The following is a 57,671-nucleotide window of genomic DNA, read 5'->3' as shown; positions in this document are numbered from 1 at the left end:
GAGTTTTTTGAGGATAATATGCATGCCACAAAAAAGTGCTTCGGCTAGCATCCCATTCCAGCTTTCACGCATTAACTCAGGCACTCCAGTATTGGCTGTATTTACATCTGGAGTAACACCAATAGCCTCCAATTCGCTCTCATACCAAAGACAAGATCTCTGTACTGATGGGCTAACATACTCAGCAAAATTTCTATGGAACCACCCCGACAGTCTTTGTGCTTCTAAAAAAGTGCTGGTGTATATGACAACGGTATCTTGCCGTAAAGCTTCAGAGCAAATATTGGTAAACTTTACTCTTGGATAAACTTGGTGTGTTTGGCAGTAGCTTTTCAGTTGTAGTAGGAAGTCCTTTGTATATTGTTTTGAAAAAGCCAGATATATACGAAAATTTATTTCTTCATCTTTAATTGGGGAGTGAGTTAAATATACCTGAAGTTTTGAGAAATATCTTCCTGACATTCTAGAAAATTTGAGATCGAATTCTTCTCTTGAGTGATAAGCAGAGTCTAATTTGAATATTAAAGAGTATTCTGGAAAAACATTAATTACGTCTTTCAGCTGGTCAAGGTAAGTGGAGGTTCCTTCGCCATCATTTGAATGCATAAATTTTTTATATATTTGATCGCTTGTAAACGCCGTGGTGAAATGTTCAAAAAAAACTTCATCACAAAGCTTTCTTAAGTTCGGCACTACGTTCGTAGTGCTAATTGAAGAAAATAATAAAACTAGGTTTTCTATAGATGGCTCAAGGAAGATGAGTTTAAATATGAAAGGAAAGAAGCGTTTGTTTTGATTGAAATTCTGAGTGCCTACAGTTTCTACAGCGGCAGCTGAATCTAGCGCAAAATTTTCACTCGTATGAGTGATGATGTTTCTATCTGTATGCTCTGAAATTGGGTGAAAGGATACTTTGCCTCCTAAAAGCGTTTGGCGTTCTTCGGGAGCGATTCTTGCCAGAATGGATTGATAGCGTGCAGGGCCCTTTAGTTGGCAGTGATGAAGGTATTTTGAAAAGGTGGATAGATCCATTTTATTTTGGTGCCAAGAGCATTTTTTTTGAATGTTTTCAGTCTAGCAGAAGGGCCAGTTGTTCTGAGGAGCAACTTAGTACTTTCTAGGGAGAAGTAGGATAGATTATTAACAATGTTTGCTGAAACTAACTGGAATATATAATCTAGCTCTTGCGACGAAAAACATTCGCTAAACAGCATTGAGTAGTAGGGGACAGTGGTATTGGCCAGTTTGTGTTTTGATCATGACAAGACGCAGTTAAAACCAGAATCGGATTCGGCGTTAGCGGTTATTACCGATCATATAAAAAAACGCCGACAAAAATGTCGGCGTTTTTTTAGATCGATTGTTTTTTACTGGGCATAAAACTTATTGGAAAATTTCAATGGAATGCTAGTGCTTCCTGTTGGAGTCACTTCCAATTTAAACCTGAGTGTTTCTTCGTTGGCGAAGCGAAAGTCACTCAAGTAATAAATTACTTTGCCTTCGTTAATTTGTTTAAATTCCAGTTGGAATTTTTGCCCAACTAAGTTAATGGCAGTGCCGGTAATGGTCGCGGTGTGGCTGATTGGATTCAGCGGGTCGGTACTTTGATGTATATTTTGCAGTGAAATATTTAACATTCCACGGTAACGGTCACGAACAATTTTATATTCTTTAGCAGTTTTTGCTGGAATATCGGTTGAATAGAAACTGCTGTAAAACACTTTCCAATCGCCCGATTCTAGCGGCAAAGTATTCGGCGTTTGTGCTGCTAAAAATTGGCTGGCAAGCAGGCTGCATAAACTAATAAGGCCGATAGTTAATTTTTTCATTGGTTTTGTCTCATTTACCTAATTGGTAGATCGCAATTTCACCGAGCAAGTTCGGCAGTAATTTCATGCCAATACTGGTTTGGTGCTGATGGTCGACCACGGTTCGAGTCAGTACTTTTAATTGTTTATCATTGCACAGCGTTTCGAAATCTTTAAAAGTGCAAAAGTGAATGTTAGGTGTGTCATACCAGCTATAAGGTAATCGTTCAGTGACCGGCATTTTACCTTGGCGTAATAAATAAAGCCGGTTGCGCCAATAGCCGAAATTAGGAAAGGTCACTACGCACTCTTTGCCAATTCGTAGCATTTCATCCAGCACTAAATCTGGATTAGAGAGCGTTTGTATGGCTTGGGTCATCACCACATAATCAAACATATCGTCGTCGAAGTCAGACAGGCCAGAATCCAGATTTCGCTGGATCACATTCACCCCATTTTCGATGCAACGAACAATGTTGTCTGGCTCTATTTCCAAGCCATAACCAGTGACGTTGGCGTTGTCTTGCAGGGTGGCTAATAAGGTGCCATCGCCGCAGCCTAGGTCAAGCACTGAGCTGCCAGGTTTAATCCACTGGCGGATAATTTCCAGATCAGGACGCATGATTCAGCTCCTTAATAATCTGCTTCATATGCGCTGAGAAAACCTGCATGTAATGCGGAATCGGCATTAAGAAAGCATCATGGCCGTGATTGGCTTCTACTTCGGCATAACTGACTTGTTTGCGCGCTTCAATTAATGATTTAACAATTTCCTTGGAGCGTTCAGGCGAGAAGCGCCAGTCGCTGGTAAAGCTGACCACCAGAAAATTACATTGTGCCGGTGATAAAGCTTCGGTCAGGTTATCGTTATGTTCCGAAGCGGGGTCGAAATAATCGAGCGCTTTGGTCATCAGCAAGTAAGTATTGGCATCAAAACGATGAACAAACTGTTCGCCCTGATAACGAAGATAACTCTCTACTTCGAATTCAACATCGTAATCGAATCGATAACCACTAGTGCGTTGCTGGCGACCAAACTTATGCTTCATTGCATCATCAGAAAGATAGGTTAAATGCCCGAGCATTCTGGCGAGCTTTAAGCCAGTGGCGGGTACTGCTTTTTGCTGTTTGTATCGACCATCGAAAAAATTAGGGTCGGTACGAATTGCCTGACGCGCTACTTCATTAAAGGCAATGTTTTGTGCTGATAGCTTGGGTGCTGAGCCAACTACGATACAATTTCTTAACCGATGCGGCAGCTGAATCGACCATTGCAAAGCTTGCATGCCGCCTAAACTACCGCCCACCACCGCAGCCCATTGTTCAACACCTAAAAGATCGGCCAGCATGGCCTGGCTATGCACCCAATCTTTTACTGTCACAAAAGGAAATTCTGGGCCCCAGATGTCGCCTGTCGCAGCGTTGATGCTTGCCGGACCAGTTGAGCCGTTGCAGCCACCTAAATTATTCAGGCAGACCACAAAAAAATGATCGGTGTCGATGGGTTTGCCGGGGCCAATCGCGCTATCCCACCAGCCAGGTTTTTTATCTTCCATGCTATGAAAACCAGCCGCATGGTGATCGCCACTGAGGGCGTGGCAAATGAGAACGGCGTTGGATTTTTGTGGGTTTAACTGGCCATAGGTTTCATAGACTAGTTCAAAACCGGGCAGCGTTTTTCCGCTAACCAGATCTAACGGCGTATCAAAGCTGGCCTTTTGAGGCGAGACCAGCCCGACGGAGTTCGATGGAATATCTTTGGGCATTAAGCTGCCTGACTAAAGCACCGTAAGTTAACCGCTGAGTTTAAATAGCACGCTTGTCAGACACAAGCACCAAAGGTTGTCCTGTAGTAGTTAATTTCGGCGTGTAGGCGGGTTGATCCAGCGAGACCTCAATTTGTTGCAGTAATTTTTTCTGCTGATTTATCTTATCAGCCAGCGCTCGCAGTGCTTGTTGACGACGGCGAGCATCTTGTCCCGAGCGGCCTAATTTATTCAGTGACTTTAAATGCTGCTGCATTAAATGTTTTTGCTGATGACAGTGTTCTAGCAATGGCTGTAATGAACGATGACCCCATTGCTGGATTTGTCGCTGCATCATTCGAGTTTGCTGCAATACCTGATTGACCGAGGTATTGAAAAAGAAACGGCTAACCTGATTTTGAATGCTGAGGGTCATTTTCAAGCTGGTGCTGAACTGTTCTGTTTCATTACGAATATGGGTCAGACTGTTCATTTGCAGTTCAAGCTGCAGTGCTTTGGGCGCAGGCACCGGCACTTTGAACTGTTCATCAAATCGATGAAATACAGATTCTTGAAGTCTGGCGGCCAGTTTAATTTGATGATTCAAACGAGCCAAATGATTATCCAGATCGTGGAAGAACTGGCGCATTGCCGCTGACAAACCTGGCGTGGTCCAGCTGCTGTCTAAATTAATTCGAGTACGTTCGACCATTTGATTAACTTGCTGGTCGCTGACAATGCTGCGCAGTTGCCGGGCCTGCATTTCGATTAATCGCTGGCTGGCTCGTAAACTTTGCAACTGGCGTTGGTAAGTGGTCTGTCGGTTGCGGGTCATGATGACCAAGCGATCAACATTTTCCCGATTGCTATTGGATAACTGGGAAAGTTGCTGCTGCTGTTGCAATACCTGCGAGTGACGTAGCTCTAAATGGTTATTGCTTTGCGCGATCATTAATTGCAGCTTTTGTGCACTTTGGCGAACCATTGGCTCACCGCGCTGGCTAATCAGTAAATCGGCCAGTAATTTTTCCAGTCGGGGTAAATTACTATTTTCCAGCATGCGGTAATCGTGACGGGCTTTACCTAATAAGCCTTGTTTAGCTGAAATCGGCAGAACCTGGTCGGTGGTGAGTGCCAGCTGACTTGCTGTGATCTGGCGTAATTTGTTTAGCATGGTGGCTGGATCGTTACTCGGATCCATATCATCGCTAATGGTGTCGGCCTTATTCAGCACGGCAATTAAATTGCCATTGCCGTTAAAGCGCATCCGCATGACCCGTTCTTTCCAGATAGAAAGATCGGATGCAGAAACTCCGGCATCAGCTGCCAAAACAAATACCACAGCATCGGCAGAAGGCAATAAGCTGAGAGTTAATTCAGGTTCGCTGCCTACTGCATTTAAGCCGGGTGTGTCTAATACTCGCAGACCTTGTTGCAATAATGGGTGCGGAAAACTAACCATTGCATGACGCCAAGCCGGAATAGAAACCATGCCCGGTTGTTCGTTGGAGTTTTCTAGCATTGCCGGATCGAAACCCAGTGCTTCAGCATCTGTGATGCTAACCAAGCGTGTTTCGGTCACTTTAGACAGAGTACTTTTAATTGCTTCAGGATCGGTCGATGACAAAGGCAGCTGTCGCCAACATTCTGGTTTTTCTCGCAGTTCCATTAAAGACAATTGCTGTAAGCGAGTTTCAATCGGCAGTAAGCGAATCCAGCTTAGGCGGGTGTCATGATCGAACATTAGCTCGGTAGGGCACATGGTAGTGCGACCAGGTTGGGAAGGTAGTACCCGGCAGCCGAACTCAGCAAAGAATAAAGCATTAATCAGCTCACTTTTACCGCGCGAGAACTCACCGATAAAAGCGAGCGTGAGTTGATCTCCAGAAAGCTGGCTTTCTAATAGATCTAATTCTTCTTCAGCAGAATCTGTAAGCAGACGATTATTGGTCAGCCACTGGCGATATTCATAGGCTTTCGACAGCAACTGCTTGCGCCATTGGCTGCATGCTTGAAAGTGTTTATCAAATGCTGCTGTTTCCATATACCTAACTGCCTGAAGCTGAAAAAACCCGAATAAATTATCAATCCGGTAACTGGTTTACGAGTTTACAGGATTATTGATCAGTTATTAATAGATTTAAATGTGACGAGTAAGGCACATTTAGCAGCCACTAATCTTACTGACTGGTTGTCGAGTTACAGGAGGTTGATCAGGCAGTCGGGTGCAAGCTTTTGTTTTAATGTGTGTAAAAGACAACATACTCCGGAAATACGGCTCTGGTAGGGATTACGGGACGAGTTGTCTGGTTTTTTTTAGCCGATAAAAGCCTTCACAATAGCTTCCTTGTCTATACCTGCATCAAAGATTTAATGCAGGGGACGTTAGATTCGAGGGAGATATAAGGCGATGAGACTAGAAGTTGTTGGATCACCAAAAGGGATTCGACTGGTCAGCCTGAGCTTTGAAATTACCAACAATGCCAAAATTGGTATTGATGATGAATGCGAGATTATTTTGCCACCATTTGGTCCTTTGGAAGGCAATGATGCAAAGCTGCTGCAAATTAACCAAAACTGGTTCGTTGAATCGCTCAGTAATGACCGTTTAGCAATTAATCAATCGGATCAATATCTTGCTCAAGGGCAGCGAGTGATGCTTCGTCAAAGTGACACATTGTTTATCCGAGGCTTTCATCTAAAGGCTTCTTTAGGCCAAGAGATAAGTTCAGTTAGTTCGCACTTGTTTCATAGCATTGAAGATCTATCTGCACTCTGTCCTGATTCTGAACGGCAAGAGCACGAAAGCCAGCTTAAGCAAGCTAAACTGATCAAAGCAATGGAGTTTGCACTAGAACAAGCTTTGGTTGAATTTGAGCCTTGGCGAGTAGAAAAAAATATCAAAGATCGACATAAGCATCCGCTAGGTTTAGGGCCAAATTATTGGAAGGAGTACCATAAGTACTTCGATCGGATGGTTGCGGAACAAAAAATCAAACAGAAGTTTTTTTCCAATTTTTGGGAAAGCGTCGAAAAAAATGGAGGCAGTCTGTGAGAAATTTCATTGCTCTGATTATGGTGCTGTTTTTAGCTAGTTGTGCTGGTGGACTTCCGTTTGTAAATGACAAGCCAGCAGAAGAACCACAAAAAATTGTTGCTGAGCCAAAGGCTAAAGCACCCATCAAGAAAACCAGCAAACCCAAAGCAGCCGTAGCACCAAAATTAAACATACAATTAGTTGCTGATAAAGGAATTAACGTCAATGCACTGGGGCAGTCTTCACCGGTGGTGGTTCGGATTTATCAACTGAAAGATCTCAGACAATTCGATGCAATCGGATTTATTGATCTTTATGAAGATGATGGTGTTTTACTGCAAGGTTCTTTAGTTAATATTCGTGAGTTGGATCCATTAGCGCCAGGTAAGAGTACTCGGTTACAACTGCCACTTTATAAAGCGACTCATTATGTAGCCGTGATGGCAGCGTTTTCAGATTATGAATCGGGTATACCATTGGATGTGATTAAGGTGAACTCAAAGAAAGTTAGTAATTTAAAGATTCGCCTGACCGGCAATAAAGTAAAAATCTCGTCAACCAAGTAGCATTTTATTTGGAGTGCTTATTCAAGCAACGATAGGATTTGTTTAGGTAGCTTGGTTAGTTGGCTGATTATAAGCGTTTGCTACAACTATTCTGTTTTGACTCCAGAACCAATTGATCTTTTAAGGCGTGCGGCTGAATATATTATTCAGCCGCAAACCATCATTTGCCACAGTTAGAACTGGCGAGCTAGATCGGTCAGACTTAAGGTAATTCCGCTCAAGCTAATCTCTAAAAATTGCAGTAATAGAATGACTGGGATTGGGCTTAGATCCAAACCACCCATTGGTGGCAGTATCTTTCTTACCGGTGCAACTATTGGTGCAGTCAGTTGTTCAGTCAATTGGGCGATTTGAGCCAGTGATGGGTTTTTACTGCCAAAGGTGAATACCCAGCTGAGGATGATTTGAATAATCATCGACCAGAAGAAGGTATTGATCAGTAAACTGAAAAACTCACCCAAAGTTAGAATTGCAATGGTCAGTACTGGTGGTGCAGCCAGCGGACTAATACTAATTAACAGTATTAGTTTGACTGCCGCCAAAGCAAAAACCAATGCTAAAGACGCCATGTCGAGCCCTTTAAAACCAGGAATTATTCGGCGTAATGGGCGCAGTGGTGGATTACTTAAACGAACCACTGCCTGGGAAATTGGATTGTAAAAGTCAGCTCGAGCCCATTGCAGTAAGAACCTCAAAAGCACGATCAACATATATAAGTCAAAAACGCTCGATATGAGAAATAGACCTGCGTTGGTCAAGGAATTCATAGTGTCTCCTGGTTGGCGAATTGTTCGCCCATTTCAATCGATCTTTTTTCTGCAGCATGCAGCGCCCGATCGACTAACCCAATAAAATCTTCATCAATAAACTGGTTTATTGCTGCGGCCGTGGTGCCCCCGGGTGAGGTAACGCGACGACGAAGTTCAGCTGCATCTAGTCCAGTTTGCTTGGCCATTTGTGCAGCGCCATTGGCGGTAGCTTGCACTAGCTGTGCAGCTTGTTGTTGATTCAAGCCTAGCTGTTGTGCAGTTTTTTCCATTGCTTCCATTAATAGAAAGAAATAAGCCGGGCCGCTACCAGAAATTGCCGTCACACTGTCGATCAATGATTCCTGTTCAACTTCTACCACTTCTCCGGCAGATGACATCACTTCAATTGCTAATGCTTTTTGTTCAGCGGAGGTACCTTGGGCATATAAACCACTAATACCAACGCCGAGCAAAGCTGGTGTATTTGGCATGACTCTGACCAAGGATATGGAATCACCCAGCCAGCTTTTCAATGCACTACAAGTGATTCCTGCGGCAATCGATATCACAACCGATTGTTTCTGGCTCAAACTTTCTGCCAATGCCAGACAAACTTGCTGCATAATTTGCGGCTTGATCGCTAAAACAATCACATCAGCTTGTTCAGCAACCTGTTGGTTATTATCTGCCGTTGTAATAGAAAATTGTTGCTGAAGCTTATTACGCGTTTCGGCGGTCGGGTCACTAACAATAATTTTTTCTGCTGGCCATTGATTAGCAATAAGTCCACCAATCATGCTGGCTGCCATATTGCCGCCACCGATAAAACCAATTGTGCAAGATGCCATGAATTATGCCTCGTTATATTTAGGGTCAGGCCTTGGGCCAAAAATATCGGTACCAATGCGAACCATGGTAGCGCCTGCTGCGACGGCGGCTTCTAAATCACCAGACATACCCATAGACAAGGTGTCAGCATCCGGGCAAATTTGCTGCAGCTGTTTCAGTAAGTCTTGCATTGGCAAAAGCTCTTGCTTTTGTGCTTCAAATCCCTGCTTTTGCATTGGAATGCACATTAAACCGCGCAGTTTGATATTGGGTAGTTGGCTGATTTGTTGCGCTAGTGGTATCACATCAGCCACTGCTAGGCCTGATTTAGCAGGGTCATGACTAATATTGACCTGCAAACAAACATTTAATGGTGTTAAATGTTGCGGGCGTTGATCATTTAAGCGTTTGGCCAGTTTTAACCGGTCCAATGTGTGCAGCCAATCAAAGTTTTCAGCAACCGCTTTAGATTTATTCGATTGCAGTGGGCCAATGAAGTGCCATTGCAAAGAAAGCGCTGAAAGAGCGTCTATCTTTTCTAGGGCGGGTTGCAAATAGTTTTCACCAAACGCTATCTGCCCTGCAGCAACTGCTTGGCGAACAGAATCAACGGAGTGATACTTGCTGACGGCCACAAGTTGCACTTTTTGAGTGGCTTGTGAGTGCAAGATTGCTTCAGAAATTCTTGTCTGAACGTCGGTTAGTTTGGTCGCTATAGATTTCATTTATTGAAGGATAAACAACGAGAAGGTATTTTGGACAGGATTATACTGTTCTGCTTCTGGGGATGATATGGACATTACCGAACTGTTGGCATTTGCCATCAAAAATAATGCCTCCGACTTGCATTTGTCGGCGGAGATGCCGCCAATGATTCGTGTCGATGGTGATGTGCGCCGCATTAACGTCGAGTCGTTGGATCACAAGACGGTTAGAGCGCTGATTTACGACATCATGAATGACAAGCAGCGAAGGGACTATGAAGAGTTCTTTGAAACTGACTTCTCATTTGAAGTACCTGGGCTTTCACGTTTCCGTGTTAACGCCTTCAACCATAATCGTGGTGCCGGTGCGGTTTTCCGTACTATCCCTTCGACTATCTTGAGTCTGGAAGAACTGGGCTGCCCGCCAGTTTTCAAGACAATTGCTGATAATCCACGCGGCCTGGTATTGGTTACAGGGCCAACCGGTTCTGGTAAATCAACCACATTGGCTGCGATGGTTGATTACATAAACCAGAATAAGTATCAGCATATTTTGACCATTGAGGACCCGATAGAATTTGTCCATCAGTCTAAAAAGAGCCTTGTCAATCAGCGTGAAGTCCACACTGATACATTGGGCTTCTCCGAAGCACTGCGTTCAGCGCTTCGTGAAGACCCGGACGTGGTTCTGGTTGGTGAGATGCGAGACCTTGAAACAATCCGTCTTGCGATGACTGCAGCAGAAACGGGTCACCTAGTTTTTGGTACTTTGCACACGACTTCGGCAGCAAAAACAATTGACCGTATCGTTGACGTATTCCCGGGTGAAGAAAAGTCGATGGTTCGTTCTATGTTGTCTGAGTCATTGCGAGCAGTAATTTCGCAAACACTACTCAAACGAGTCGGTGGCGGTCGAATTGCAGCCCATGAAATTATGTTGGGTACACCGGCAATTCGTAACCTGATCCGTGAAGACAAAGTGGCACAGATGTATTCCACGATTCAGACCGGCCAATCGCAAGGCATGCAAACTCTGGATCAAAACCTGAAAGATATGGTTAATAAGGGAGTAGTAACTCGTTTGGATGCGCGTGAAAAGGCGCATAACCAAGCTGAGTTCTAATTTCGGTATTACAAGGAGTTGTTGAATGGATTTTGAATCCCTGTTGCGGTTAATGGTCGAAAAAAAGGCTTCTGATTTATTTATAACTGCAGGCGCTTCGCCTAGTTTGAAAATCCACGGCAAATTGGTTCCGGTTACTCGGACCACTTTGCCACCGGATAAAGCGCGTGATGCAGTACTAAGTCTGATGACTGAAGATCAGCAAAAAACATTTTCTAGAACTAAAGAATGTAATTTTGCTTTGAGTGCCGCAGGTATTGGTCGCTTCAGGGTGAGTGCTTTTCAACAACGCAATCAGTCAGGCATGGTTTTACGGCGGATCGAACATAATATTCCGACTTTGGAAGAACTATCCCTTCCGCCGCAAATTAAAGATATTGCGATGGCACGCCGTGGTTTGGTAATTGTTGCCGGTGCAACCGGTAGCGGTAAAACCACCAGTCTTGCTGCAATGATTGGTTATAGAAATCAAAACAGTAGCGGTCATATCATTGCGATTGAAGATCCTATCGAATTTATCCACCAGCATGGCCAATGTATCGTTACCCAACGAGAAGTGGGTCTGGATACTGATTCGTTTGAAACGGCTTTGAAAAACTCTTTGCGCCAAGCGCCAGATGTTATTCAAATTGGTGAGATTCGTAGCCGTGAGACGATGGAATATGCATTGGCTTTCGCTGAGACTGGCCATTTATGTTTAGCAACCTTGCACGCTAACAATGCTAACCAGGCGCTGGATCGAATTATTAACTTCTTCCCTGAGGATCGTCATCGTCAAATTTGTATGGATTTGAGTTTGAACCTGAAGGGCATCGTGGGTATTCAGTTGTTGCCAGCACTGAACCGAAAAGGGCGTTGTCCAGTAGTAGAAATTCTACTTAATACGCCGTTAATGTCAGATATGATTCGTAATGGTGAATTCCATCAGATGAAAGAGTTGATGAAAAAATCGACTGAAAATGGCATGCAGACTTTCGATCAGGCGTTGTACCGATTATATCAAGGCGGTGAGATTGCCCAGGATGTAGCGCTTCATCATGCGGATTCGGTGAATGATTTACGCTTGATGATTAAAATGGGCGATGTAGCAACTGCTAACGAAGAAGATGGAGCAGAATCTGCGGCAGATGCGGCACTTTCTGGTTTGGAGCTAGTTGACGACAAAGGTCTCCATTTCTAATTCTCGCAAGATGTACTGAACAAATAAAACGGCAGCTAATTAATAGCTGCCGTTTTTATTTACAGGGACGTAATGTATGTCAGAAGGAGGCAGGAAGCCGGTCTGACGATTTACAGGGCCGTAATGTATGTCAGAAGGAGGCAGGAAGCCGGTCTGACGATTTACAGGGCCGTAATGTATGTCAGAAGGAGGCAGGAAGCCGGTCTGACGGTTTACACCCACAAAAATTAAATCACTCCAAGACTGATCAACAAAGATAACAATCCAAAAATTAGGATCACGCCGATAATGCTGACAATCGGACCGATCCGTAGGAAGTCTTTGCATTCGAGTAAGCCGGTGGCATGAGCCAATGCGTTTGGCGGTGTCGATACCGGTAATGACATACCCATTGATGCTGATAAACCGACACAAATTGCAATCATTTTCAAGCCGCCAATATCACCAAGGCTTTCAATGGCAACCGCCATCGAAACGGCAATAGGCATGAGTAAGTTAGCGGTAGCAGTATTGGACATGAAGGTCGCCATTGTCATAGAAACAATCGCCATCAATAACACCACCATGCTGCCGCTGAGCGTATCAAATGGAATTGCTTTTACCAGCAATGCTGCAAGTCCGGTTTGTTCTAACGCCATTCCCATGGCGATACCGCCTGCGACCAGCCAGAGTACATCCCAGTTAATGTTCTTAATGTCGTTTTTATCGATGATTCCGGTAAGACTAAACACGCATACCGGAATTAGAGCGACCGAGTAAGCATTGACGCCATGGAAACCAGAAGTAATCCACATAATCACGGTGGTAGAAATGGTTGCGTAAACCAAAATAGCTTTTGGTGATTTATCAAATTGCTCATCGATTGACACTTGTATGTGTTCAATTTTGGTTGAATAAAGCTTACGCAATGTCAGCCAAGCAACGGCTAGCATCACCATAGCCAGTGGAATAGCAAACATCATCCAATGGCCGAAACTCACCGCGTGTTCACCGGTTAGGTAGCGAAATGCAATCGCATTCGGTGGCGTGCCGATTGGGGTGCCCATGCCGCCGATATTAGCCGCAAATGGAATACTCAAAACCATCGCTTTTACGCCGGGGTCGGCTTTATCCATGTGCAGCAATAGCGGTGTAACAATAGTCAACATCATCAATGTGGTGGCGGTATTACTCATAAACATCGAGAACACTGCGGTGATCAGCATTAAGCCGAGCATAACAATGTGGAACTTAGTGCCAAATGGCTTGAGTAGAACCCGTGCTAAGTTGATGTCTAGTTTGTACTTGGTTGCCGACAGCGCAATAAAAAAACCACCCAAAAACAGAATAATTACCGGTGATGAGAAGCTGGCAAATACTGATTTGTAAGGAATCAGGTGGCTGGCTTCAATCGAGTTTCGGATAAAAAACGGAGCCGAACTGGAGGTGGTAGCAATCATCAAAGTAATGATTAGCAATGAAGTTGCGTAGGCTGGAACCGGTTCGGTTACCCAAAGTAAAGTCGCTAGCAGGAACAAGCCTAAAATATGCTGTTGAACCGGTGTTAGCCCATCTAAAGGAATCATGTCGAGCGGAATAAAAATAGTCACCAGGTAAATAGCAAAAATAATTACCAGGGTGGAGATCTTGGACTTCATGCTGGCTCCGTTGGAAACTCATTGGCCCTAAGATGATTGCGAAATCGAAAATTTGATTAAATGGCCGTTTCGCTTTGTCACTGCTTAATTGGCAAACTGCTCAATAGTTGTCATACCTATTACAAAATAGAGATTACTCCTGCTATCGAGGGATAGTTTTGCGGCACGTCAATGACTGCCAACCATTACTGGTCACTTGGTTAAGTTAATGAATTCGAAACTTGTTAGTGGGCGTTTTGTTTTCGTTTACATCGAACGAATATTTAGCTGACTAGGTGCCATATTTATTGGTGGTTAGCTTTTGAAAGTGTCTGGCTGATTGAATAATCAGCCAGATTTGAAGTTCTTTGGTGGGATGCTGTGTAGTGAAATTGCCGAACTGAAAACGATAATGCCGAGACTTAACTATTTTCTCTGAACCAGCTTTCAAGAATTAAAGCGGCAGCGCAGCTGTCGACAGATGCTTTATCAACCTTGCCAGAACCGCCTAGTTCGTACAGTAAATCAATGGCTTCTCGGCTACTTAAGCGTTCATCCACTCTGCCAATTTTAAGTCCAAAGCGGCCTTCTAGTCGGCGGCTGAATTTATCGGCGCGCTTACTAATCTCTTGCTCTTCACCAAACATGTTTAGTGGTCGGCCTACTACCAGCAAGTCTGGCTGCCATTCATCAAACAGCTTTTGTAACAGATCCCAATCAGGTATCCCGTCGCGCGCCATCACTGGTTTAATCGGCTGTGCCAAGCCAGTAAATGTTTGGCCAACTGCAACACCAATTCGGCGCAGGCCATAATCAAAAGCAATAATGGTTAATGTTTTGTTGTCAGTTGCGCTATCAGGCATGGCCAGCATTTCCCTGGAAGAAAGCCGCTTGAATGCCGAGTTTTTTCAAACTTTTTTCCCAGCACTTGTAAGGTGGCGTATTAAAAATAAGATCGTTGTTAACCGGAATATGTAGCCAAGCGTTACTGGCCATTTCTTTTTCTAGCTGCCCGGCATCCCAGCCGGCATAACCCAGTACAATTCGGCTATCGGTTTTTGCCGAACATTTAGCCAGCAGTTCTAGCATGTCGTGAGAGCTGGTAACGTTGAGGCCACCATTCACTTGTAGCGATGACTGCATTTCCTGGCCATTGACCGGACGGTGAATCACAAAACCGCGCTCCAGCTGAACAGGCCCGCCAGTAAATACCATTTTCTCTGCTTCTGGCCCGTCTTCTGGCAACTCCAGTTGGCGAAAAATTTCGCTGCTGTGTACTTTGGTTGGCCGATTGATGGTGATGCCCATTGCGCCTTCTTCATTGTGCTCAATCATCAGCACAACGCTGCGGCAAAAATATTCATCTTGCTGGCTAGGCATTGCGATGAGCAGGTGGTTTTTCAGTGAGCTACTTGTCATTGGTTTTGATTAAGGTCTGGCGGAAAACGAGCGAGGTGGCGGATTGTAGCGAGTTTGCTAGGGTAGAAGAAGTGTTTCTTCTACCCTGAGGTATCAAAGGTCGTGGTGATCTAACCGGCAAAGTACTTATAGATTAATTGCTGCTAGTGGTTAATCCACCAATTTCAAACTTCCAGGTTCGGATGATCACCAGTTCTTGGTTGCCTTCCAAAACGTCTTGTGGAATAGCTGAAAAAGGTGATGCCAAGGTAACGATTCGCTTGGCTGCATCATCGAGAATTAAATGGCCGGATGATTGTAAAATCTGCACAGTCTTTACTGATCCATTGCCGTTTAATGTCACTTCTAGCTGTAAATCTCCTTGAAGGCCCTGCTTTTTAGCGCGCTCTGGGAAATTAAGGTTGCCAACTCGCTCAATTTTAGTGCGCCAGTCTTCTAGGTAAAGCGCATCAGCAGCGCGGCGGGTGGCCACAGTAATGAATTTTTTAGTCGGGCGTTTAGCTAGCTGATCTTGTTGTTTGCCTAGTTGAACTTGCTTGGAAGCGATTTGCTCCCTGAGCGCGAGTAATTGGTCAATTTGTAGCTCACCCGGGCTGTCATCATTATCTTGAAAAGGTACGGCCGCGATACTTTGATCGCTGCTGCCAGTAGTGGTAATGACATTTTTCTCAGGCTGGGGTTGCTGGGTGGTGCTCGGTGCGACCGGATCGGGTGCAGTTTCCTTGAATTGTTCGTCAGGTGTATCAGCTAGCTCTTCAACAAAAGCCTGGCGAGATTCCTCATTCACCCCGCCACCTTGCTGATTAGCCTGTGCGATAAAGTCTGCAACCACTGGCTCGTCATCGGATTGATATTGAGCGATGGTAACTTCTAATGCTGGCGGAATTTTTGGTTTGGCCGGCGAAGAAAAACTAAAGCCAATGCCAAAGAAGATTCCAAGGTGTATCACCAGTGCTAATACAAGGCTGAAACCAAAACGATCGACATCCTTACGTTTGCCAGGTTTAGTACTCTCTAATTGCATATCTGGTGTTTCACTCCCTGAACCAGCGGTTGCTTTGTTCATCAGTTTACAGTTTTAAATTAAATGCTTTAGTGAAAAAGCTCATCTTCCAGCATTTGTATGAAATCGCCCGCAATGTCGAGCCCAAACTGGTGATCGAGCTCACGGATACAAGTGGGGCTGGTGACGTTGATTTCGGTGACACGGTCGCCAATTACATCCAGACCGACAAACCACAAACCTTTTTCTACCAAGGTTGGGCCAATTTTTTCAGCAATGGCCCGATCGCTATCTGATAGCAACTGACCAACGCCTCGACCACCGGCAGCTAAGTTTCCTCGATTCTCACCCTTAGCTGGAATTCTTGCCAGTACATGAGAAACTGGTTTTCCATTAATAATCAATATGCGTTTGTCACCATCGGTAATGGCGGGCAAGTAACGCTGAGCCATAAATAGTTCTTGATCTTGATGGCTAATGGTTTCAAGGATTGCACCTTTATTGGGATCATCTTCACGAATTCGGAAAATGCCGCTACCGCCCATCCCATCAAGTGGCTTAACGATGATATCCTGATGTTGCGCTAAAAAGGCTTTTACCTGATTACTATTTCTAGTAACTAGCGTTGGAGGCGTTAATTCAGGGAACCAGGCGGTGAACAGCTTTTCATTACAATCGCGAATACTGGATGGACGATTGATTACCTTGCAGCCTTCGGCCTCAGCACGTTCGAGCAAATAGGTCAGGTAAACAAAATCCATGTTGAAAGGCGGATCTTTGCGCATCAATACGACATCCAGCTCCGCTAGAGGATGATCGGTGCTTTGACTTTTTTGATACCAGTTTTCAGTGGTGTCTTGAAGAGTGACCTGACAGCTTGTCGCAAAGCAACGGCCTTGATCAAGCCATAGATCTTTTGGTTGTATATAGTAGATCTCCCAGCCTTTTTTCTGGGCTGCCAACATCATGGCAAAGCTACTGTCTTTGTAAGGTTTAATGGATTCAATCGGATCCATAATGACGCCAAGTTTACGGCTCATAATGACTGCATTCCGTGGTCCCTGAAAAACGGCATCTTAAATCAGACGCCGAACAATCGCCATCAGTCAAAGTGACTTGATGTGAAATGATGGCTTGGTCTGCTGGCAGGCTATGCTGATGTATGTTAAAAACCAAAGCCTGTACAGGTAGAATCTGCATCGCAAACGTGAGTTCTGATTCATTATTGCGTAAACAGATCCTTAATTACCTTCAGCCACCCAGGTGGGGGAGCATGGAAAATAGTCTTGAAGGGCTCAAGGTGATGGTGATCGACGATTCGAAAACGATTCGTCGCACTGCCGAAACCTTGCTCAAAAAAGTAGGTTGTGAAGTCATCACTGGTACCGATGGTTTTGATGCGCTGGCAAAAATTGCGGATCACAAACCTGATATCATTTTCGTTGATATCATGATGCCTCGTTTGGATGGTTATCAGACATGTGCGCTGATCAAACACAATCGAACATTTAGAAACACACCGGTCATTATGCTGTCGAGTAAAGATGGTTTATTCGACAAGGCAAAGGGACGAATCGTTGGCTCTGACCAATATTTGACCAAGCCTTTCAGTAAAGATGAGTTGCTAGGTGCAATTCGCTCTCATGTATTGGAAGCGCGCAAGGCCTGACGGAGATTTGAATGGCAAAAATCATGGTGATTGATGATTCTGCAACTGAAATCAGAGTGTTGCAAAATCTATTGGAAAAGAAGGGCCATCAAGTGAGCGTTGCCTTGAGCGCTGAAGAAGGCCTAAATATGTTACCAGGCGCTTCGCCTGATCTGGTGCTAATGGATGTAGTCATGCCCGGCATGAATGGCTTTCAAGCAACTCGTAAACTGAGTAAAAACCCGGATACTTCGCACATTCCTGTGGTGATCGTTACCACCAAAAATCAGGAAACCGATCGTATTTGGGGATTGCGTCAGGGAGCAAAAGGTTTTTTAACTAAGCCAGTTGCTGAAAATGAGCTATTTGAAACCATCGAATCGCTGGTCGGCTAGGGAGAGAGCCAATGCGTCAGATATCTGGTCAATCTGCATTTGAAATATTGAAGGCAGTTGAAGCTGGAGCCAAACAGTATGCCGTTCCCTTACCGCGACAGCAGGCACAGGGAAAAATCTGGAGTGGTGTTGGGTTTCGGCTGGGTGACCAGTTGCTGATGGCACCGCTGAACGAAGTAAGTGAAATTCTTTATCCAATGCCTTTAAGTCGATTACCGGGAACGCGTAATTGGCTTAAAGGGATCGCGAACCTTCGAGGTCAGTTAATTCCTGTGATGGATTTATCTGGCTTTTTTGGTGGCGTCCCGGTTAAGGATAGAGGCGGCCGAATTCTAGTGTTGAACTATGAAGGTGGTAGTACTGGTTTACTGGTGAATCAGGTGCTGGGTTTACAGCATTTTGAAGAAAAAGAAGCCATAGACTCACTATCTTTAAAAAGTCCGGCACTGGCTCGCTGTATTCAAGGTGGTTTTGAACGGCATGGTCAGATCTGGCCTGTGTTCAGTCCCCACGCTTTGTCGCAGCACCCGGACTTCCGGAGAGTTGCCCTCGGGTAACTAAAAAGAATACCCATGCGGGCAGGAGACCCGCGCTTAACGAATTAATGAGGCCAGGAGCCAAGCATGAGTGCAAACGCCAAGCCCAAGGATATGACCCAGCAGGAATCGAACAAGGAGGTTATTTTTTATGGCCTATTGTTGTTTATTCTTCTGCTCTTGATGGGTGGTACCTTCTTGCTGTCACAAAGAAAGGCAGTACACGATGCCGAATATATCGCCCTTTCAGGTGAGCTTCGGATTCTTTCTCAAGCAATCCCCAAAAACGCCAGCGAAGCAGCTGCCGGTGGTGAAGAAGGCTTTAGAGCCTTGAAGCAAACCAGGGATCAGTTTGATGAGATCTGGAATAAGCTGAATAATGGTGATAAAGCTTCTGGCTTGCCGTCGTCTGACAGCAACATCATGGCAAACAGTCTGAGCCCGCTGCAGAAAACTTGGGACGATACTAGTGAAGATGTAAGTGCAATTCTTGCTCGTCAAAAATATGTATTGGATTTGCACCAGCTGGCTCGTGATTTGAGTGAAGCGGTTCCTAATATGCAGTCTGAGTACAACAATCTGTTGAACCGACTGATTCAGAAAAAAGCTGCAGCTGATACGGTTTATCGTTCTTCACGTCAAATCTGGTTTGCAGAGCGTATCGTTAACTCAGTACAGCAAGTATTGAACGGTGGTATCGGTGCCGATACAGCCGCGCAAAGTTTCAACCGCGATGCGACGACTTTTGGCCGAGTGCTACAAGGTATGTTGCAGGGCGATACCAAGTTAGGCATTGAGCGAATCAATGATCCGCGTATCCGCGAAAATCTGCAGCAAATTGCAGTATTGTTCTCGCCGGTTCAAGAAAACATCGAAAAAGTACTGGAAACATCTCCAGAGTTAGAAGAAGTGCGTGCCGCATCGGATAGCTTGTTCCAGTTAAGTCGACGTTTGCTTCAGCAAGCAACTAACTTGCAACAAGATTACCAAAACCAGCCTTCCCAGCGATTAGAAAGCTACTTGATGATTGCGTTCGCAATTGCAGCATTGGGTATCTTGGTGCTGTTGAACTTACGTTTGCGTCGAGATGCTAACAGTCGAATATCTGAATCAGATGTTCGTTTGGACAGTGAGTTGGGCCAGAACCAGAAAAACCAAGAAGCGATCATTCGATTACTGGATGAAATGGGTGACTTGGCAGATGGTGACTTGACGGTACAAGCAACGGTAACCGAAGATTTCACAGGTGCCATTGCTGACTCGATCAACTACTCGATAGAAGCACTGCGAAACCTGGTAACTACCATCAAGCAGACGGCAACTCAGGTTGCATCGGCTACCGATGAAACCCAGGGCATTGCAGCTCAGCTGGCCAACGCTTCTGAATCTCAGGCACAAGAAATTGCCGGAGCATCAGCTGCAATCAATGAGATGGCAGTATCTATCGAACAGGTATCTTCCAACGCATCTGAATCAGCCAAGGTTGCAGAAACTTCAGTACAGATCGCCAATAAAGGTTCTGAGGTTGTACAGGGTACGATCGGCGGCATGGATACTATCCGTGAGCAGATCCAAGAAACCTCGAAAAAGATCAAGCGACTGGGTGAATCTTCCCAGGAGATCGGTGACATCTTGTCTCTGATTAACGACATTGCCGATCAAACCAACATTCTGGCATTGAATGCTGCGATTCAGGCATCGATGGCCGGTGAAGCAGGTCGAGGCTTTGCGGTAGTTGCCGATGAGGTTCAGCGTCTTGCAGAGCGTTCATCTAATGCAACCAAGCAGATCGAGACATTGATCAAAACCATCCAGTCTGACACCAACGAGGCCGTTATCTCGATGGAGCAAACCACTTCTGAAGTGGTGAAAGGTGCGCGTCAGGCAGAGGATGCCGGTGTTGCTCTGGAAGAAATCGAGACGGTATCGAACAGTCTTGCTGATCTGATTCAGAACATCTCCAATGCTGCGCGCCAACAGGCGGCTTCCGCAGGTCATATTTCCAGCACCATGAACGTGATCCAGGAAATCACCTCCCAGACGTCATCCGGTACTTCGGCAACCGCCAAGTCTATCGGTGAAATGACCTCTCTGGCAGATGAACTGAGACGCTCGGTTGCTGGCTTTAAACTGCCGCAGTAACAGGATTAGCACATGGCGACTCGTCCATGGTATTTGCAGCCACTAACCGAAATGTCCGATGAGGAATTCGGTCGGTGGCAGCAACTAGTCGAAGCGAGAACCGGGATTTATTTACCGGATCATCGGCGTTCTTTCTTGCTCACCAGCCTGGCAATCCGCATGCGGGAAAATGGGGTGAAGAGCTATGAAGAATATTACGACTGGTTATTGGATGGGCCGCGGGGAATGGTGGAATGGGCAACGTTAGTTGACCGACTCACAGTACATGAAACGCGTTTTTTTCGGCACCAACCTTCATTTAATCTGGTAGCAGATTATATCGACAACCAGCTGAAGTTAGCTACTGGCGATAATTGTTTACAAATGTGGAGTTTGGGTTGTGCCACAGGTGAGGAAACCTGGTCTTTGGCGATGCTGGCGGATAATTGTTTAAAGCATGATGCCAGTGCTGAGTTTTTTAGCGTCTTTGCCACAGATATCAGTTTGCCTGCTTTGGCATCAGCCAGAGAAGGGGTTTACACCAGTCGTAGGCTAGACGGTATGGACCCTGGATTGGTCGATGAATATTTTATCAGGCTGGAAAATGACCATTATCGGGTAATTAACCGATTAAGGTCGCGCGTATGTTATTCCCAGTTAAATGTGCTGGATCTGAATTACAGCCCCCTGCGAGGGGTACACATCATTTTTTGCCAAAACCTATTGATCTATTTCAGTGAGTCGATGCGACGACAATTACTGGATCAGTTAGTCGATCGTTTGGCGCCAGGTGGTTTGCTGGTGCTGGGACCGGGCGAAATGATCAATTGGGATCACCCGGGATTAACTCGGGTGGCATATGACAATACCTTGGCCTTTACTCGAACTTAGTTCGAGCTGGCAGGAAGCACGGAGAAGGCATGGCGGACAACCATGATCGGATGGCCCTTAGTTGGGTTAAGGGGGAGATAGAGGTCACGCTGGAGCAGGCTAAAGCTTCGTTGGAATCCTATGTGGATAATCCGCGAGATATTGCCCAGTTGCGCTTCTGTCAGGCTCACCTGCATCAGGTTCAGGGTACACTCCAGATGCTGGAGTTCTATGGCGCAGCATTGCTGGCTGAAGAGATGGAGTCTCTGACAGCCAAGTTGATTGAAGATGGTGAAGATCTTCAAGGCGATGCTTGCGAAAGCTTGATGGCAGCAATGCTTCAGCTCCCAGCCCACCTGGAACGCTTACAAAGTGGTGAACAAGATTTGGCAGTGGTTCTTTTACCACTACTAAATGATTTGCGTGCAGCACGCGGTGAAGCGTTGCTGACTGAAAATGCGGTTTTTAATCCCGATTTTTCTTTGATCGACCATGTTATTGCTGAAGGGGTAGCCACTCCAGATGCGGCACAAATTAAAGTGCTTCGACATCAGTTTCAGCTGGTGCTGGTGGCTATTTTCCGCAATCAATCGCCTACGACTGCGCTTGAAAAAATGCAGCATGCGACCGATCAACTTTCTCTTTTGTTACGAGGATGGCCGTCAGCTTTACTGTGGGAAGTAGCAGGTGGATTCCTTGATGTACTTAGAGAACATGGTATTTCTGCATCAGTAAAAGTCTTATTGGGTGAATTGGATCGGCGCTTACGACTATTGCTGGAAGCCGGCCAAACTGCGCTCAGAGAACCTGCACCAGAAGATCTTCTGAAAAACCTGCTGTATTACATTGCCAAATCACGCATAGATACACCTCGTATTCAATTGTTGCGCGAAAAATTTCAATTAGAAACCGCTTTACCGAGCGATCAGGTTATTGAAGGTCGTCGCGAAGGCATGGCAGGCCCAGATAAAGCGGCACTGCAAAGTATTTACCTGGCGATCAGCGAGAAACTTTCCAGCGTTAAAGACAGCCTGGAAGAGTTGGTGCATCAGCCAGAAGAAAAAAGAGATTTAACCGAAGATATTGTTACCCTAGAGCAAGTTGCCGATACATTAGCGGTTGTTGGTTTAGGTATTCAACGTGAAGCAATTCTGACCCAAGTTGAACAGCTAAAAACGATTGCTCAAGGTGATCAGGGCTTCAATGCAGAAGCAATGATGGATGCTGCCGGTGCTTTGTTATATGTCGAAGCGACATTAAAAGGTATGAATAGTGCTGGTGAGCAAGCTGAAGATATGCATGCGACTATTCTTGACAGTGAATTCCAGCAAGCAAATGAACAAGCATTGGCGTTATGTCGAGAGCACCTTTCTGAAGCTAAAAATCTGATTATCGATTGCTTGAGCAGCGATTGGCACCAGCAGCGACTAGAAGCCGTTCCTCAACTGTTACACCAAGTTTATGGTGGTTTAACACTGGTGTTTGGCCAGTCTGCCGCCTTGATGCTAAAAGGTGCTGAACAATATATATCGCAAAAATTGCTCGAGCCAGGTTTGCAACCATCGATGGCTGCAATGGAAGCATTGGCCGATGTTTTAACCGGCGTTGAGTATTACCTAGATACTTGTATTGAAGGCGCACCACTCGATTTTGTTCTGTCAGTTGCCAGTGAGCGTTTAGTTCAGTTGGGCTATCAGATTGAAGACGAACAACTGGTTGAATGTGAGCCATCTGAAGAATGTTGTGCCTTAACGTCTGAACAAGCAGAGCAAGAACAAGCTCGCTTGCCGGTTCAAGATCGAAGCCAGACTCGCTATACCGATAGTGGCGAAATTGAACCTGATCCAAATACTGCGCCAGCTGAGACTAAACCTTCGCCAGTAAAACCTACTGAGTCCGCGTCTTCTGATGATCAACAACCGGTCAGTGAAAGTTTCGAAATCGACTTCAGTCAAGCGTCATCGCCAGAATTAACGGCTGGTGAAATGCCGCTGGAATTTAGCTTGGAACTGGAAGCCAATTCGCTTTCGGATGATGAGTGTAATTCTGAACCATCGCCTGCATCCGCAGCACCAGCACCAGCGCTAGAAGCAGAAACAGAAGTTGAAACTGTTGCTGATGTTGTGATTGAAGATGAAGATGATGACGAGTTAATTGATGATGAACTGATTGAAGTCTTCACCGAAGAAGCTGAAGAAGTACTTGATACCTTAAGTGCAGAAATGCCAAAGGCCCTTAAAGAAGGGATCGATAGCGAGGCGCTGCAAGTTGTTCGACGAGCTTGGCATACCTTAAAGGGCAGCGGTCGAATGATCGGTGCAACTACTATTGGTGAGTTTGCTTGGTCAATTGAAAATATGCTCAATCGGGCTTTGGATAAAACCATTGCTTACGATGATTTGGTAAAAAGAGTTGCCAATTTAGCAGTTGATCGATTGCCTGATCTGATTCGTGCCTTTACTGAAAAGCGTCAGCCAGACCTAGATCCTCAAGATTTAGCCGATCAGGCAGATGCGATTAGTCGTGGTGAGCGACCTGAAATTCCAGAAGCTGAAACTGATCTAGACACACCAGATGAAATTTATCCGGAAATAGAAGCTGAGCTGCTGGAAGTATTTTCTTCAGAAGCGGCTGGTCATCTGCGGGTTTGTCGTAGCTACTGTGATCAGATTACCGATCCTCGCCAGGCGCTAGTGTCTGATGATTTATTACGGGCGCTGCATACATTGAAAGGCTCTGCCTATATGGCGGGCATTCAGCCGATTGCTGATTTAATGATTCCTCTGGAAGCTTTATATCGAGAGCATCGGATTCGCCAGCTGCATTTAGATAAGCCACGCTTTGGGCTGCTCAGTGATTCGATTTCGGCGTTAGAATCTTCGGTTAATTTGCTCGAACAGCATCAGTCGGGCGCTTGGGATAGCTTGACCGATGAGTTACGCAATCGTCTTGATGATGCGTTGAGTGAATTGCCAGAACATGAATCGGTAGAAGAAGATAATCAAGCGCAAAATCTGTTGCTTGCCTTGTTAAGTGAAGGCATGGATCAATTGGACCAGGCGCTGGAGCTTTGTGTTGAAGCCGGTGATGGCTTACAGATCGCTGATTGTCTTGATCAATTTGTTGAGCATGCATCGGCAGCCAATATATCTCCTGCAATTGCTTTAGCGACGGCAACAGGTGGAATGGCAAGTCGTGCTGGGCAGCAACTCGATGCATCGGCATGTGATTTGTTGCGTGATTCACTATCGACGTTGGAAGTGATGTTGGATGCTTTAGCAGCCGACCAAACACCCGAACAGCCAGTTGAATTGCTGCACTCACTCGAACTTTGGATGCCAGATCTGGCTGCCATGATGATGCAGCAGCAAGCACAAGCTGAACAGGATATTGCCGCTGAGTTTGAGCAAGCTTCAAACATTCTAGATGTTGATGCCGAAGTTGAAATAGATAATGACTCGGCTAATGAACTAAGCGATACCTTGCTCGACGACACTGAAAATGAAATACCACTACCAGAAATAGCATCTGAAACTCAATCAGAAGACTCTTTGTTAGAGAGTACTGGACCAGAAAAAGATGGGGTTGTCACAGAAGCGCCAAATGTGTCTAGTTTTGACTTTGATCTAGATTTCTCAGAACAAAATGAATTACCAGCAGGGCTGCCAACCGCCGATTTTGTCTGCGATGGCGAGTTATTGAATCTGTCGATTGATTTAACCGAAGAAGCGGATAAATCAGATCAACCCATTGAAGAATTTACACCGTTAGCAATGGATTTTGATCTTAGCTCAGATCAATTAGTTGAAGCAGATTCTACTTCGGATGATTTACCTCTGCCTTCGTTGGAATTCTCTAAACAAGAGATAATTTCTGAGTTAGAAATTGCCCCAGAGTCTGATTTGTCATCTGATCCGTTGCCAGAGATTGAGCTGTTTGATTCGGCAGAAGAACTAGCGATTAATGGGTCAGAGCAACAACTAGAAATTCAGCAACCGGAGCCAACACCAGACGCTGAAGTTTCAGTTGAAGCTGAAATGACTACCGCAGATGCAGTCGAACCAATTCAGCAACCAGAGCCAACACCAGGCGCTGAAGTTTCAGTTGAAGCTGAAATGACTACCGCAGATGCAGTCGAACCAATTCAGCAACCAGAGCCAACACTAGACGCTGAAGTTTCAGTTGAAGCTGAAATGACTACCGCAGATGCAGTCGAACCAATTCAGCAACCGGAGCCAATGCCAGACACTGAAATTTCAGTTGAAGCTGAAATGGCTGCCGCAGATGCAGTCGAACCAGTAACCACACCAATAGTGGCCAAGCCTTCAATGGTCGAGACGCTTCAGCCATTAGCTGATGATGTTGATCCAGAAATTGTTGAAATCTTCCTTGAAGAAGCGGAAGAAATTCTCACCGAATGCCAAGATCTACTGGAAATACTTCGGGCTGAACCGAAAGATCAAGATGCATTAGCTAACCTCCAACGCGGACTGCACACTTTAAAAGGTGGTGCCAGAATGGCAGCGATTCGGCCAATGGCCGAGTTAAGTCACCGCTTGGAAGATCTTTATGATTTGCTAGCTGCTGGTCAGAGAACGCTTAGTGAAGACTTGGTTGAATTGCTAGAACAAGGTCATTCGCGTTTGCATGACATGGCTGATGCGGTATCTGCTAATCGTCAACCTGAAGACGGAAGCGATCTGTATCCGTTGATCGAACAAGGTTGTGCCGGTGAACCGATTACCTTCTCAGCAGCTGCGCTGAAAACGCCAGCCGCTGTTGTTGAAGTTACAGAGGCTGAGACTAAAGAAACTGAAATCAAGCCAGTTGATGCTGAAAATCTAGCGGTAGAAGAAGCTAGCGTAGCAACTGAGTCTGAAGCGAAATCAACACCGATATCAACACCTGTTGTTGTGGATGAAGCGGAGCTGGTTGTTTCTGAACCTGAAGCTCCAGAAGAAATTGATCATGAATTGTTCAATGTTTTCTGCGAAGAATCTGCAGAGCTTACCCAGCAGTTAACTGAATTGCTGCCAGAACTGAAAGACGATGAAACCCGTGGCCAAGCATTTCTCAAATCACTGCAATATCTGCATACCTTAAAAGGTGGTGCACGTATCTCTGCGGTTGAAGCAATGGCCGAGCAAACCCGGTTATTTGAAAGTTTGATGCTGTCGCTGAGTCAATTCCAGCTGGAATGGAACGACGAAACAGAACAGTTAGTTGAAGATTCGACGCTTGCATTGGCTGAAATGCAAAAGCTGCTGGTTGAACAAAAGCCAGTCGCGCTGGATCCACGATTAATCGCTCGCTTGCAAGCATTAGGTAGTTCGGCTCGAGTGGTCGATTTGCCTGAAGGTGAGCAAGGTGTTCGCTTAGAATTCCGAGAAGAACTGTTTGGTGCTGAGGAAGTAGAAACGAGTCGCGATCGCCGCTCTGCATCAGAACAGATTCGATTGTCAGCCGATGTTCTGGATAAATTGGTCAATTTGGCCGGTGAAACCAGTATTCACCGAGCGCGAGTTGAGCAGCAGGTCAACCGTTTTGGTTTCAACTTGGAAGAAATGGACGGCACTATTAACCGTCTTAAGGGCCAGCTAAGACGTCTTGATAGTGAAACCGAGGCTCAGATTCTTTATCGCCTCGAAAGCACTACCGACGAGAATGAAGATTTCGATCCGTTAGAAATGGACCGTTATTCTCGTTTGCAGCAGTTGTCTCGAAGCCTTGCCGAATCGGCAGCTGACGTTCAGGATCTTCACCAAACACTGGGTGGATTATCTCGTGATACTGAAACCTTGTTGTTACAACAAGGACGAGTGAATTCCGAGCTGCAAGAAAGCTTGATGCGTACCCGAATGGTACCTTTCGGAGATTTAACACCACGTTTGCGCCGGATTGTTCGTCAAATAACGGGTGAGCTTAACAAGCCAGCTGAATTAGTGGTCATTCGAGCTGATGGTGAAATGGACCGCCAGGTGTTGGAGCGAATGATTCCACCATTTGAGCACATGTTGCGTAACGCAATTGACCATGGTCTGGAAGCGCCGGAAGTTCGTAGCGATTTGAAAAAACCAGCCAAGGGCAAGATTGGTCTTGAGCTGAAACGCGAAGGTGGTGAAGTTGTTATCAGCCTGAGCGATGACGGCAAGGGAATGAACCTAGAGGCGATCCGTAAGCGTGCGATTGAGCGAGGCTTAATGGATCCACGGGCACAAGTTACCGACCAACAATTGCTGCAATTTGTGTTGGAATCCGGTTTCTCTACCGCCAACAAAGTGACCCAGATTTCTGGTCGTGGTGTTGGTATGGATGTGGTTAACAGCGAAATCAAGCAGCTGGGTGGTAACCTAGAAATCAGCTCTGAAGCGGGCAAAGGCACTATATTTACTATTCGCTTACCATTTACGGTTTCGGTTAACCGAGCCTTGATGGTTAAGTCCGGTGAAGAAATTTTTGCAGTACCTTTGAACCAGATTCAAGGTGTTTTACGCGCCAGCCCTTGGGAGCTGGAAGCACTTTATCAAGAGCAAGATCCCAAGCTTGAATATGCGGGTCGTGAATATCAGTTGCACTATCTTGGAGCAATGATCGATAAGCAATCGGCAGTGTTCCTTGATAAGAATCAGCAGGTTCCGGTTCTGGTTGTTCATACGGCAGACCGTTCTTATGCGATTCAAGTTGACTCGGTAATTGGCAGTCGTGAAATTGTCGTGAAATCGATGGGTAGTCAGTTGGCACAATTACCCGGTCTGTCCGGCGCCACGATCATGGGTGATGGTAGCGTAGTGATGATCTTAGAATTGAGCTCTCTGTTACGCCGACATGCACGACTGTCGATGGAAACGGAAGAGGTTATCGAACAAGAGAAGCCGCCGGTAATTCTGGTGGTGGATGATTCGATCACAGTGCGTAAAGTAACTTCACGCTTGCTCAAGCGAAATGGCTATGAGGTGATGCTAGCAAAAGATGGTATGGATGCGATTGCAACGTTGCATGAACATGCCAAGCCAGATGTGATGTTGCTGGATATTGAAATGCCGCGGATGGATGGTTTTGAAGTTGCTTCCAAAGTTCGACATGATCCAAATTTGGCAGATCTGCCGATTATTATGATCACATCACGTACCGGTGATAAGCACCGTCATCGAGCTGCAGAACTTGGCGTTAATCACTACCTTGGCAAGCCGTACCAAGAAACAGAATTGCTATCTCTGGTTAACAGCTATTGTGGAGAGCAATAATGGCAATGCCCAAAATTGGAATCATCTCCGAAGACAGTGTTCAAAGACATCGTTTGCAAAGAGCATTAAATGAATCAGGTGTTGAGGTTGCTTGTAATCTGTCACCAGATCGTGTCGATGAAAATTGGATTCTTAGTCGTCTTGTACAAATCTGGCTGATCGATTTAGGTCAGGAAGAACAATACGAAGATTTGTTCAGTGACATGCTTGATCGCTCGCCAGCGCCGATTTTGTTTTATGACCCGGAAACGCCCCATGAAAATGGTGAATATGACAAACGCTGGGTCAAGCGGCTGGTTGATAAAATTCAAAAGCAAGCAAATGAAGCTGAGCCTGAATCAACAGAATCGGTAGGTTCTCCAGAGTTGCCTTGGGATAACAGGGTCAATATGGATGCCTCGGCACTTAGCCAGCAGCAGCCACCAGAACTAACTAACAAAATCACTTTACCAAGTGACTTGCCGCCTCGTTGTAAGCGGGTTGCCGATCATGTATGGATATTGGGTGCTAGTCTTGGTGGCCCCGAAGCGGTTTCGCGTTTCCTAGCTAGTTTGCCTAAGTCATTGCCAGTTTCTTTTGTCTTGGCCCAGCATATAGGTAAAGAGTTTCAGGACACCTTGTGTGAAGTGTTGGCGCAACATGCGCCTTTAAGAACTTTTGTAGCTAAAGAACGTTGTGTGGTGCATACCGGTGAACTGTTGTTAGCACCTATCGATAATACTCTGACCTTTTTACCCGGTCCGGTAGTTGAGCTGGAAAATGAAAGTTGGGCAGGTCCTTATGCACCTAGTGTTGATCAAGTCATGATTCGGGCGGCAAAAGGATTAAGCACAGTCGATACCGGAGCAATCATTTTCTCAGGAATGGGCGATGATGGTGCTGAAGGCGCTGTTGCAATGGCTGCGCGCGGTTTCCCGGTTTGGGCGCAAAGTGAAGAAACTTGTGCCAATAGCAGTATGCCAGATGCGGCTCGTGATTCTGGTGTAGTGACTTTTAATGGAAGCCCTGAGCAATTAGCGGAAAAACTCACTGAACATGTTCTCTCAGAACAGCAATCGTTGGAGGAAAGCATAGATGGCTGAAGAAAAAAGCCAGCCGGTTTATAGCCTGCTAATTGCTACAGAAACTGATTCAATGTTAATTCCAGGCGGTTGCGTTGCTGAAATTGTTCAAACGATTAATCTGATCAGTGAAGTTAAAGATCAATCTTCAGGGCAAATTGGCTTTATTAGTTGGCGCGGTACTGATTTACCTTTATTCAGCCCAGAAAAACTGGCGGGTGGTGAAGCGGTAATGGCTAAGCAAGGAGATCGGGCAATTATATTGAACAGAACTTCAGAAACTTGTAGCCGAGATTTTATTGCGCTTAGAGTGAGTGCGGTGCCGCGTTCTTGCCGTGTCGCTGATGCAGAAATCCACCTAGATAGTGAAAATGAAAATAGTGATTGCATGTTGCGTTTGCGCTGGCAAGGTCAGCCGGTAATATTACCAGACATGGAAGTGATCGCTTCGTTAGTTTAAAAAATTCAAATTTATTTTTTAAACACATTAAAAAACGCCAACAAATGTTGGCGTTTTTTTTGATTTTATCTATCTATTGGCAGTTTACTTCTGGCAGTCGATTAATCCAGTTTTCAATTAATTGAACGCCTTCGGTGTGTGCAAGGCTCCGACCCAGTTTTGGCATTCGATCCTTTGGAGAGGTAGCGACCATTCTGAAATGTACAATTGAATTTTCAGCGTCGCCTGGAATAGTTAAAAAGCTAAGCGCCCCGCCGCCGTATGTCACTGGTTTGGTGCAGACACCATGCTTTGATTTATTATCATCATAACTTAACCAGTAAGGCAGCTTGAGAGGTGTATTTCCTGCGTCGCCTTCACTTCTGTGGCAATGCGCGCAGTTGATGTCCAGATAGCCTTTTGCCATAGCGGTCAGCTGATCTGTTTCCATATTAATTATCTCTGAATTTGTTATGTCATCATTAAATTTCGGCAGCTGTGTAATGCTTGCTATGTCAGGCAATCCTTGTAAAAGATTATTATCTTTCCAATGAATTAATTGGTTTTTAGTTTGCCCGTTAATTGTAATGTCAAAATTTAGGTTTCGTGCTTTAGGGCCAATCGGGGAAAACTTACTACGACCTTCTTGCGGTATTAACTGATGGCATGCTTTACATTGGTTTTTATCCGGAACGACATAAGTAAAGTCAAATGTCTCTCCTTTATGAACAACTGATTTCGCTAAAGATTTACCCGCTACAGCGAGCTTGGCGCTACCGCCGCCTTCATTCCATAGATAAGGTAAAGCCGTCCAACCAGATTCACGGTGAATTAATAGGCGCGTTTCAATTAATTGCTCATGCTCGAAGCCCCGCTGACTTGTATCTGCAGGCAGCGAAAAAGTTTTTACAAGTACGCTGCCAACAGGAAAGTCGAAGGTTTCATCTGGCTGGAAAGTGGCCTGCTCTCCAGAAGGCATAAACAGAAAACGGTATTTAGTCGCGTAATCGGTAAACAACGGAATGGCCAGTTCAAAAGGTTCGCCACCGTTTGCATTTTCGGTAGGGTTGGCGCTATTTTCGAACAATCGATAGTCAGACAAATCCGGGCAATCAGACTTTGCTAATGCTTGCCAGTTAACGCCTTCGCCGCTCAGCTGACAGCTTGCTTGGTCTTGAGGTTCGTCTGGTTGATCAGGATTAGTGGTATCGTCAGGAGGTGTGGTATCAACTGCAGGGCACATGACTGAGTCAACATCATCAGCGCCACAGCCATAAGCCACACCATTGATTGTAATAATGGTTGGTTCAATTGATGGTAATTCACATGAAAGTAAGTCTGTGTTAGTACTTGGGCTGGGCAGTACCTGGCCATCGACTAAGATGTAGCTTTTGCTTTGTGGGTCATATAAACGCCCATTTATTACTGGCTCACCTTCAAGGTTGTTGTTTCGAGTTGCACAAACATTATCTGAACCATCAATTGCAAAAGGTGGCTCTCCAAATTGTTCAGAGCGACCTTGGTTTGCTAGCATTTCACCGAGTCCGTCATATAAAATTGGCGGAAAATCAGTAACGCCAATTAAATTGAAGACTGCTTTAGGTGTGACAATTAAATCACCTCGTGGATTTTTACCCGAATCGGTAATTAAATTATCGTGAATATATACTTTTCGAGGCGTTGGTCCAAAGCCAGATGCAATAACCCCGTTGTCGACATAGCTTTGCATTTCTTCACGGGATGCTGCGATTTGAAAATCAGTAATCGCAATTGAAGTGGAGTCGTGACCATTTATGTAGTTATCAAATATTTCTACATTTTTAGCAGATAATACAATAACGCCTGTCCCAGGAGGAACGATGTGTACTCCGGCAGGATAGTCGCTGACGTTAGCAAAATTATCGGTATTGTTATTATATATTCGGTTGTTAAAAATCCGGGTTTTCCCTCCATACTGCTCATTACCAATTGGTAAATCAAAAACCAGTACTCCTCCGGTATTTCCGGTCACTATGTTGTCATAAACATCGGCGTTGGCGGTGTTTTCAATTTCGATACCCGCAACATTTTCTTGAACAACATTTCGACGAACAACGGTGTTTCTTGATTGACCAATATATACACCGGCATCTGCAGATCCGCGAGTGTATGTATCTTCAATCAGAATATCTTCAGACTCAACTGGATAAAAGCCATAAGCGCCATTGTCTTTTGTTAGTTCACCTTTCCATTCAGCTCGAGCTCGGCGAATAATAATGCCTTTAGTTGAACGTAACTTGACCGCATTATTTGCTGCTTCTTCAAAGCCAATATCTTCAATCGTAATATTGGTTGCATTTTGAACCAGCAAACCATCTGATCCTACAGATTCAGAAAAGTCTAAGCTGGTTTTATTCATACCAGCACCGGCAATAGTAATGTTTTTAACTTGTATGCCATCACCATCAGAATCACCGTCAAAAGTTAAGGTGTCAGATATTTTATGATGGCCTGCTGGAAAAACAATGCGGGTGTTGTCTGTCGCACTGATTAAAGCCGTTTTAGCATCTTCAGTAAGATTTGGGCCGGCTTGGAGGTAAATTATATTTTGAATGGTGGTTTGGTCGTCGGGAGGCGTGACATCTTTTTCAGCGCTAGAGCCAGAGCTTCCACAACCTATTAGTAAGCTTGTAGCTAAGGCTACTGCGCTTACTGAAAAGTGTTTGATCGAAAACGGCATAATACATCCTTGTAGAGTTAATTGTTTTCTTTGCAGTAGTAGAAAACACCTAAAAGGATTTTTTTTAATTAGCTGTAACGGATGAATCGCTAACTAAAATGCCGCTTCAGCATTTAATGGTTACTTGCTGAAGCAGCTAGATAGCAATAGGGGTTAAAAATCACCAAAGCAGCTTTGTAAAACAGAGATTACGCTTAAGGCGGCCGTTTCTGTCCGTAGAATTCGAGGGCCCAGCGTTATGCCTTGCATGCTTTTTTCTCTTGCTTGGTCAACTTCCTGATCAGTTAATCCACCTTCAGGGCCAACTAGCAATGAAACCTGATCGCACGGCTCCAGAGTTTTAATTGATTGGCCGCGGTGCGGGTCAAGAATCAAGCCAGTACCTTGAGGGCGTTGTTCGAGCCATTGTTGTAAAGTCATTGCCGGTAATAAAGTGGGAGGCGTATTGCGCCCGGACTGCTCGCAGGCGCTGGTAATAATGCCGCGCCAATGTTCCATTTTCTTTTCCAGTCGCGGGCCTTTTAGTTTCACGTCGCAGCGTTCAGAAAACAGTGGAGTGATTTCGTTAACACCAAGCTCTACCGCCTTCTGAATCGTGAAATCCATCCGGTCGCCTTTGGAAATGACTTGAGCCAGATGAATCTTCAACGGTGATTCGACTTCTCGGTCTAACCACTCAACCAGTTTCAGCGAAGCTTTTTTGCTTTGGTCGTTGGTTAGCTCGGCACGGAACTCACCACCTTGACCATTGAATAGGATCACCTCGGCACCTGCTCTTAAACGCAGTACTTTTAATATGTGGCGGCTAGGTGCTTCATCCAGCTGGATTTCAGCATTCAAGGTTAGTGCTTGTGGGGTATAAAAACGGCTGATTCTCATAAGATACTTCAGTTAAAATAGAATGTAAGGAGATGGTATCGATAGTAAATATTTTGCTACATAACCGAGTACTATGGAAATTATGACGCTGCTCAGTGTTCCTAAAAGTACATACTCAGTTTTTCTTACTTCATTATTCTGAGTTAAATCTCCAAATCTGAAGATTGATTTAGCTGCTATCAGAAATCCTATAGAGGCAATGCTGCCTGCTAGTATAAAAATTATAATTAATGATCGTTCTATATATCCAATCATTTTCCCTGCTTCGCGTATTCCTTGAGAACTTTGTTCTTCTGTAGCGGTATGTGTGTAGGGTGAAAGGAATAGAGATATCACGATAGATGCAGGCTTTAAGGATAAGCCAAAAGTAAGCATGTAGATCGTCAGAGGATAAAGAGTCTCCTGACTAATATCAGAGATTAGATGGAATTGATCTGTCAAAGCCAGCCAAATAGTAAAAAGTATAGCAAGATGTGCAATTTGGTCTATTACGAAAAATAGTAACGATTTAGGTAAAAGAGTTTTGATTAGATCGATGGCCGCATGGGATAAAAATATTACTAAAGCTACAATCAGGAATGGTTTTGAATATGACAAACAAATCAAAGCTGCGAAGAAAGCTTGTATGAATGAATGTAAATATAATTTGGCAGAAGCTATTTTTTTTGAATTTTTATCTTCGACCCAGGATTCAGGTTGAAGATAAAAGTCGCATAAGAAATGTACAGCACATAGTGAAGTAATAAGTGGGATTTCAATCATTTTTTAAGATTCTCAATCAAGTGGGGTTGTGCTGTTAAGAATTTTTCTAGTAGATGGTAATTTGCTTTATTGAGAATTTTGGTTGTGTTCGCTCTAGATTTACCAACTTTTCTTCCAATCTCTTCATGCGAGATATCAGGTTGGGCTAGATAAGCTAATAGCACTCTGGCTTGTTCTTTTGTTAATTCTGATATGTGCTTGTCGACATATTCAAGCAATAGATCAAGTTCGATCTGTTTATTAGGAGATGCTGAGATCAAAACTATTTTTCTGTGTTTTATTTTATCGAGGCCAATGCCTGATCGGATAAATGCAGAACCATTGGAAGTTCTTATCGTCTCATTTCTGAGGATATGACCTATGCCAATACTAATTCTAGCGTCTGTTTCTTGCTGTTTGTCGCCTATGGCTTTTAAAGACAACCTAGCTAATATCGCCAGTTCGATCACTTTCTTTGGAGGTACTATTACCTGAAAGGAGTCTCCTCGGTAAAGATCGAACTCGTAGTTCATTTCAGTAAACAGCGTGCTCAAAACTGTGAGTGCTTGTTGAAAATGCTGCTCATCTAGATTTTGTGAAGCTATCAAGTCACCGGTTATTACGGCTATCACAGCTGAGTTGTCTTTAATATCCATCGTATTGTTACTTCGAAGCTGACGCTTGACCTATTGTAACTCATATAGGTTGCTTTTCAATATGTAACTCAAATAAGTTACTTTTAAATATGTAACTCAATTAGGTTGCTTTTGGTGGTGTGGCTTATTCTAGTTGCCTTCAGTGTCAGACTTACATTTTAATGCCATGAATATTATTTTCGTTGTTTTATCTGTCATTAGAAGAAGAGCCTTAAATAAGGCTCTAAATCAGGATTTAATCGGTCAGCCCAAGATTTTTAAAAATCTTGATCGAAGTATCTGAACGATTCAATGTGTAGAAGTGCAAGCCCGGTGCGCCGCCTTCCAACAGTGATCGACATAGCTCGCTGATGACATCAATGCCGTAATCGGCAATCGCTTCTCGGTCGTCATAAAAGCCTTCTAGGCGTTTGCGCAACCAGCGTGGGATTTCTGCACCACACATGTGTGAAAAACGTGCCAGTTGAGCGTAATTGGTAATCGGCATAATGCCAGGCACTACCGGAATATCGACACCAATTTTTTCCAAGCTATCCACATACCGGAAATAAGAATCTGGGTTGAAAAAATACTGGGTAATCGCTGAGTTGGCACCAGCTTCGACTTTGCGTTTAAAGTTTTTTAAATCATCATCGGCATTAAATGATTGCGGATGAAATTCAGGGTAAGCCGCTACTTCGATATGGAAATGATCACCGGTAACTTCACGAATAAATTCCACCAATTCATTGGCAAAGCGGAGTTCGCCCGGGCTACCCATGCCTGAAGGCATATCACCGCGTAATGCAACAATCCGGTCAATGCCCTGAGCTTTATAATCTAAAAGCATCTGGCGAATATTATCTTTTTTCGAGCCGATGCAAGATAAATGTGGTGCAGTTGCAATTCCGGTGACTTCTTTAATCATCGAAACCGTTTCACCAGTTTTTTCCTGGGTTGATCCGCCGGCACCAAAGGTGCAAGAGAAAAATTTAGGATTTAACGCAGCCAGTTGTTGTGCTGCGACTTTGATATTTTCGGCACCTTTGTCAGTTTTAGGTGGGAAAAACTCAAAGCTGTAATCAACGCGATATTTTAATTGTGATCTCATGCTATTTCCGACTCCAGCAAAGCAGCAACATCAGTCGGCTTGCCCTTTTTAGAAAGAATTATTGATTGCTTTGGTTCGTGGGGCATTCAAGATGAATATCCCACGAACCACAATCAATATATGAAACTAGTATTTATAATTTTCTGGTTTATATGGCCCGTTAACATCAACACCGATGTATTCAGCTTGTGCTTTGGTTAGTTGGGTAAGTACACCACCAAAACCTTGTACCATATAACGAGCGACTTCCTCATCTAGCTGTTTAGGCAAAACCTTAAGCCAGAGGTGTTCTTTTTTCTGCTCCGGCGGCAACTCGCCAAACTTGCGCTGGAACAGATATATTTGCGCCAAAACCTGATTAGCAAATGAACCATCCATAATTCGACTGGGGTGGCCAGTGGCATTGCCCAAATTGACTAATCGACCTTCAGAAAGTAGTAATAAAAAATCATCTTTTGTTTCTGATCGATATATTTTATGCACTTGGGGTTTTATTTCCTGCCAGCGCCACTTGTCGCGCATAAACTGGGTGTCAATCTCGGTATCGAAGTGTCCAATATTACACACTACGGCACCATTTTTTAATGCTGCCAACATTTGTGGGTCGCATACATGGAAATTTCCGGTAGTGGTGACCAGCAAATCGACATTGTCTAATAATGTCCGATTCAGGTTTTCTGCTAGGCCATCGTTAACACCATTTTGGTAAGCAGACACTACTTCAAAGCCATCCATGCAGGCTTGCATGGCACAGATTGGGTCAACTTCGGTGATTTTAACAATCATCCCTTCTTGTCGAAGTGAGGCTGCAGAGCCTTTACCAACATCACCATAACCAACGACTAACGCTTTTTTTCCAGCCAACAAATGATCCGTCGCTCTTTTAATCGCGTCATTTAAGCTATGCCGACAACCATATTTATTATCATTTTTTGATTTGGTGACAGAGTCGTTTACATTAATTGCCGGAACCTTGAGTTGGTCTTTTTCCAGCATTTCCAATAAACGATGCACGCCGGTAGTTGTTTCTTCGGTAATGCCATGAATATGATCCAGCAGTTGTGGATACTTTTCATGCAATAGCAGGGTTAAATCACCGCCGTCATCCAACACCATATTGGGTTTCCAACCTGCAACGCCGATACCGATAGATTGTTCCAAGCACCATTCATATTCGGCTTCAGTTTCACCTTTCCAGGCAAATACCGGAATACCCGCAACGGCAATCGCAGCAGCTGCATGATCTTGGGTAGAGAAAATATTACAAGATGACCATCGAACTTCAGCTCCGAGTTCAATCAGAGTCTCGATCAGTACCGCAGTTTGAATGGTCATATGGATACAGCCGAGAATTTGAGCACCGGCAAGCGGTTGGCTGGATCGATATTTTTGCCGAATTGCCATTAACGCGGGCATTTCAGTTTCGGCAATTGCCATTTCTTCACGGCCCCAATTGGCTAGAGAAATATCGGCAATTTTGTAGTCGTTCAAGGGTACTGTAGCTTTCAGTTCGTTGTTCATTATTGTCATCCTGTCCGCTGGTTAAATTCGGCAAGTGAAATCACTTGCCGAATAACAGGACCGCTAACACATGAACTGCTTTAGAGCCGAAGCTCTTCGGGTGTTAACCGATCCTTGCTTATAAGGCTGCCTTCAAAACTTCGGCCTTGTCTGTTTTTTCCCAAGTGAATGCTTCGTCTTCACGACCAAAGTGGCCATAGGCCGCAGTAGCGCGATAAATCGGACGACGCAGATCGAGCATTTCGATAATACCGCCTGGCGTCAAGTCAAAGTGCTGGCGAACTAACTCGATGATTGCTGTATCAGAAATCTTGCCAGTACCGAAAGTATTCAAAGAAATTGAAGTCGGTTCTGATACACCAATTGCGTAGGAAATCTGAATTTCACAACGCGACGCTAAACCTGCTGCAACAATGTTTTTTGCAACATAACGGCCAGCATAGGCAGCTGAACGGTCAACTTTTGATGGATCTTTACCAGAGAATGCACCGCCACCGTGACGTGCCATTCCGCCATAAGTATCGACGATGATTTTACGGCCAGTTAAGCCGCAATCGCCCACTGGACCACCAATAACGAAATTACCGGTTGGGTTGATGTGGAACTTGGTGTCAGCATGAATCCATTCCTTCGGCAGTACCGGTAAAATAATGTCGCGCTTAACTGCTTCACGCAGATCTTCTAAATTGATATCTGGATTGTGCTGAGTCGATAAAACAACCGCATCAACAGCCACTGGCTTACCGTTTTCGTCATAACGCAAAGTCAGCTGTGATTTTGCATCAGGGCGCAACCATGGCAGGGTGCCATTTTTGCGTAATTCTGCCTGACGTTTTACCAGCAAATGGCTGTAGTAAATTGGGGCGGGCATCAGTGATGGCGTTTCATCGGTGGCATAACCAAACATTAAGCCTTGGTCACCTGCGCCAAGATCTTTAGTTTCGCCTTCGTCAACGCCCATGGCGATATCGCCAGACTGCTTGCCGATGGCATTAATGACTGCGCAAGAATTACCGTCGAAACCAACATCGCTACTGGTGTAGCCGATGTCGTTAATTACCTGGCGAACCAGACCTTCTAGGTCAACGTAGCAGCTAGTGCGTACTTCACCGGCAACAATTGCCATACCGGTTTTAACCATGGTTTCAACAGCTACCCGAGCATGCGGGTCCTGTTCCAACATCGCATCAAGGATGGCATCAGAAATCTGGTCAGCCATTTTGTCAGGATGGCCTTCGGATACAGATTCAGAGGTAAAAAGGCTGTATTCACTCATTTTTTTACAATTCCAATAACAGGTTGGTCAAATCGCCGCAGCTGAATTTGGAAGCCATTTTTCAGTCCCAAATACAGGCGATCGCCGTCTTCTAATCCGGCAGATTGCGCCCAGGCGGTCAGCTCTTCAGTATCAAATCCGAGCCAGAAATCACCGCAGTTATCTCTAGCCCAACTTTGGTTGTGGCGGCACAAATCGGTAATCAATAATGCGCCGCCAGGATTAATCAGTTTTGCCGCAGTTTTAAATAGCTGCGCCGGTGTTGGCACATGGTGTAACACCATATTCAGTACCAAACAGTCACACTTGAGGTCTTTTTCCAGTACGGTATTAATATCGCCATGGATAAACTCGATATGTGAGTAGCCATTATCCAAAGCAAATTGCCGCGACTGTTCAAGCATTTCGGACGAAATATCCACCGCATAGATTTTCTCAAACCTCGGTGCCAATCGCGCCAGAAACTCTCCTTGTCCCGGGCCAATTTCAACTGCCTGAGCCAATTGTGGAAAGTGGATGCTTTCCAGTAAATCGCCAATTGCTTCGCCATATTGTGGATAGTGAGCAATTAAATCCTGGTGGTCGGGAAATTCCTTAGCATGATTAGCAAAGAATTCCCGGGCGTGCTCTGCACGTTCACTGAGCACTAGGTTTAATCTGTCTTGAACATCGCCAGTCAGTGGTAGTTGATCAATAGTGGCGTATAACGACACCAATAAATCTGCATCGGCCTGCTGATCTGCAACCAAAGCACGGCGATAAAATATCGCATTGCCTTCCCGGCGTTGAGCAACCAGCCCAGCCTTGCTCAAGACTTTTAAGTGATGGCTCACTCCCGACTGCTTGCCAGCAAAAATCTGGCACAGTTCAAGCACACCAAAGGAGTTGTCTTTAAGTGCTCGCAATATGCCCAAACGCAAACTGTCGCCAGCTGCTTTAAGCATGACTGCCAGAGCGTCGGTGGTAATTTCAGGAGTATTCATAGGGCGCAAGTCTAGCTGGCTGATTTAGCTTGCACAACCCAATATCAATATTTTTTGATATTGGGTTGTGTCAATCCAGGAGTTGGTTGCTGAGGTGGTGGAAAGAGATGGAGTAATTTTTTGAACCGGCGGGGTAATAATTACTTCTCACAAATTTGAGATAAGTGAGCAAGCTAAGCTGACAGTCAATTAACCAGGTGACTTCAAGGTAAGGGTCACAAATTACTCCTTTCAAATTGTTTAAAGGGCAATTTTCTTCAGGTGTTGCAAGGGAATCGATGTCATTAATTGTATGGTTTTTTATTGTTTTTCCCAGGGTATCTCGGCTCGTGATGAACAGTGAAGTACTGTAATCGTTGATATCACAACCTTGGAGAGGGTGAAGCTCTAATCGCCAAGTGAGTGGCCGATTAGAAGCGCAGTGACAGGCAAAGGCTCGGGAGATTAAATAATAATAAGCGGCAGCCACCTGATCTTGGCAGTTGGCTGAGATATCAAAAGTGCCATGTTCGTGTCGTTTTTTCCCTAGAAATCCGTATTGATAGCTGAGAAATAACTCAGCGGGTGGAGCTTTTTGGGTTGCAAAATTGTAGGCCGCTTTCCGAAGTAGGTTCATTCGGTAGTTGGAGTCGTTCCAGTCTTCTAAGAAGCGTCTGGGAAGAATGGGATGATTATTGAAAAATTTAATTTCTTCTTGATAGCCCAACCTTCGGATCAATTTGTCTACATCTGGACGACTATCCCCTCTAAGCAGCTTCAATTTGCTTCTTACATAGTCAAGAGCCATCTCGGCATACATCAGTTCTCCAAAAAATGGCATCCTTGCGCTCCGTATAAGCTATCAATGAGAGTAATCGGTTTCTGCTGAAAGCATACAAATTAGCTATTGAAATTCTAGGCTAGATATTTAAAAATCAAGACCATTTTATAAAAACAATATCCTGCTCAATTCTAAGATTTGTCCGTAGTGAGGCCGCATGCAGCATACAGTTGAAAAGATTGGTGGAACTTCAATGAGTAATTATGAGGCGGTTCGGGACAATATTATTTGTTACCCAGAGCAGCCTTATAATCGAATCTTTGTTGTTTCTGCTTATGGTGGAGTGACAGATTTACTTTTGGAACACAAGAAGACCGGTGATTCAGGCATTTATGGCTTGTTTGCCCATGCTGAAGATGGTCAGGCTTGGCGTCAGGCAATGGATGATGTTCGTGCCAGAATGCTAGAGATTAACGCCGGACTGTTTGAAGATCCTGCTTTAAAACAACAGGCTGACCAGTTTATTTCTGACCGGTTGGGTAGTGTTGAAGATTGTTTAACAGACCTGAGAAAAGTCTGTGCTTTCGGTCATTTCCAGCTGTCTGACCAGTTAATGAAAGTGCGTGAGATGCTGGCATCCATAGGTGAAGCACATAGTGCGCATAACCTTGCTTTCTTGCTGCAGCAGGAAGGTATTAATGCCAAGTTTGTCGATTTATCAGGCTGGCGCGGTAATAGCAACCTCTCGTTAGATGAAGCCATTGCCAAGGCTTTTGCTGAGATTGATTTGCAAACTTGCCTGCCGATTGTTACGGGTTACGCCAACTGCGTTGAAGGTTTGATGACCACTTTTGACCGTGGTTACAGTGAAATGACCTTTAGCCGGATTGCGGTAATTACCGAAGCGACGGAAGCAGTGATTCATAAAGAATTCCATTTAAGCAGTGCTGATCCTCGAGTAGTTGGTGAAGGTAAAGTGGTGCCGATTGGTCGGACGAATTACGATGTTGCCGACCAGCTCGCTAATTTGGGAATGGAAGCGATTCATCCCAAGGCTGCTAAAGGATTGCGCAAAGCGGGCATTGCACTGCGAATTAAAAATACTTTTGATCCGGCGCACAGCGGTACTTTAATTACCTCTGATTATTGCAGCGATGAGCATTGCGTTGAGATTATTGCCGGTCGCCGTCATGTGGTGGCAATTGAAGTATTTGACCAAGAAATGTCGGGTGAGATTGAATGCTACGACCGCACCATTGTTGAGCTATTGCATCAGCAGGGTGTAGAAGTGATCACCAAAGATTTGAATGCCAATACGATTACTCACTATATCAGCACCGGTATTAAAAGAGTGCGTCGAGTGGTTGAGCAGTTGGAGCAAGCCTTCCCAGATGCCGAAGTGTCGACCCAAAAAGTGGCGCTGGTTTCTGCGATTGGCTCCAGTATGAAAGTGCCAGGCATTCTGGCTGAAACCACATCGGCGCTGGCCGAAGCGGGCATTAGTGTGTTGGCAATGCATCAGTGTATGCGTCAGGTCGATATGCAGTTTGTGTTAGATGAGGCGGATTATCATACAGCAGTAAAAAGTATGCATAAGTGTCTAATCGAGCGGCATAATCACCAATATGCGATTCGAGTGGCTTAATACTCCTGATTCAGTGAACAATAAAAAACGCAGTGCATTATTAATGCACTGCGTTTTTTTGTTTGGGATTTAAGTTATTCGTTATCGTGAAGGAATATATCCCTGTAAGACATATAACTTGCCGCAAGCATTACTGGTACCGCAACAAATAAACCCAGCCCAAGTAGCGATCCACCAATAATTAGCAGAATCAATGCAATAATGCTGTAAAGAGTTAGCGAATGAACATTTTTCAAACAACCAAAGAAGCTTTGTTTTAGTGCTTCTGGTGCCGAAAGATCTTGTAACATAATTAATGCAGGCGCATAAAAACCAGCCATCATGATCGGGATGATTAATAGGCTTAACACCAATATTGGAGTAATAAATAACCAGAGCAACCCGATTAAATCTGCGGTTGATAGGTTTTGTATATCCATACCGGAATCTGCGGCATAAGTTGCCAAGGCACCGAAGTCAGCCATGCCATAAGCAATCGCTAAAACGACGATAAATCCAACAGATTGAATAACCATTGAAAATACTAACGAGCCGGTTTTACTGAAACCACTGAATAATTCACCAATGGAGAGCGTGTTTTCTGTTTTTTGCTGATGTGCTACGGCATAAAAACCTGCCATGAAAATGACATGGAAGAAGGCTGCAAAAAAATTAACAACGGGGATAACTGCCAAAATTACAGAGATAATGCCATAGATTAAAAAGCAGCCAATCCATCCCAGTGGTTTTTGAAAAAACATACCAAAACCTTGTGCGATCCAGCGTACGCCACTGGCAAACCCCGCATTTCTTGGTGGGTAGAGGTTTTCTTCGTCATCAGCAAAACCTTGCAAGGGTGCCGATGGGCTTTGGTAAGGATTGTGTTGTGAATGGTGTTGTGAATTGTTCTGGGAAAAGTTTTGTCCTGAAACGTTGTTCGTCCCCTGGGCATTAAATGCCGCTGAGTGCATATTAGGTGCTTCAGCTTGGGGCTGAATTTCTGGCTCGTGTTTGGCTTCGAGGGATAAACCACCGAACGGCTGTTTTTGCTCAGCAGCTTGCTGGGTTGGTTGCTGTTTGGCTTGGCTGGATGCAATTCGAGTTGGATCAACCGGACCATTGTTATGAATGGGGTCAAATGACATTGGCTGTTTTTTCTGGACAGCTGCAGTGTCTCTGGCACCAAAGTTGGCTTTACCGAGGCTAGAAATACGACATTCCATTCCGATATTTGCCAATTTTTTGATTAGTACTTCGGCTTGTTTCAGCTCTAATTCTTTTTTGATCACAATGCTATTAGTAGATGAAAATAGCTGGCTGACCATTTCATTACTGGCACCTTCATTTAAAGAGGCAAAGTGCTGCTTCACTTCATCTCGATTGAATCCTTCACGAACTTTGCCGGTGAATTCGATTTGATGGCTCATTAATGTTCTCCCAGGGGAGCCCCCATTCAATTATTGTTAGCTTTTAAGCTGGGGAGCGATTTGATGCGGGTTATTGTTCTGATATCTCCGCAGAATCACAAGTGAAATTTCAAATTATTAACAGAATGTGAAGTTATCGAGCCTAAATATATTTCTGTTTACAGCTAAAATTTGCATCTTAGAGGTGCCAGGACTTACAAAGTAAACAGTTTGCCTCTAACACTGGTGCGGTATTCTCCCGGGGTGATTTGAAAGTGTTTACGAAAAATCTTTGCCAGATAACTTGCACCGCTAAAACCGGATTGCTCGGCGACTTCGGCGACGCCGAGATTGGTTTCACGCAGTAGTTCACAGGCCTGTTCTAGCCGTAGACGAGTTAAATATTCAAGCGGCGTCATTCCTAAAGCTTGCTGAAAACGTCGGTTTAAAGTGCGTTGGCTGACTTGTTGTTCTTTTGCAATTTGTGACAAATCGATCGGTTGATTCAAACTGGCTTTTAATAGTTGTTGGCTGGCGATAACGAGTTCATCGCGGTGTGAGCTGGAAAATTCTGTTTCAAAGACACTGTCAAAAGTACTGCGGCGAATTTCTGGTGAAAATTGTTGGCGCACTCTGGCGGCGGTCGCTTCACCAAACCATTGTTCAATTAGGTTAATGGTTAAATCAGCAATTGAATTGACGCTACCGGTGCAAAAAATACCATCGGCATGGGTGATTAGATGATCTCTTTTAACATCGGTAGTCGGGAATAGTTTTTGAAAGCGATCAAAATAATACCAGTGAGTAGTCGACGGTTTTCCATCAAGTAGCCCAGTGCCAGCCAATAAATAACTGCCAGTACCCGCTGCGCCGAGCATGCTACCTTGCAGATGCATTTGTTTTAGCCAGATGATCAGTTCGGAATAGAGTTGCAAGATGGGCTGAGGGTTACGCCACATCGCTGGGACAATAATTAAATCTGCCTGCTCGACCTGGCTGTAGTGGCAATCTGGCAGCAGTTTAATACCACCGCTGGCGATAACCGGTTTGTTGTTGGTGTCATTAGTGCCTGCCACGGTCAGGCTAATCCTCGGTGCTCGCCCGTGCTCGGTTTGCATGATCGCCCGAGCAGCATTGAGCATTTCCATCGGCAATGTCAGGCTGGTGGTGAGCATTTTATCCAACGCAATCAAGGTGACTTGATAGTGCTGCTTGCTGCTTTTGCGGTTCATGGTGCTTTAAACCTTTTAATATTGGCGTGGCATAATAAAATTTTAAGCATTCGCGCAATCATATTTAACTGCCGTGCTCGGCACTAGTGGTTCGTTACTGTGCAAGGTACTGACCAGCTGTCGCCGAATTGCTCCGATTTATTACATGATGACAGGTTTTCCAGAGGTACTGTCCAATAAGTCTTATGTTGTGTCTCTTTTATTTTATCCGGAAAAGTCGACTATCACTAGAATTCAGCCATCAAAACTAATTGATGGAGTTATCTCTTGTCTCAAGGTCATCTTTCCAAGCCATGTTTGCCGCTGATTGTTGCCCAGGGTGGTATCGGCCCTGCAGGTCGTAGTTCTGGTTTTAATGCTTATCGTCGAATGGTGTTCCAGGCGCTTCCTGATCAGTTAAAGCAGCAAACATTGCAGTCGCTATCGGTGTTAACGGGTATTGCAGTGGAAAATGAAGATGCCTTATTAGATGCAACTCTGGTCCGTCAAATTAGTGATCAGCCTTTTAACCCCTTGGCACAAACAATTCATCGCAAGTTTAAAGCCAAGGGCGATAGCCAGCTGATTATGCGCAAGAAAGATTTGCCGGCAGAAATTCCGTCAATCTGGAAAGTTGAAGAAGTCGATGAAAAACGAGTCAAAATCACCTTCTCAGACAAACAAGAACTGTTTGTTGCCGAGCAGGTCGCTGGCCCAGTCACTGCGGCGGGTCGTTTGCCAGAAGGATTTGCTCCAGAAAAACTTTATCCTTCGCGTAATCATCCTCGCGGATTGGCGATGACGGTTTATGGTGCATCGGATGCCATGCATGCTTCCGGTCTTGATTGGTCTGAACTGAAAAACCTGGTGCCTGCCGATAAATGGGCAGTATATGCCGGCTCAGCAATGGCCCAGCTTGACCAAAATGGCTATGGCGGTTTGATGACGGCGCGCTTTAAAGGTAAGCGAGCGACCTCTAAGCAATTGCCTTTAGGCCTGGCAGAAATGCCTGCGGATTTTATTAATGCTTATTTATTAGGCGGACTCGGCGCTACTGGCACCAACTTAGGTGCTTGTGCCAGCTTTTTATATAACTTGCGTCAAGCAGTAAATGATATTCGTGCTGGCCGTGCTCGCATTGCAATTGTCGGTGCTGCTGAAGCGCCAGTGGTTGCTGAAGTGATTGAAGGTTATGCAACCATGGGCGCATTAGCCAATGATAAAGCAATGCGACAACTCGATGGTTTAGCAGATGACCAAGCACCCGATCATCGCCGAGCTTGTCGACCATTTTCAGATAACTGCGGTTTTGTTTTAGCAGAATCGGCCCAGTTTATCGTACTGATGGATGACAGCCTGGCATTGCAAACCGGTGCCGATATTTTAGGTGCCGTGCCGGATGTATTTGTTCATGCCGATGGTTATAAAAAGTCGATTTCCAGCCCAGGTGCCGGTAACTGGTTAAGTTTTGCCAAGGCAACTGCATTAGCAAAACAGCTATTAGGTGCTGAAGGTTTGCAAAAGCATTCCATGGTCATGGCCCATGGTACAGGCACGCCGCAAAACCGAGTGACCGAATCAAAAATATTAAATGACACCGCAGCGGCGTTTGGTATTAATGATTGGCCGGTATGTGCAGTGAAAAGTTATGTAGGCCACTCAGTTGCAGCCGCCGCGGGTGACCAGTTAGTCACCGCACTGGGTGTATTCCATCAGGGTATTATTCCTGGCATTCAAACCATCGACCATATTGCTAACGATGTCTTTGCAGAGCATTTGCACATTTCCAGCAAGCACCAGCAGCGAGATGATATTCAAGCGGCATTACTAAACGCTAAAGGTTTTGGCGGTAATAACGCAACAGCGCTGGTTTTGTCGCCAACTAAAACCAAACAAATGCTGACAAAGCGCCATGGCGAAAAGGCTATGACCGATTGGCAGCAGGCTAATGCGCAAATTCAGCAAAAGCAGCAGCAGTATTTAGATGATGCATTGAAAGCTGAAATCAAACCGATTTACCAATTTGGTGAAGGGGTGATTAGCGATGAGCAAGTGGCTTTGACCGATCAGAACATCACCATTGGCAGCTATACGGTAGACCTGCAGTCTGAGCATGGCTTGGAAGATTTTTTGTAGGCGAATATCCTGCAAGGCTAAATTTTTTAAAAAGAGTGTCGGGTTTTTCGGCGCTCTTTTTTTTTGCTCTGCTTGCTAGCGCTTTGTTTTCGATTTTCCTGAAGTGTCGGATGGATCAGCAATTGTTTTGATTAATTTATTCAAGTTTTCTATGTAGGTGTTTGTTGTTGGGTCGATTATTTTAAATCCATGCCACTTTGCAGATTCTCGTTGAATTAGAGAATTATCAATGAGGATGACATGATGCGGCGGGCATCTTTTCAGTTCTTCTGTGAGTAATCGTTTGATGTGATCGCCTTTAGTCTCTTTGAAATCTGATCTGTTGATTAACCTTCCGTTGAAGTTGTCGCCGCCAAGGAAAGAAAGCTCTATAAATGGAGATATGGTGAATATTGAGTCATAGCTGCCTTTGGTAATTATATTTAAAGATGTCAGCGGGTTTTTGGTCAGATTTTGTAAAATTGGCGAAAGCTCATTGGCATAGAGTGCCAGAAGTTTAATTTCTTTAGAATTTGTTATGCCGCTGTCACTCAGGTGTTCTTTTTGGATGTAGTTGAGTTTTCTCTTACTCTCCAGGGTGTCTTGGCACATTAATGTTTGATCTAGATCGAAGAAAAACCAGTAGCAACAGTTATCAGGTAATGCTATTGCAGGCGCTTTAAGTTTTTGTTTGGGTTTTAAGTGAACTGCATCCAAGCGATATATCCTCTGTCGGTTGACCAAGTATAGGCCGACCACTCTTTCATGTGCTTTATGCATCTGTAATATTTCCAGCAAGCACCAGCAGCGAGATGATATTCAAGCGGCATTACTAAACGCTAAAGGTTTTGGCGGTAATAACGCAACAGCGTTGGTTTTGACGCCAAGCAAAACTAAACAAATGCTGAAAAAGCGTCATGGTGAGCAGATGCTTGCCGACTGGCAACAGGCCAATACGCAGGTTCAGCAACAATATCTGGGCGCCGATCGAGCCTATTTACCAGTTTGGTGAAGGGGTGATTAGCGATGAGCAAGTATCATTATCCAGCCAGCAAATTACTATTGGTGATTACTGGATTGATCTGCAATCTGAACACGAGTCGAAAGATTTTTTGTAATTAACAGTTACCAGTTCGTCAAATGAAAAATTGAAAAGAATGTCGGGTTTTCGGCACTCTTTTTTTGTAATTTATGTAGTGATTTTTGTTAGTATTCATCTGGGGCTGTAGTAGTTCCTTCTTTCTTACTGATATTGAAATTGTTGTAATCAATCGGCATTGGAGCCTTTATGCTAAATAGAATAAAAAAGATATCTCTCATTTTGTTGTTTTCAGTTGTTTCTAGCGTTAGCGCTGCTGAGTTGAACGAAGTGGACATTAATAAAATGATGGATGGCATGGACCAGGCGGTTGCTAGCCTGGATGCCAACTCTATAGCGCAAGTGTTAAGCGACGATGTCAGCATAACTCTTAATGTTGAAATGCAAGGCCAGAAGCAAACAATAGAAATGAATAAGCAAGAATATGTTGCAACGATCCAGCAAGCTCAGGCGCTGTATAAAAATTATAAGTATGCGCGTTCTAATGTGCAGATTAAGATCAATGCTGGTAAGGCAACTGTTACTGCTGATGTAAAGGAATCCATGACAGTGCAGGGGATGGAAATGAACACAACCACTAAAGAGACTGCAACGATGGAATTAAAGAATGGACAGATTCTGATTACTAAACTGGTTGGTTATTCCTCTTTGTAAGTAATAGTTTTTTTGTTTAGAGATAAAGCGCCACCTAAGCAAGGTGGCGTTTTTGTTTGTGTAAAATTATTGATTGCTAACGGGTTAAGTGTTTAGATTTCCCTGCTTAGCTCATATGGTCTAATATGATTAGGCTATTTGGCCTTCAGATGTTTGTTGTATCTGAGTTGTATCTGAGTTGGGTTTGAGAGATTGGTCTGGGAGATAATCATGAGCAGCATGAAGCGTTTTCGACCCAAGCAAGATAATAGTCAGGGTTTTTGGACTCGGATGGGCGTCGAGGATGATGCGACTGCCACCAGTGAAGCGGTACATCAGGGCTTTAAGCCGATTGTTTATCGCAAGATTGTCGAATGCATCAAGCTGTCGCAAAACGAATTCCACCATGTGACTCGAATTCCATTGAGCACCATTAAAAGAAGGCTGAAAAATCAGGAGCGGTTCAGCGCTCAGGAAAGTGATGTGATGTATCGGTTGGCATCACTGCTCAAGCTGGCGACTGAGCTGTTTGAAAGCGAAGCGCGGGCTCAGCTCTGGATGCGGGAAGGTGTTTACGGTCTGGCCGGTAAACGACCGCTGGATATGATTGCGACAACGATCGATTTTGAAATGGTTAAAGATCTGATCGGAAGAATGGAGCACGGAGTCTTCTCTTGATCCAAAATTCTTCAGGCTTAATCCGAATGTATCGCCTGACCAAAAAACAGTATGCCGATGCGCCATTTGACTCGGTCGGTGCCAAAACCTTTGGTGGTCGCTGGAATTCCAAAGGTGTGCAAGCGCTGTATTTTGCTGAGTCAGAATCGCTGTGTTGTCTGGAAGTGTTTGTTCATGTGCAAAATGACCCGGCAATGATTGAGCTTTATGACCTTTACCGAATTGAGTTGGCTGAGGATTTAATTGCCCAGCTAGATGTTGCAGATTTACCAGCCAACTGGCGCGCCATTCCGGCCGGTGAGTCGACACAGAAAATTGGTGACCAGTTTTTACAAGAACATACCGACTTTGCTGCGCTTCAAGTGGCTTCTACTATCTCTCCGCGAGACTGCAACTTTCTGGTTAACCCCAATCATCCGGCAGCAATTGCAGCATTTGAACAAGCTGAAAAACTGGATTTTAGGTTTGATCTACGGATATTTAAATAGCTAGCTAACTGTACGTTTCTAAGGTTCTTTATTGTCTATTTAAACTATATTTCGATTTTTCGAGCAGATGTTTGTCGGATGTCACTGATAAATTTCTCTCGAAACTCTCACAGCCTTCACGCTCTTCACACCCTCATAATTACTCCACATCAAAATACTTGGCCGGTGTTTTTCCCAGTGCTTTTTTAAACATTGCAATAAATGCGCTTTGGTTGTTGTAGCCGAGGTCCTGGGCGATGCAGGAGATCGATTTTCCCGCAGCAATAAAGCTGATGGCGGCTAATAGCCGGGCTTGTTGCCGCCACTGCCCAAAAGTCATGCCGGTTTCTTTTTTAAAATAGCGCGCGAGTGTGCGTTCGCTAAAAGCGAGTTTTGCCGCCCATTCTTCTAATGATTTATTGTCTTGGGGGCATTTTATTAATGCATTGGCCATTTTTAAAAGCGCTTTATGGCTAGGTAAAGGTAGATGTAATGGTTGTTGTGGAATGCTTTGCAATTGGTCAAGCATGACTTGTACCAAGCGCCCGTCTGACCCTTGTTCATCATATAAGGTATCGAGCTGAACAACCGCTGAGATGAGTTCGCGTAATAATGGTGTTATAGCGATTACTTGGCATTGATCGGGCAGATGAGGATGCAAACTGGGTTCTATGTAAATATTTTGCATGCTGATCGAATTAACCGCTTTCGAGTCGTGTTCGATAAAAGCCGGTATCCATACTGCTCGATGCGGTGGTACAACCCAGTGGCCAACACCCTTAACCTCCACGTGAATTAATCCTTCGGTGATCGACAGTAGTTGTCCCCAGCGATGGCTGTGCATCGGTATGTCGCAGCCTGTTGGATAGTTTGCCTGTCGAGTAATCATTGGCCGCGGGATCGCTTTAACATGGCGGTTGCCGGTGCTGTCTTTTTCAGCCGGTGGAAGCACTTGGCCATTGAGGGTGATCCAATGATCTCGGGAATGGCAGGTTTTTGTCTGTTTTGCGGTATTTTTTGTCATTACTAAGCATATACGCCAATTAGACGAGATTATAAAGTGACTTTCTTATTCTGCATTATGATTTGAGCCATGAAGAAACATCAGAATCCTGAGCTTTTCCTTTATTTGTTGGCAGCGGCTGTGCCGATTTCCTTCGGTGTATGGCAGGCACTGTTGAATAACTTTGCGATTGAGCAGGCGGCTTTTGGTGGTAGCGAAATTGGGATTTTACAATCGTTACGTGAAATTCCTGGCTTTTTGGCCTTTACCGTTATTTTGGTGCTCAGTTTTTTCAGCGCGATGGGTGAGCAGCGCTTGGCGTTAATCTCAATTTTATTGATGGGTCTAGGAACGGCGCTAACCGGTTATTTTCCTAGTGAAGTGGGTTTGTATTGCACCACGGTTTTAATGTCTCTCGGTTTTCATTATTTTGAAACGCTCAATCAGTCGTTGTCATTACAGTGGTTCGAGAAAAAGAATGCCGCCTATAAACTAGGGCGGATGATGGCGATTGGCTCGTTTGCCAGCTTATTCACCTATGGCTTGGTCTGGTTCACGCTAGATATTTTAAACATCAGTATGCCAACGCTTTATTTAGTAGGTGGTGGCATTAGTATGCTGATTGCGCTTTATTGCTGGCTAAGGTTCCCCCAGCTTCCAACAAAAGTTGAGCAGCATAAAAAACTACTGATGCGAAAGCGCTATTGGTTGTATTACCTGCTGACATTCATGGGCGGTGCTCGGCGACAAATATTTGTGGTGTTTGCCAGTTTTTTGATGGTCGAAAAATTTGGTTTCTCGGCGGCAGAAGTTGCAGTGATGTTTCTAGCCAACGGCTTAATTAATATGTTTCTGGCACCTAAGATTGGTCAATTAATTGATCGCTGGGGCGAGCGCACCACGCTGTCTTTAGAATACATTGGCTTGATAATTATCTTCGTTGCCTATGCGTTGGTGACTGATCCGATGATTGCAGTTGTTTTGTATATCCTTGACCACTTGTTGTTTTCGATGGCGATTGCCCAAAAAACCTATTTTCAAAAAATTGCTGACCCAAAAGATTTGGCTTCCACCGCAGGCGTTGCATTTTCGATTAACCATATTGCCGCAGTTATTTTGCCGGTTCTGTATGGCATCTTATGGCTGAGTTCTCCGGCGTTGGTATTTTTGACCGGGGCAGTATTGGCGTTTATTTCATTGCTGTTGGCTCGATTGGTGCCGACAGACCCGATGCAAGGCAATGAAGTGCTGTGGGCAAGGCTTGAGAAAATATAGCGCCGCTGTACATGAAAATTGGAATGCTGCTTTCGCTGATTGATCGCCTAAGCAGTATTGCCGACTCAATGATGACGGATTGACAGCTTTAAAGCATCTGGCAAGTTGCGCTTGCTGCCTAGCAATATCTCCAATTACTCCGACTGTACAACATAAAACAAACGGTAAAACATGCGCCAGACTTGGGCTGTCGGCTATTTATCTGCGATAGCTTTGACCTTCCTTAAATTCCAGTTGGTTGTGTTGCTTGCCCCTTGCTGTCGGGTAGGGGAGAATAGCGCCCAATTTTAGACCCCTTAGATATCTTATTAAGCAGGAGTAGCGATTTATGCCATCCCGTAAAGACCTCGCCAACGCAATTCGCGCGTTAAGTATGGATGCTGTTCAAAAGGCCAAGTCTGGTCACCCAGGCGCACCTATGGGCATGGCGGATATTGCCGAAGTGCTGTGGCGCGGCCATTTGAAGCACAGCCCGACTAATCCTGAGTGGTTTGATCGCGACCGTTTTGTGCTGTCTAACGGCCACGGTTCTATGTTGATGTATTCCTTGTTGCACCTGAGCGGCTACGATCTGTCAATTGACGATCTGAAGAACTTCCGTCAGTTGCATTCAAAAACTCCAGGTCATCCTGAATACGGCTATGCACCTGGTGTTGAAACAACGACTGGCCCATTGGGTCAGGGCATCACCAACGCAGTAGGTATGGCGTTAGCTGAGAAGTCTTTGGCAGCTCAGTTTAACAAGCCGGGCCATGACGTTGTTGATCACTTCACTTGGGCATTCCTGGGTGACGGTTGCATGATGGAAGGTATTTCCCACGAAGCCTGCTCTTTCGCTGGCACTATGAAACTGGGCAAGTTAGTTGCTTTCTATGATGACAACGGCATTTCTATCGATGGTGAAGTAGAAGGTTGGTTCACTGACGATACAGTTAAGCGTTTTGAAGCTTACGGCTGGCATGTCATTCCAGCAGTAGACGGTCATGACACCGAAGCATTGGAAGCTGCGGTTGAAGCGGCTAAAGCTGAAACTGGCAAGCCAACGCTGATCTGCTGTAAAACGATTATTGGTATGGGCTCTCCAAACAAGGCCGGTAGCCACGCTTGTCACGGCGCACCTCTAGGTGATGAAGAAATCGCACTGACCCGTGAAAACATCGGCTGGCCACACGCGCCTTTCGAAATTCCTGCAGATATTGCTGCACAGTGGGACGCGCGTGAAGCGGGTGCTGCTAAAGAATCTGCGTGGGGCGAGCGTTTCGCTGCCTATGCTGCAGAATTCCCTGAGCTGGCGGCAGAATTTGAGCGCCGCATGAAGGGCGAACTGCCAGCAAACTGGGCAGAAACTCGTGCCAAGTACATTGCCGACGTTGACGCTTCTGCCGCTAAACTGGCAACCCGTCAATCTTCACAGAAGGCTATCGAAGCCTACGCACCGGTTCTGCCTGAACTGCTGGGTGGTTCTGCTGACTTAACGCCTTCTAACCTAACTGACTGGTCTGGTACTCAGATCATCACCGGTGACGACGCTAGCGGTAACTACATCAGCTATGGTGTTCGTGAATTCGGTATGAGCGCAATCATGAATGGCGTGACCTTGCACGGTGGCTTTATTCCTTACGGCGCAACCTTCCTGATGTTTATGGAATACGCACGTAACGCAATTCGCATGGCCGCCTTAATGAAGCAGCGCAGCCTGTTTGTTTACACCCACGACTCAATCGGTCTGGGTGAAGACGGTCCTACTCACCAGCCTGTAGAGCAAATCTCTTCACTGCGCTTAACGCCAAATCTGGCGACCTGGCGTCCATGTGATGCGGTTGAATCTGCGGTGGCTTGGGCAGAAGCAATTGAAAGCGCTGACGCGCCATCTGCTTTGATCTTCTCTCGCCAAGGTCTGCCACACATGCAACGTGATGCAGCGACTATCGCTAACATCGCTCGCGGTGGTTATGTACTGAGCGATTGTGAAGCTGAAGAGCCTGAGTTAATCCTGATCGCAACCGGTTCTGAGGTTGAACTGGTCATGAACGCTGCGGCAGTTCTGCGTGAGAAGGGTGCTCAGGTTCGTGTGGTTTCTATGCCTTGTACCAACACTTACGATAAGCAAGATGTTGAGTATCGTGAATCGGTATTGCCTTCACAAGTGGCTAACCGTATTGCGGTTGAAGCAGGTATTGCAGACTTCTGGTACAAGTACGTTGGTTTGGAAGGCCGTGTTGTTGGCATGACAACTTTCGGTGAATCTGCACCTGCAGGTGAGCTGTTTAAGGAGTTTGGTTTCACGGTTGAAAATGTGGTTTCCATTGCTGACGAACTGCTGGAAGAGTTCTAAATAAATGTTGCGACTTGCCATTAATGGTTATGGTCGAATAGGTCGCTGCGTCTTGCGAGCACTGTATGAAAACGGTGCTCGTGAGCAGATGCAACTGGTGGCAATTAATGAATTGGCACCAGTGCAGTCTATCGATTATCTGACCCGCTTTGACTCGACCCACGGACGTTTCCCTGGTGATGTTAAGCAGCAGGATGGACGCCTGATTGTTAATGGTGATTCAATCCGTTTGTTGCACGAAGCCGATCCATCGGCCTTGCCTTGGCAAGAACTCGATGTCGATTTGGTGCTCGAATGTTCTGGCCGATTTGATACTCGCGCTGCCTGCGAGTTACATATTCAGGCCGGTGCGAAAAAAGTGCTGTTATCCAACCCTGGCGCTTCCGATGCCGACATGGATGCCACAGTGGTGTATGGCGTGAATCATCCAGTGGTTCGTTCTGAGCACACCATTGTTTCTGCCGCATCCTGTACCACCAATTGTCTGGTGCCGATTCTTGATTTGCTCGACCGCGAGTGGGGCATTGAGCATGGCTCAGTAACCACTTTGCACTCGGCAATGAATGATCAGCCGGTGATTGATGCATTCCACCATGATGACTTGCGACGTAATCGAGGCGCAGGCCATTCGATTATTCCAGTCGATACTGGCCTTGCTAAAGGTGTTGCGCGTATTTTGCCGCAGCTCGAAGGCAAGCTGGAATCGTCTCATTTGCGCTTTCCAACCATCAATGTTTCAGCAATGGACATTGTGCTGCGGACTCGCAGTGAAACCTCACTGGAGCAAGTGAATCAATTGTTAGCCAAGGCAGCAGCACAGGGGCCGTTAAAAGGCTTGTTGGGATTTTCGAACGAACCTCTAGCCTCTTGCGATTTCAACCATGACCCGCGTTCGACGATTGTTGATGCGACTCAGACTCGAGTAAATGGTGGCAGGCTGATTAAAATGCTGGCTTGGTTTGATAACGAATGGGCCTATGCCAGTCGAATGCTGGATGTGGCTAACTTAATGCGCAAATGCTGAAGCAGCAATTGTGATATGCGTGAGTATCGGTGAATTTTGTTGGTTGAGCTTTGCGGATAAAAGTGTGCTGTGACAATGCATCAGCAAGCGTTAGACGATAAAATTTGCCCCGAAATTTTAACTGATTAGCTGTTTTATAAGGTGTGATTCCTATGAATGTGCAGAAGCTGAGTGATCTTGATCTTTCCGGTAAGCGGGTGTTGGTTCGTCAGGACCTGAATGTTCCAGTTAAAGACGGCAAGGTAACTTCTGATGCGCGTATTCGCGCTTCGCTGCCTACGGTCACCATGGCGTTAGAAAAAGGCGCCAAAGTAATTTTAATGTCTCACCTCGGTCGTCCGACTGAAGGCGAATATGACGAAACTTTCTCCATGAAGCCCGTTGCTGATCACATGAGTGGCATGCTCGGCAAGCCAGTACGTCTGGTTAAAGATTGGCAGGCAGGTTTTGACGTAGCCGAAGGCGAAGTGGTTCTGTTAGAGAACGTTCGCTTTAACAAGGGTGAGAAAAAGGATAACGAAGAGTTAGCCAAGGCTTATGCATCTTTGTGTGATGTATTTGCAATGGATGCTTTTGGTACTGCGCACCGCGCGCAAGCATCGACCCACGGTGTTGCCAAGTTTGCTCCAGTTGCTTGTGCAGGCCCATTGTTGGCAGCAGAGCTTGACGCGTTAGGCAAGGCAGTTCTGGCTCCAGCAGCACCGATGCTGGCGATTGTTGGTGGTTCAAAAGTATCCACTAAATTGACCGTATTGGATTCTTTGTCTGACAAGGTTGACCAGCTGATTGTGGGTGGCGGTATTGCTAATACTTTCCTGGCAGCAGCAGGTTTCCCAGTGGGTAAGTCTTTGTATGAAGCTGACCTGCTTGAAGATGCTAAAAAGCTGATGGAAAAATGTGAAATCCCAATGCCAGTCGATGTAGTGACTGCCAAGGAGTTTGCAGAAACTGCAGCCGCAGAAACCAAACTGGTGGCTGACGTTGCAGAAGACGACATGATTTTAGACGTAGGGCCGCAGACCACTGCGATCTTCGCTGAGATCATCGCTAAAGCGGGCACGGTTGTTTGGAACGGCCCCGTTGGCGTATTTGAATTTGATCAATTCGGTGGCGGCACCAAGGGTATGTCTCTGGCGATTGCTGAAAGCGCTGCTTTCTCAATTGCAGGTGGTGGCGATACTCTGGCTGCGATCGATAAGTACGATATCGCGGATAAAATTTCCTACATCTCTACCGGTGGTGGCGCATTCCTAGAATTCCTGGAAGGCAAAAAATTGCCAGCCGTGGCTATGTTGGAATCTTGCGCCAAGTAATCTTGGTCGCTTGAACACATCTTTCCTAAAAGATCGCATTGCTTTCATGCATGCGATCAATATTGAAGAAACAGGATTAATAGAATGTCTCAGAAAATTTTTGATTTTGTAAAACCTGGTGTAATTTTTGGCGACGACGTACAAAAAGTATTCGAAATTGCCAAAGCCAATCAGTTTGCATTACCAGCAGTTAACGTAGTAAGCACCGATTCAGTTAACGCTGTTTTAGAAGCGGCTGCCAAAGTTAAATCACCGGTTATTGTTCAGTTCTCTAACGGTGGCGCTAGCTACTTTACTGGTAAGGGTCTGAAGGTTGAAGGTCAACCAGCTGGTGCACTGGGCGCAATCATTGGTGCCAAGTATGTGCACGCGGTTGCTGAAGCTTATGGTATTCCAGTGATTCTGCACACCGACCACGCGGCAAAGAAATTGCTGCCTTGGATCGATGCGCTGTTAGACGAAGGTGAAAAATTCTTCGCTGAAACTGGCAAGCCACTGTTCTCTTCTCACATGATCGATCTGTCAGAAGAAACACTGGAAGAAAACATCGAGATTTCTGCTAAATATTTAGCGCGTATGTCCAAGATGGACATGACGCTGGAAATCGAACTGGGCTGTACTGGTGGTGAAGAAGATGGTGTTGATAACACCAACATGGACAGCTCTTTGCTGTACACCCAGCCAGAAGACGTCGCTTACGCTTATGAGAAATTGAACGCGGTTAGCCCACGTTTCACTATCGCAGCTTCTTTTGGCAACGTTCACGGCGTA

Annotated in this window: 49 protein-coding genes (2 of these 49 cut by a window edge); 23 read left to right on the top strand and 26 right to left on the bottom strand. The window is 45.1% G+C overall.

Annotated features, from left to right (window positions below; all coding sequences use genetic code 11):
• The 5 genes from DC094_RS03965 to DC094_RS03945 form a co-directional block, all read right to left on the bottom strand.
• On the bottom strand, positions 1-1,032 hold the 5' portion of the coding sequence (locus DC094_RS03965) for a hypothetical protein (protein WP_116685768.1). The gene continues 147 nt to the left of window position 1, outside the view; only the first 1,032 of its 1,179 coding nucleotides appear in the window; its start codon is at positions 1,030-1,032; its stop codon lies off the left edge, out of view.
• Between the two features lie 335 nt (positions 1,033-1,367).
• On the bottom strand, positions 1,368-1,829 hold the full coding sequence (locus DC094_RS03960; protein WP_116685767.1) for a DUF4426 domain-containing protein: 462 nt from the start codon (positions 1,827-1,829) through the stop codon (positions 1,368-1,370).
• 10 nt (positions 1,830-1,839) lie between these two features.
• Positions 1,840-2,430 carry a methionine biosynthesis protein MetW gene (gene metW / locus DC094_RS03955; RefSeq protein ID WP_116685766.1) on the bottom strand — a complete coding sequence of 197 codons (591 nt, stop codon included), beginning with the start codon at positions 2,428-2,430 and terminating at the stop codon, positions 1,840-1,842.
• The gene (metX, locus tag DC094_RS03950) at positions 2,420-3,574 is read right to left on the bottom strand and encodes a homoserine O-succinyltransferase MetX (protein WP_116685765.1); all 1,155 of its coding nucleotides are present in this window, start codon (positions 3,572-3,574) and stop codon (positions 2,420-2,422) included. The genes metW and metX overlap by 11 nt, the downstream gene beginning before the upstream one ends.
• A gap of 40 nt (positions 3,575-3,614) precedes the next feature.
• On the bottom strand, positions 3,615-5,597 hold the full coding sequence (locus tag DC094_RS03945) for a dynamin family protein (protein WP_116685764.1): 1,983 nt from the start codon (positions 5,595-5,597) through the stop codon (positions 3,615-3,617).
• A 366-nt stretch (positions 5,598-5,963) separates the two neighbouring features.
• On the opposite strand from DC094_RS03945, the gene DC094_RS03940 reads away from it, so the two are divergent.
• The gene (locus DC094_RS03940) at positions 5,964-6,608 is read left to right on the top strand and encodes a type VI secretion system-associated FHA domain protein (protein WP_116685763.1); all 645 of its coding nucleotides are present in this window, start codon (positions 5,964-5,966) and stop codon (positions 6,606-6,608) included.
• Positions 6,605-7,156, top strand: coding sequence for a type VI secretion system lipoprotein TssJ (gene tssJ / locus DC094_RS03935; protein WP_116685762.1), 552 nt, complete (start codon positions 6,605-6,607; stop codon positions 7,154-7,156). The genes DC094_RS03940 and tssJ overlap by 4 nt, the downstream gene beginning before the upstream one ends.
• 173 nt (positions 7,157-7,329) lie before the next feature.
• Here tssJ and DC094_RS03930 read toward each other — a convergent pair whose 3' ends face one another.
• Genes DC094_RS03930 through DC094_RS03920 form a run of 3 tightly spaced genes read right to left on the bottom strand, consistent with a single transcriptional unit; the run spans position 7,330 to position 9,458 of the window.
• Positions 7,330-7,923, bottom strand: coding sequence for a YggT family protein (locus DC094_RS03930; RefSeq protein WP_116685761.1), 594 nt, complete (start codon positions 7,921-7,923; stop codon positions 7,330-7,332).
• Complete coding sequence (proC, locus tag DC094_RS03925; protein ID WP_116685760.1) at positions 7,920-8,753, bottom strand: pyrroline-5-carboxylate reductase; 834 nt, start codon at positions 8,751-8,753, stop codon at positions 7,920-7,922. Before proC ends, DC094_RS03930 begins: the two co-directional genes overlap by 4 nt.
• Before the next feature lie 3 nt (positions 8,754-8,756).
• Complete coding sequence (locus DC094_RS03920) at positions 8,757-9,458, bottom strand: YggS family pyridoxal phosphate-dependent enzyme (RefSeq protein WP_116685759.1); 702 nt, start codon at positions 9,456-9,458, stop codon at positions 8,757-8,759.
• A gap of 67 nt (positions 9,459-9,525) precedes the next feature.
• Here DC094_RS03920 and DC094_RS03915 point away from each other — a divergent pair, with 67 nt between their 5' ends.
• Both DC094_RS03915 and DC094_RS03910 read left to right on the top strand, forming a co-directional pair.
• The gene (locus tag DC094_RS03915; protein WP_116685758.1) at positions 9,526-10,560 is read left to right on the top strand and encodes a type IV pilus twitching motility protein PilT; all 1,035 of its coding nucleotides are present in this window, start codon (positions 9,526-9,528) and stop codon (positions 10,558-10,560) included.
• A gap of 25 nt (positions 10,561-10,585) precedes the next feature.
• On the top strand, positions 10,586-11,740 hold the full coding sequence (locus tag DC094_RS03910) for a PilT/PilU family type 4a pilus ATPase (protein WP_116685757.1): 1,155 nt from the start codon (positions 10,586-10,588) through the stop codon (positions 11,738-11,740).
• A gap of 227 nt (positions 11,741-11,967) precedes the next feature.
• On the opposite strand, the gene DC094_RS03905 is transcribed toward DC094_RS03910, so the two are convergent.
• The 5 genes from DC094_RS03905 to gshB form a co-directional block, all read right to left on the bottom strand.
• Positions 11,968-13,377: an SLC13 family permease gene (locus tag DC094_RS03905; RefSeq protein WP_116685756.1), complete on the bottom strand. Its 1,410-nt coding sequence runs from the start codon at positions 13,375-13,377 to the stop codon at positions 11,968-11,970.
• Between the two features lie 401 nt (positions 13,378-13,778).
• The gene (gene ruvX, locus DC094_RS03900) at positions 13,779-14,219 is read right to left on the bottom strand and encodes a Holliday junction resolvase RuvX (protein WP_116685755.1); all 441 of its coding nucleotides are present in this window, start codon (positions 14,217-14,219) and stop codon (positions 13,779-13,781) included.
• Entirely contained in the window at positions 14,212-14,775 is a 564-nt protein-coding gene (locus DC094_RS03895; RefSeq protein WP_116685754.1) for a YqgE/AlgH family protein, read from the bottom strand. Before DC094_RS03895 ends, ruvX begins: the two co-directional genes overlap by 8 nt.
• 133 nt (positions 14,776-14,908) lie before the next feature.
• Positions 14,909-15,841 carry an energy transducer TonB gene (locus DC094_RS03890; protein ID WP_116685753.1) on the bottom strand — a complete coding sequence of 311 codons (933 nt, stop codon included), beginning with the start codon at positions 15,839-15,841 and terminating at the stop codon, positions 14,909-14,911.
• 26 nt (positions 15,842-15,867) lie between these two features.
• On the bottom strand, positions 15,868-16,818 hold the full coding sequence (gshB, locus tag DC094_RS03885; protein WP_116685752.1) for a glutathione synthase: 951 nt from the start codon (positions 16,816-16,818) through the stop codon (positions 15,868-15,870).
• Between the two features lie 233 nt (positions 16,819-17,051).
• Here gshB and pilG point away from each other — a divergent pair, with 233 nt between their 5' ends.
• The 8 genes from pilG to DC094_RS03845 all read left to right on the top strand — a co-directional run bounded on the left by pilG (position 17,052) and on the right by DC094_RS03845 (position 30,113).
• Positions 17,052-17,447 (top strand): twitching motility response regulator PilG, encoded by a 396-nt coding sequence (gene pilG, locus DC094_RS03880; protein ID WP_116685751.1) that lies wholly within the window; start codon positions 17,052-17,054, stop codon positions 17,445-17,447.
• 11 nt (positions 17,448-17,458) lie between these two features.
• Complete coding sequence (locus DC094_RS03875) at positions 17,459-17,821, top strand: response regulator (RefSeq protein ID WP_116685750.1); 363 nt, start codon at positions 17,459-17,461, stop codon at positions 17,819-17,821.
• An 11-nt stretch (positions 17,822-17,832) separates the two neighbouring features.
• Complete coding sequence (locus tag DC094_RS03870) at positions 17,833-18,378, top strand: chemotaxis protein CheW (RefSeq protein WP_116685749.1); 546 nt, start codon at positions 17,833-17,835, stop codon at positions 18,376-18,378.
• A 66-nt stretch (positions 18,379-18,444) separates the two neighbouring features.
• Positions 18,445-20,499 carry a methyl-accepting chemotaxis protein gene (locus tag DC094_RS03865; RefSeq protein WP_116685748.1) on the top strand — a complete coding sequence of 685 codons (2,055 nt, stop codon included), beginning with the start codon at positions 18,445-18,447 and terminating at the stop codon, positions 20,497-20,499.
• A gap of 12 nt (positions 20,500-20,511) precedes the next feature.
• Positions 20,512-21,369: a CheR family methyltransferase gene (locus DC094_RS03860; RefSeq protein WP_116685747.1), complete on the top strand. Its 858-nt coding sequence runs from the start codon at positions 20,512-20,514 to the stop codon at positions 21,367-21,369.
• Positions 21,370-21,398: 29 nt separating this feature from the next.
• Positions 21,399-28,592, top strand: coding sequence for an Hpt domain-containing protein (locus DC094_RS03855; RefSeq protein ID WP_116685746.1), 7,194 nt, complete (start codon positions 21,399-21,401; stop codon positions 28,590-28,592).
• A complete protein-coding gene (locus tag DC094_RS03850; protein WP_116685745.1) occupies positions 28,592-29,674 on the top strand; it encodes a chemotaxis protein CheB in 1,083 nt (360 codons plus the stop codon). Before DC094_RS03855 ends, DC094_RS03850 begins: the two co-directional genes overlap by 1 nt.
• Positions 29,667-30,113 carry a chemotaxis protein CheW gene (locus DC094_RS03845; RefSeq protein ID WP_116685744.1) on the top strand — a complete coding sequence of 149 codons (447 nt, stop codon included), beginning with the start codon at positions 29,667-29,669 and terminating at the stop codon, positions 30,111-30,113. The genes DC094_RS03850 and DC094_RS03845 overlap by 8 nt, the downstream gene beginning before the upstream one ends.
• A 73-nt stretch (positions 30,114-30,186) precedes the next feature.
• Here the strand turns inward: DC094_RS03845 and DC094_RS03840 are convergent, their stop codons facing one another.
• The 9 genes from DC094_RS03840 to DC094_RS03800 all read right to left on the bottom strand — a co-directional run bounded on the left by DC094_RS03840 (position 30,187) and on the right by DC094_RS03800 (position 40,777).
• Positions 30,187-32,811 (bottom strand): parallel beta-helix domain-containing protein, encoded by a 2,625-nt coding sequence (locus DC094_RS03840; protein ID WP_116685743.1) that lies wholly within the window; start codon positions 32,809-32,811, stop codon positions 30,187-30,189.
• A gap of 153 nt (positions 32,812-32,964) precedes the next feature.
• The gene (locus DC094_RS03835; RefSeq protein WP_116685742.1) at positions 32,965-33,690 is read right to left on the bottom strand and encodes a 16S rRNA (uracil(1498)-N(3))-methyltransferase; all 726 of its coding nucleotides are present in this window, start codon (positions 33,688-33,690) and stop codon (positions 32,965-32,967) included.
• A 12-nt stretch (positions 33,691-33,702) separates the two neighbouring features.
• Positions 33,703-34,452, bottom strand: coding sequence for a DUF3307 domain-containing protein (locus tag DC094_RS03830; protein WP_116685741.1), 750 nt, complete (start codon positions 34,450-34,452; stop codon positions 33,703-33,705).
• Entirely contained in the window at positions 34,449-35,087 is a 639-nt protein-coding gene (locus DC094_RS03825) for an Sdh5/SDHAF2/SdhE family assembly factor (protein ID WP_116685740.1), read from the bottom strand. Before DC094_RS03825 ends, DC094_RS03830 begins: the two co-directional genes overlap by 4 nt.
• Before the next feature lie 235 nt (positions 35,088-35,322).
• On the bottom strand, positions 35,323-36,177 hold the full coding sequence (gene metF / locus DC094_RS03820; protein ID WP_116685739.1) for a methylenetetrahydrofolate reductase [NAD(P)H]: 855 nt from the start codon (positions 36,175-36,177) through the stop codon (positions 35,323-35,325).
• A 126-nt stretch (positions 36,178-36,303) separates the two neighbouring features.
• A complete protein-coding gene (ahcY, locus tag DC094_RS03815; RefSeq protein WP_439650629.1) occupies positions 36,304-37,707 on the bottom strand; it encodes an adenosylhomocysteinase in 1,404 nt (467 codons plus the stop codon).
• Positions 37,708-37,816: 109 nt separating this feature from the next.
• Positions 37,817-38,974 carry a methionine adenosyltransferase gene (gene metK / locus DC094_RS03810; protein WP_116685737.1) on the bottom strand — a complete coding sequence of 386 codons (1,158 nt, stop codon included), beginning with the start codon at positions 38,972-38,974 and terminating at the stop codon, positions 37,817-37,819.
• Positions 38,971-39,957: an ArsR/SmtB family transcription factor gene (locus DC094_RS03805; protein WP_116685736.1), complete on the bottom strand. Its 987-nt coding sequence runs from the start codon at positions 39,955-39,957 to the stop codon at positions 38,971-38,973. Before DC094_RS03805 ends, metK begins: the two co-directional genes overlap by 4 nt.
• Positions 39,958-40,027: 70 nt before the next feature.
• Positions 40,028-40,777, bottom strand: coding sequence for a hypothetical protein (locus DC094_RS03800; RefSeq protein WP_116685735.1), 750 nt, complete (start codon positions 40,775-40,777; stop codon positions 40,028-40,030).
• Positions 40,778-40,934: 157 nt separating this feature from the next.
• On the opposite strand from DC094_RS03800, the gene DC094_RS03795 reads away from it, so the two are divergent.
• On the top strand, positions 40,935-42,362 hold the full coding sequence (locus tag DC094_RS03795) for an aspartate kinase (RefSeq protein ID WP_116685734.1): 1,428 nt from the start codon (positions 40,935-40,937) through the stop codon (positions 42,360-42,362).
• A 74-nt stretch (positions 42,363-42,436) separates the two neighbouring features.
• Here DC094_RS03795 and DC094_RS03790 read toward each other — a convergent pair whose 3' ends face one another.
• Both DC094_RS03790 and DC094_RS03785 read right to left on the bottom strand, forming a co-directional pair.
• Entirely contained in the window at positions 42,437-43,768 is a 1,332-nt protein-coding gene (locus tag DC094_RS03790; protein WP_116685733.1) for a BPSS1780 family membrane protein, read from the bottom strand.
• Positions 43,769-43,962: 194 nt separating this feature from the next.
• Positions 43,963-44,979: a GlxA family transcriptional regulator gene (locus DC094_RS03785; RefSeq protein WP_116685732.1), complete on the bottom strand. Its 1,017-nt coding sequence runs from the start codon at positions 44,977-44,979 to the stop codon at positions 43,963-43,965.
• A 267-nt stretch (positions 44,980-45,246) separates the two neighbouring features.
• Between DC094_RS03785 and DC094_RS03780 the strand changes: the two genes are divergently transcribed.
• Entirely contained in the window at positions 45,247-47,094 is a 1,848-nt protein-coding gene (locus tag DC094_RS03780) for a beta-ketoacyl synthase (RefSeq protein WP_241503956.1), read from the top strand.
• Between the two features lie 75 nt (positions 47,095-47,169).
• Here DC094_RS03780 and DC094_RS03775 read toward each other — a convergent pair whose 3' ends face one another.
• On the bottom strand, positions 47,170-47,790 hold the full coding sequence (locus tag DC094_RS03775) for a hypothetical protein (RefSeq protein WP_116685731.1): 621 nt from the start codon (positions 47,788-47,790) through the stop codon (positions 47,170-47,172).
• 19 nt (positions 47,791-47,809) lie between these two features.
• Here DC094_RS03775 and DC094_RS03770 point away from each other — a divergent pair, with 19 nt between their 5' ends.
• From DC094_RS03770 to DC094_RS03755, 4 genes are all read left to right on the top strand, one after another.
• Positions 47,810-48,085 (top strand): hypothetical protein, encoded by a 276-nt coding sequence (locus DC094_RS03770; RefSeq protein WP_116685730.1) that lies wholly within the window; start codon positions 47,810-47,812, stop codon positions 48,083-48,085.
• Positions 48,086-48,361: 276 nt separating this feature from the next.
• Entirely contained in the window at positions 48,362-48,826 is a 465-nt protein-coding gene (locus DC094_RS03765) for a nuclear transport factor 2 family protein (protein WP_116685729.1), read from the top strand.
• A 210-nt stretch (positions 48,827-49,036) separates the two neighbouring features.
• Positions 49,037-49,483 carry an Xre family toxin-antitoxin system antitoxin gene (locus DC094_RS03760; RefSeq protein ID WP_206605560.1) on the top strand — a complete coding sequence of 149 codons (447 nt, stop codon included), beginning with the start codon at positions 49,037-49,039 and terminating at the stop codon, positions 49,481-49,483.
• Positions 49,480-49,971: an RES family NAD+ phosphorylase gene (locus DC094_RS03755; RefSeq protein ID WP_206605559.1), complete on the top strand. Its 492-nt coding sequence runs from the start codon at positions 49,480-49,482 to the stop codon at positions 49,969-49,971. The genes DC094_RS03760 and DC094_RS03755 overlap by 4 nt, the downstream gene beginning before the upstream one ends.
• A gap of 139 nt (positions 49,972-50,110) precedes the next feature.
• Here DC094_RS03755 and DC094_RS03750 read toward each other — a convergent pair whose 3' ends face one another.
• Complete coding sequence (locus DC094_RS03750) at positions 50,111-50,974, bottom strand: AraC family transcriptional regulator (RefSeq protein WP_241503955.1); 864 nt, start codon at positions 50,972-50,974, stop codon at positions 50,111-50,113.
• Positions 50,975-51,043: 69 nt separating this feature from the next.
• Between DC094_RS03750 and DC094_RS03745 the strand changes: the two genes are divergently transcribed.
• The 5 genes from DC094_RS03745 to fbaA all read left to right on the top strand — a co-directional run.
• Positions 51,044-52,228: an MFS transporter gene (locus DC094_RS03745; protein ID WP_116685728.1), complete on the top strand. Its 1,185-nt coding sequence runs from the start codon at positions 51,044-51,046 to the stop codon at positions 52,226-52,228.
• A 328-nt stretch (positions 52,229-52,556) separates the two neighbouring features.
• A complete protein-coding gene (gene tkt / locus DC094_RS03740; protein WP_116685727.1) occupies positions 52,557-54,563 on the top strand; it encodes a transketolase in 2,007 nt (668 codons plus the stop codon).
• A 4-nt stretch (positions 54,564-54,567) separates the two neighbouring features.
• Positions 54,568-55,587, top strand: coding sequence for a type I glyceraldehyde-3-phosphate dehydrogenase (locus DC094_RS03735; protein WP_116685726.1), 1,020 nt, complete (start codon positions 54,568-54,570; stop codon positions 55,585-55,587).
• A gap of 152 nt (positions 55,588-55,739) precedes the next feature.
• The gene (locus DC094_RS03730; protein ID WP_116685725.1) at positions 55,740-56,900 is read left to right on the top strand and encodes a phosphoglycerate kinase; all 1,161 of its coding nucleotides are present in this window, start codon (positions 55,740-55,742) and stop codon (positions 56,898-56,900) included.
• Between the two features lie 84 nt (positions 56,901-56,984).
• Positions 56,985-57,671, top strand: partial view of a class II fructose-bisphosphate aldolase gene (gene fbaA, locus DC094_RS03725; RefSeq protein WP_116685724.1) — the 5' portion only. It continues 393 nt past the right edge of the window; 687 of the gene's 1,080 nt are visible here — the first part of the coding sequence; the start codon lies at positions 56,985-56,987; its stop codon lies beyond the right edge, outside the window.

It is taken from the genome of Pelagibaculum spongiae, from assembly GCF_003097315.1.
Taxonomy (GTDB): Bacteria; Pseudomonadota; Gammaproteobacteria; order Enterobacterales; family Pelagibaculaceae; genus Pelagibaculum; species Pelagibaculum spongiae.
Note: the sequence above shows the minus strand (reverse complement) of the source record. Positions and strands in the feature narration are given on the sequence as shown.

Bases quoted from the DNA above. Each gene is read 5' to 3' on its own strand.
- metF (WP_116685739.1), bottom strand. From the start codon at position 36,177: ATGAGATCACAATTAAAATATCGCGTTGATTACAGCTTTGAGTTTTTC.
- DC094_RS03905 (WP_116685756.1), bottom strand. From the start codon at position 13,377: ATGAAGTCCAAGATCTCCACCCTGGTAATTATTTTTGCTATTTACCTG.
- tkt (WP_116685727.1), top strand. From the start codon at position 52,557: ATGCCATCCCGTAAAGACCTCGCCAACGCAATTCGCGCGTTAAGTATG.
- metX (WP_116685765.1), bottom strand. From the start codon at position 3,574: ATGCCCAAAGATATTCCATCGAACTCCGTCGGGCTGGTCTCGCCTCAA.
- DC094_RS03825 (WP_116685740.1), bottom strand. From the start codon at position 35,087: ATGGATATTAAAGACAACTCAGCTGTGATAGCCGTAATAACCGGTGAC.
- DC094_RS03870 (WP_116685749.1), top strand. From the start codon at position 17,833: ATGCGTCAGATATCTGGTCAATCTGCATTTGAAATATTGAAGGCAGTT.
- DC094_RS03765 (WP_116685729.1), top strand. From the start codon at position 48,362: ATGCTAAATAGAATAAAAAAGATATCTCTCATTTTGTTGTTTTCAGTT.
- DC094_RS03830 (WP_116685741.1), bottom strand. From the start codon at position 34,452: ATGATTGAAATCCCACTTATTACTTCACTATGTGCTGTACATTTCTTA.
- proC (WP_116685760.1), bottom strand. From the start codon at position 8,753: ATGGCATCTTGCACAATTGGTTTTATCGGTGGCGGCAATATGGCAGCC.
- DC094_RS03910 (WP_116685757.1), top strand. From the start codon at position 10,586: ATGGATTTTGAATCCCTGTTGCGGTTAATGGTCGAAAAAAAGGCTTCT.
- DC094_RS03895 (WP_116685754.1), bottom strand. From the start codon at position 14,775: ATGACAAGTAGCTCACTGAAAAACCACCTGCTCATCGCAATGCCTAGC.
- DC094_RS03945 (WP_116685764.1), bottom strand. From the start codon at position 5,597: ATGGAAACAGCAGCATTTGATAAACACTTTCAAGCATGCAGCCAATGG.
- DC094_RS03730 (WP_116685725.1), top strand. From the start codon at position 55,740: ATGAATGTGCAGAAGCTGAGTGATCTTGATCTTTCCGGTAAGCGGGTG.
- DC094_RS03750 (WP_241503955.1), bottom strand. From the start codon at position 50,974: ATGACAAAAAATACCGCAAAACAGACAAAAACCTGCCATTCCCGAGAT.
- DC094_RS03890 (WP_116685753.1), bottom strand. From the start codon at position 15,841: ATGAACAAAGCAACCGCTGGTTCAGGGAGTGAAACACCAGATATGCAA.
- DC094_RS03795 (WP_116685734.1), top strand. From the start codon at position 40,935: ATGCAGCATACAGTTGAAAAGATTGGTGGAACTTCAATGAGTAATTAT.
- DC094_RS03960 (WP_116685767.1), bottom strand. From the start codon at position 1,829: ATGAAAAAATTAACTATCGGCCTTATTAGTTTATGCAGCCTGCTTGCC.
- DC094_RS03790 (WP_116685733.1), bottom strand. From the start codon at position 43,768: ATGAGCCATCAAATCGAATTCACCGGCAAAGTTCGTGAAGGATTCAAT.
- DC094_RS03805 (WP_116685736.1), bottom strand. From the start codon at position 39,957: ATGAATACTCCTGAAATTACCACCGACGCTCTGGCAGTCATGCTTAAA.
- DC094_RS03760 (WP_206605560.1), top strand. From the start codon at position 49,037: ATGAGCAGCATGAAGCGTTTTCGACCCAAGCAAGATAATAGTCAGGGT.
- DC094_RS03735 (WP_116685726.1), top strand. From the start codon at position 54,568: ATGTTGCGACTTGCCATTAATGGTTATGGTCGAATAGGTCGCTGCGTC.
- DC094_RS03930 (WP_116685761.1), bottom strand. From the start codon at position 7,923: ATGAATTCCTTGACCAACGCAGGTCTATTTCTCATATCGAGCGTTTTT.
- DC094_RS03915 (WP_116685758.1), top strand. From the start codon at position 9,526: ATGGACATTACCGAACTGTTGGCATTTGCCATCAAAAATAATGCCTCC.
- DC094_RS03850 (WP_116685745.1), top strand. From the start codon at position 28,592: ATGGCAATGCCCAAAATTGGAATCATCTCCGAAGACAGTGTTCAAAGA.
- gshB (WP_116685752.1), bottom strand. From the start codon at position 16,818: ATGAGCCGTAAACTTGGCGTCATTATGGATCCGATTGAATCCATTAAA.
- DC094_RS03785 (WP_116685732.1), bottom strand. From the start codon at position 44,979: ATGAACCGCAAAAGCAGCAAGCAGCACTATCAAGTCACCTTGATTGCG.
- metK (WP_116685737.1), bottom strand. From the start codon at position 38,974: ATGAGTGAATACAGCCTTTTTACCTCTGAATCTGTATCCGAAGGCCAT.
- DC094_RS03845 (WP_116685744.1), top strand. From the start codon at position 29,667: ATGGCTGAAGAAAAAAGCCAGCCGGTTTATAGCCTGCTAATTGCTACA.
- pilG (WP_116685751.1), top strand. From the start codon at position 17,052: ATGGAAAATAGTCTTGAAGGGCTCAAGGTGATGGTGATCGACGATTCG.
- DC094_RS03800 (WP_116685735.1), bottom strand. From the start codon at position 40,777: ATGCCATTTTTTGGAGAACTGATGTATGCCGAGATGGCTCTTGACTAT.
- DC094_RS03860 (WP_116685747.1), top strand. From the start codon at position 20,512: ATGGCGACTCGTCCATGGTATTTGCAGCCACTAACCGAAATGTCCGAT.
- ruvX (WP_116685755.1), bottom strand. From the start codon at position 14,219: ATGCCTGATAGCGCAACTGACAACAAAACATTAACCATTATTGCTTTT.
- DC094_RS03865 (WP_116685748.1), top strand. From the start codon at position 18,445: ATGAGTGCAAACGCCAAGCCCAAGGATATGACCCAGCAGGAATCGAAC.
- DC094_RS03920 (WP_116685759.1), bottom strand. From the start codon at position 9,458: ATGAAATCTATAGCGACCAAACTAACCGACGTTCAGACAAGAATTTCT.
- DC094_RS03940 (WP_116685763.1), top strand. From the start codon at position 5,964: ATGAGACTAGAAGTTGTTGGATCACCAAAAGGGATTCGACTGGTCAGC.
- ahcY (WP_439650629.1), bottom strand. From the start codon at position 37,707: ATGACAATAATGAACAACGAACTGAAAGCTACAGTACCCTTGAACGAC.
- DC094_RS03840 (WP_116685743.1), bottom strand. From the start codon at position 32,811: ATGCCGTTTTCGATCAAACACTTTTCAGTAAGCGCAGTAGCCTTAGCT.
- DC094_RS03745 (WP_116685728.1), top strand. From the start codon at position 51,044: ATGAAGAAACATCAGAATCCTGAGCTTTTCCTTTATTTGTTGGCAGCG.
- DC094_RS03875 (WP_116685750.1), top strand. From the start codon at position 17,459: ATGGCAAAAATCATGGTGATTGATGATTCTGCAACTGAAATCAGAGTG.
- DC094_RS03835 (WP_116685742.1), bottom strand. From the start codon at position 33,690: ATGAGAATCAGCCGTTTTTATACCCCACAAGCACTAACCTTGAATGCT.
- DC094_RS03855 (WP_116685746.1), top strand. From the start codon at position 21,399: ATGGCGGACAACCATGATCGGATGGCCCTTAGTTGGGTTAAGGGGGAG.
- metW (WP_116685766.1), bottom strand. From the start codon at position 2,430: ATGCGTCCTGATCTGGAAATTATCCGCCAGTGGATTAAACCTGGCAGC.